The sequence below is a fragment of the Bacillus sp. AFS031507 genome, from assembly GCF_002584635.1.
Taxonomy (GTDB): Bacteria; Bacillota; Bacilli; order Bacillales; family Cytobacillaceae; genus Neobacillus.
Genome location: NZ_NUOW01000022.1, coordinates 1 through 57,671 on the forward strand (window position 1 = coordinate 1; position 57,671 = coordinate 57,671).

At 39.7% G+C, this 57,671-nt stretch carries 38 protein-coding genes, 2 pseudogenes and 2 riboswitches; of the genes and pseudogenes, 6 read left to right on the plus strand and 34 right to left on the minus strand.

What is annotated here, in order from left to right:
- Positions 1-261: 261 nt before the first annotated feature.
- The 23 genes from ptsG to COE25_RS19360 form a co-directional block, all read right to left on the minus strand.
- On the minus strand, positions 262-2,337 hold the full coding sequence (ptsG, locus tag COE25_RS19250; protein WP_088085135.1) for a glucose-specific PTS transporter subunit IIBC: 2,076 nt from the start codon (positions 2,335-2,337) through the stop codon (positions 262-264).
- A 190-nt stretch (positions 2,338-2,527) separates the two neighbouring features.
- Complete coding sequence (glcT, locus tag COE25_RS19255; protein WP_098933776.1) at positions 2,528-3,370, minus strand: glucose PTS transporter transcription antiterminator GlcT; 843 nt, start codon at positions 3,368-3,370, stop codon at positions 2,528-2,530.
- 170 nt (positions 3,371-3,540) lie between these two features.
- Positions 3,541-4,869: an NCS2 family permease gene (locus COE25_RS19260; protein WP_088085133.1), complete on the minus strand. Its 1,329-nt coding sequence runs from the start codon at positions 4,867-4,869 to the stop codon at positions 3,541-3,543.
- Positions 4,870-4,981: 112 nt separating this feature from the next.
- Positions 4,982-5,083: riboswitch (purine riboswitch) on the minus strand.
- Between the two features lie 152 nt (positions 5,084-5,235).
- Positions 5,236-6,756, minus strand: a complete 1,521-nt coding sequence (guaA, locus tag COE25_RS19265; protein ID WP_088090260.1) for a glutamine-hydrolyzing GMP synthase — start codon at positions 6,754-6,756, stop codon at positions 5,236-5,238.
- A gap of 149 nt (positions 6,757-6,905) precedes the next feature.
- Positions 6,906-7,008: riboswitch (purine riboswitch) on the minus strand.
- Between the two features lie 87 nt (positions 7,009-7,095).
- Positions 7,096-9,312: a transglutaminase TgpA family protein gene (locus COE25_RS19270; protein ID WP_098933777.1), complete on the minus strand. Its 2,217-nt coding sequence runs from the start codon at positions 9,310-9,312 to the stop codon at positions 7,096-7,098.
- On the minus strand, positions 9,309-10,529 hold the full coding sequence (locus tag COE25_RS19275) for a DUF58 domain-containing protein (protein ID WP_098933778.1): 1,221 nt from the start codon (positions 10,527-10,529) through the stop codon (positions 9,309-9,311). Before COE25_RS19275 ends, COE25_RS19270 begins: the two co-directional genes overlap by 4 nt.
- A 1-nt stretch (position 10,530) precedes the next feature.
- Complete coding sequence (locus tag COE25_RS19280; RefSeq protein WP_098933822.1) at positions 10,531-11,472, minus strand: AAA family ATPase; 942 nt, start codon at positions 11,470-11,472, stop codon at positions 10,531-10,533.
- A 251-nt stretch (positions 11,473-11,723) separates the two neighbouring features.
- On the minus strand, positions 11,724-12,548 hold the full coding sequence (locus COE25_RS19285; protein ID WP_098933779.1) for a hypothetical protein: 825 nt from the start codon (positions 12,546-12,548) through the stop codon (positions 11,724-11,726).
- 13 nt (positions 12,549-12,561) lie between these two features.
- A complete protein-coding gene (locus tag COE25_RS19290; RefSeq protein ID WP_098933780.1) occupies positions 12,562-13,026 on the minus strand; it encodes a hypothetical protein in 465 nt (154 codons plus the stop codon).
- A 15-nt stretch (positions 13,027-13,041) separates the two neighbouring features.
- Positions 13,042-14,985 (minus strand): hypothetical protein, encoded by a 1,944-nt coding sequence (locus tag COE25_RS19295; RefSeq protein WP_218964330.1) that lies wholly within the window; start codon positions 14,983-14,985, stop codon positions 13,042-13,044.
- Position 14,986: 1 nt separating this feature from the next.
- Positions 14,987-15,313, minus strand: a complete 327-nt coding sequence (locus tag COE25_RS19300) for a hypothetical protein (protein ID WP_098933782.1) — start codon at positions 15,311-15,313, stop codon at positions 14,987-14,989.
- Complete coding sequence (locus COE25_RS19305) at positions 15,306-16,016, minus strand: DUF5081 family protein (protein ID WP_257208898.1); 711 nt, start codon at positions 16,014-16,016, stop codon at positions 15,306-15,308. Before COE25_RS19305 ends, COE25_RS19300 begins: the two co-directional genes overlap by 8 nt.
- Entirely contained in the window at positions 16,013-16,312 is a 300-nt protein-coding gene (locus COE25_RS19310) for a WXG100 family type VII secretion target (protein WP_098933783.1), read from the minus strand. Before COE25_RS19310 ends, COE25_RS19305 begins: the two co-directional genes overlap by 4 nt.
- Positions 16,299-16,703: a hypothetical protein gene (locus tag COE25_RS19315; protein ID WP_098933784.1), complete on the minus strand. Its 405-nt coding sequence runs from the start codon at positions 16,701-16,703 to the stop codon at positions 16,299-16,301. The genes COE25_RS19310 and COE25_RS19315 overlap by 14 nt, the downstream gene beginning before the upstream one ends.
- A complete protein-coding gene (gene essC / locus COE25_RS19320) occupies positions 16,696-21,234 on the minus strand; it encodes a type VII secretion protein EssC (protein WP_098933785.1) in 4,539 nt (1,512 codons plus the stop codon). The genes COE25_RS19315 and essC overlap by 8 nt, the downstream gene beginning before the upstream one ends.
- Before the next feature lie 11 nt (positions 21,235-21,245).
- Positions 21,246-22,427 (minus strand): type VII secretion protein EssB, encoded by a 1,182-nt coding sequence (gene essB / locus COE25_RS19325; RefSeq protein ID WP_098933786.1) that lies wholly within the window; start codon positions 22,425-22,427, stop codon positions 21,246-21,248.
- A gap of 66 nt (positions 22,428-22,493) precedes the next feature.
- Complete coding sequence (locus COE25_RS19330; RefSeq protein WP_088085120.1) at positions 22,494-22,745, minus strand: EsaB/YukD family protein; 252 nt, start codon at positions 22,743-22,745, stop codon at positions 22,494-22,496.
- Positions 22,746-22,758: 13 nt separating this feature from the next.
- Positions 22,759-23,271: a type VII secretion protein EssA gene (gene essA / locus COE25_RS19335; RefSeq protein WP_098933787.1), complete on the minus strand. Its 513-nt coding sequence runs from the start codon at positions 23,269-23,271 to the stop codon at positions 22,759-22,761.
- Positions 23,246-26,584 (minus strand): type VII secretion protein EsaA, encoded by a 3,339-nt coding sequence (gene esaA / locus COE25_RS19340; protein WP_098933788.1) that lies wholly within the window; start codon positions 26,582-26,584, stop codon positions 23,246-23,248. The genes essA and esaA overlap by 26 nt, the downstream gene beginning before the upstream one ends.
- A 222-nt stretch (positions 26,585-26,806) precedes the next feature.
- Entirely contained in the window at positions 26,807-27,103 is a 297-nt protein-coding gene (locus tag COE25_RS19345; RefSeq protein WP_026565218.1) for a WXG100 family type VII secretion target, read from the minus strand.
- 476 nt (positions 27,104-27,579) lie between these two features.
- The gene (locus COE25_RS19350) at positions 27,580-28,548 is read right to left on the minus strand and encodes a carbohydrate kinase family protein (RefSeq protein WP_257208899.1); all 969 of its coding nucleotides are present in this window, start codon (positions 28,546-28,548) and stop codon (positions 27,580-27,582) included.
- A 59-nt stretch (positions 28,549-28,607) separates the two neighbouring features.
- Positions 28,608-30,020 (minus strand): MFS transporter, encoded by a 1,413-nt coding sequence (locus tag COE25_RS19355; RefSeq protein WP_098933790.1) that lies wholly within the window; start codon positions 30,018-30,020, stop codon positions 28,608-28,610.
- A 27-nt stretch (positions 30,021-30,047) separates the two neighbouring features.
- Positions 30,048-31,109, minus strand: a complete 1,062-nt coding sequence (locus COE25_RS19360; RefSeq protein ID WP_088090256.1) for an NAD(P)-dependent alcohol dehydrogenase — start codon at positions 31,107-31,109, stop codon at positions 30,048-30,050.
- A gap of 191 nt (positions 31,110-31,300) precedes the next feature.
- On the opposite strand from COE25_RS19360, the gene COE25_RS19365 reads away from it, so the two are divergent.
- Positions 31,301-33,835 (plus strand): tetratricopeptide repeat protein, encoded by a 2,535-nt coding sequence (locus COE25_RS19365; protein WP_098933791.1) that lies wholly within the window; start codon positions 31,301-31,303, stop codon positions 33,833-33,835.
- 312 nt (positions 33,836-34,147) lie between these two features.
- Here COE25_RS19365 and COE25_RS19370 read toward each other — a convergent pair whose 3' ends face one another.
- Both COE25_RS19370 and COE25_RS19375 read right to left on the minus strand, forming a co-directional pair.
- Positions 34,148-34,855: an SH3 domain-containing protein gene (locus COE25_RS19370; RefSeq protein WP_088085114.1), complete on the minus strand. Its 708-nt coding sequence runs from the start codon at positions 34,853-34,855 to the stop codon at positions 34,148-34,150.
- 154 nt (positions 34,856-35,009) lie between these two features.
- A complete protein-coding gene (locus tag COE25_RS19375) occupies positions 35,010-35,513 on the minus strand; it encodes a DUF6241 domain-containing protein (protein ID WP_098933792.1) in 504 nt (167 codons plus the stop codon).
- Positions 35,514-35,858: 345 nt separating this feature from the next.
- On the opposite strand from COE25_RS19375, the gene COE25_RS19380 reads away from it, so the two are divergent.
- Positions 35,859-37,061 (plus strand): macrolide family glycosyltransferase, encoded by a 1,203-nt coding sequence (locus COE25_RS19380; RefSeq protein WP_098933793.1) that lies wholly within the window; start codon positions 35,859-35,861, stop codon positions 37,059-37,061.
- 130 nt (positions 37,062-37,191) lie between these two features.
- On the opposite strand, the gene COE25_RS19385 is transcribed toward COE25_RS19380, so the two are convergent.
- On the minus strand, positions 37,192-37,620 hold the full coding sequence (locus COE25_RS19385) for a MurR/RpiR family transcriptional regulator (protein WP_306572705.1): 429 nt from the start codon (positions 37,618-37,620) through the stop codon (positions 37,192-37,194).
- A gap of 392 nt (positions 37,621-38,012) precedes the next feature.
- Between COE25_RS19385 and COE25_RS19390 the strand changes: the two genes are divergently transcribed.
- Positions 38,013-38,909: a DMT family transporter gene (locus COE25_RS19390; RefSeq protein ID WP_098933794.1), complete on the plus strand. Its 897-nt coding sequence runs from the start codon at positions 38,013-38,015 to the stop codon at positions 38,907-38,909.
- Between the two features lie 144 nt (positions 38,910-39,053).
- On the opposite strand, the pseudogene COE25_RS19395 reads toward COE25_RS19390, so the two are convergent.
- Positions 39,054-39,176: pseudogene (locus tag COE25_RS19395) on the minus strand (integrase); the annotation flags it as partial.
- A 1,434-nt stretch (positions 39,177-40,610) separates the two neighbouring features.
- On the opposite strand from COE25_RS19395, the gene COE25_RS19405 reads away from it, so the two are divergent.
- Positions 40,611-40,808 carry a CBS domain-containing protein gene (locus COE25_RS19405; RefSeq protein ID WP_256942229.1) on the plus strand — a complete coding sequence of 66 codons (198 nt, stop codon included), beginning with the start codon at positions 40,611-40,613 and terminating at the stop codon, positions 40,806-40,808.
- 90 nt (positions 40,809-40,898) lie between these two features.
- On the opposite strand, the gene COE25_RS19410 is transcribed toward COE25_RS19405, so the two are convergent.
- The 4 genes from COE25_RS19410 to COE25_RS19420 form a co-directional block, all read right to left on the minus strand.
- The gene (locus tag COE25_RS19410; protein ID WP_098933795.1) at positions 40,899-42,332 is read right to left on the minus strand and encodes an alanine/glycine:cation symporter family protein; all 1,434 of its coding nucleotides are present in this window, start codon (positions 42,330-42,332) and stop codon (positions 40,899-40,901) included.
- A gap of 666 nt (positions 42,333-42,998) precedes the next feature.
- Positions 42,999-43,139, minus strand: coding sequence for a hypothetical protein (locus tag COE25_RS30885; protein ID WP_179195687.1), 141 nt, complete (start codon positions 43,137-43,139; stop codon positions 42,999-43,001).
- A 42-nt stretch (positions 43,140-43,181) separates the two neighbouring features.
- Positions 43,182-44,474: a Glu/Leu/Phe/Val family dehydrogenase gene (locus tag COE25_RS19415; protein WP_088085109.1), complete on the minus strand. Its 1,293-nt coding sequence runs from the start codon at positions 44,472-44,474 to the stop codon at positions 43,182-43,184.
- A gap of 206 nt (positions 44,475-44,680) precedes the next feature.
- The gene (locus tag COE25_RS19420; protein ID WP_257208901.1) at positions 44,681-45,670 is read right to left on the minus strand and encodes a glutaminase; all 990 of its coding nucleotides are present in this window, start codon (positions 45,668-45,670) and stop codon (positions 44,681-44,683) included.
- 257 nt (positions 45,671-45,927) lie between these two features.
- Here COE25_RS19420 and COE25_RS19425 point away from each other — a divergent pair, with 257 nt between their 5' ends.
- Both COE25_RS19425 and COE25_RS19430 read left to right on the plus strand, forming a co-directional pair.
- Entirely contained in the window at positions 45,928-47,247 is a 1,320-nt protein-coding gene (locus COE25_RS19425; protein ID WP_142354491.1) for a sensor histidine kinase, read from the plus strand.
- 46 nt (positions 47,248-47,293) lie between these two features.
- Positions 47,294-47,395: pseudogene (locus COE25_RS19430) on the plus strand (transcriptional regulator); the annotation flags it as partial.
- Positions 47,396-47,560: 165 nt separating this feature from the next.
- Here the strand turns inward: COE25_RS19430 and COE25_RS19435 are convergent.
- From COE25_RS19435 to COE25_RS19445, 3 genes are all read right to left on the minus strand, one after another.
- Complete coding sequence (locus tag COE25_RS19435; protein ID WP_088085108.1) at positions 47,561-48,067, minus strand: acyl-CoA thioesterase; 507 nt, start codon at positions 48,065-48,067, stop codon at positions 47,561-47,563.
- 251 nt (positions 48,068-48,318) lie between these two features.
- Positions 48,319-48,531 carry a 2-oxo acid dehydrogenase subunit E2 gene (locus tag COE25_RS31700; RefSeq protein ID WP_306572698.1) on the minus strand — a complete coding sequence of 71 codons (213 nt, stop codon included), beginning with the start codon at positions 48,529-48,531 and terminating at the stop codon, positions 48,319-48,321.
- A 558-nt stretch (positions 48,532-49,089) separates the two neighbouring features.
- The gene (locus tag COE25_RS19445; RefSeq protein WP_098933797.1) at positions 49,090-57,597 is read right to left on the minus strand and encodes a glycoside hydrolase family 94 protein; all 8,508 of its coding nucleotides are present in this window, start codon (positions 57,595-57,597) and stop codon (positions 49,090-49,092) included.
- Positions 57,598-57,671 lie beyond the last annotated feature (74 nt).

Sequence of the window (57,671 nt, forward strand, 5' to 3'; positions counted from 1 at the left end):
TTTGTTTAGTTTTCAAAGAACAAGCTCGCTACTTCGTTTGAAGCAACTTTATAACTATAACATTTCAGCAATTCGTTGTCAACCAATTTATCAAATGTTTTTCAACACCAACAAGTTGTTAACTCGTCAATAACGACTGCTTTAATATACTACCACCTAATTTAGACAACGTCAATAAAATTTTCAAATAATTTTCCCTATATCCACTTTCTTCTATTATAAATATAAAAGCCGATCCAAACATTTGGACCGGCTCCCAATTTACTTAGTAATCTTAATGATACCTTCTTGCTTCAACTCCACTTGACCTTGCTTATTGATGACAATTTTTTCACCTTCAGCTAAGTTCGTGAAGACAATCGGTGTGATTGTGGATGTTGCATGTTCTTTAATGTAATTTAAATCAACTTTTAATAAAGGCTGTCCTTGTTCGACAATGTCATTTTCTGACACTAATGTCTCAAATCCTTGGCCTTTTAAATTAACTGTATCAATACCCACATGAATCAGTATTTCACGACCAGTATCTGATAAAATACCAATTGCATGTTTTGTTGGGAATAGGTTTACGATTTTTCCGTTGACAGGTGAAACAATCAATCCTTCTGCCGGTACGATTGCAAAGCCATCGCCCATCATTTTTCCAGCAAACACCTGATCCGGCACTTCGGTAATCGGCTTGATTTCCCCTTTTAGCGGTGCTGCAAATACTTCATTTTCACGTGCTTTTTGAAGTGCATCTGAATTAGTGGCCTCGTTCTGTTTTTCTGCACCTTTTTCTGGTGTAGCAACAGAAGTCGTACGAGGTCGCTTACCTGACATGATATCTTTCATTTGTCCTTTGATTGTTTCAGAACGCGGTCCAAAAATCGCTTGAATGTTATTACCTACTTCAAGGACACCTGCCGCACCAAGTTTTTTCAATTGGGCTTTATCAACGTTTTTACTATCATTAACAGATACACGAAGACGTGTTATACAAGCATCTAAATGAGCAATATTTTCCTTACCGCCCATAGCATCTAAAATATTAGCTGCTAAATCACCTGAGCCTGCTTTGCCTGTCGGCGCTTGGCTATCATCTTCTTCTTCTAATTCACGACCTGGTGTTTTTAAATTCCATTTGCGGATCGCGAAACGGAAACCGAAGTAATAAATCAATGCAAAAACTAGACCTACTGGAATGACGATCCACGCATTTGTTTGTGGGTTGATTAAACCGAATAGAACATAGTCAATTAATCCACCAGAGAATGTCATCCCGATTTTTACATTTAACAAGTGCATTGTCATAAAGGATAATCCCGCAAAAATTGCGTGGATTCCAAATAATACTGGTGCAACAAACAAGAATGAGAATTCAATTGGTTCTGTAATACCTGTTAGGAAAGAAGTTAACGCTGCAGAAGCCATCAATCCTCCTACAAACACTTTCTTTTCTGGACGTGCTTCATGGTAAATAGCAAGTGCAGCTGCAGGAAGTCCAAACATCATGAATGGATATTTACCTGTTGTGAATGTACCCGCAGTTAAATGTTGGACATTATCTTTAATTTGTTCCATGAAAATACGTTGGTCACCACGGACAAGATCTCCGGCGGCATTTGTATAGCTGCCAAATTCATACCAGAATGGTGCATAGAAGATATGATGCAATCCAAATGGAATTAATGAACGTTCAATGACTCCAAAAATAAAAGCAGCAACAGTTCTGTTTGCATCAACCATGTTGGTTGAGAATAGATTCAAGCCATTTTGAATTGGCGGCCAAATAACAATCATTAGCAATCCTAAAAGAACAGTACTGGCAGCAGTTACAATTGGAACGAATCGCTTACCAGCAAAGAATCCTAGATAGGATGGCAATTCAATTTCGAAGAATCTATTATACATGTACGCGGCAATCAGACCGACGATGATACCTCCAAAAACACCGGTTTGCAGTGTTGGAATCCCTAAAACTGACGCGTAACTTTGAGGATGCTTCGCAAGCGCATCTGCATCTATTCCTAAAGCAGTTCCCATGGTTGCATTCATAATCAGGAAACCTACAATAGCAGCAAGTCCAGCTACACCTTCTCCTCCAGCTAATCCAATCGCTACCCCAACGGCAAATAATAACGACAGGTTACCAAATATAACACTACCTGCCTGTTCCATAATTTTCGCAACCATCGCGATCCCACTATTATCTAAGAACGGGGCGAGGTCAATTAATGTTGGGTTTTGAAGTGCATTACCAACTGCTAATAATATCCCGGCAGCAGGCAAGATCGCTACTGGTAGCATAAGTGCTTTACCGACTTTCTGTAAAACACCAAAAGCATTTTTAAACATAAAAAATCCCTCCTAAATTTTTTCGTTTAGCTCATAAAGCGGTTACATTATCCACAAAAAACACAATAAAAAAGGCATGAGTAAAAATCCAATTGAATGAAATTATGGGTATAGATTTCCCCATTAACTTCATTTCAATTAAACTTTTTACTCATGCCTGATCGAATCAGTAACACGTAAAAAATAAGTGCTATTTAAATTTTTTTTGAAGTCGCTGCAAATGCATTGTTAAATATACTGCTTCTGCATCAAAGACTTTCAATTTTAATGATTGTTGCATCACTTTAATGAGCTTCCATGAGAGATTATAACATACTGGATATTCATCTTTCAATAGGGAAGCGATTTTTTCTGGTTCATCGACTTTTTCACCCTTAACTACCCTATCAATGGCAAAGCGAAGGTGACGAACAAGTCTCATATAATCGATTCCTTCTTTATCTATCTCTATTTCAAGCTGTTCTTCTACCATATCAACCAATCTGCTGACTAGTTGTGAATGTTGATTTACATCCGAAAGATTTTTATTTGTTAGCGCACTATGAATATGCAGGGCGATAAATCCTATTTCACCAATTGGAAGGCTAATTCCTGTCTTATCCTTAATAAGCTCCACCACATCTTTTGCCACTTCATACTCATGACGATAAAGCGCTTTCGTCTCCACTAAAAATGGATTTTTCATTTCCATTCCTTGCGAGATTCTCGTTAAAGCAAACATTAGATGGTCCGTTAATGCCACATGGATATGTTCGTTTAACATCGAATTTGTTCGTTGTTTGATTAATTCAATAGAGGCTATGATTACCTCTAAGTATTCATTATCGATAAAAGGAAGCAATTTAATATAATTTTCTTGTTCCTTTTCATTTTTTAAGACAAAAAGTTTTTCCACTGAATCTGTTTCGATATAGTCCCCGCGCTTGCGATTAAAGCCAAGTCCTTTCCCAATCAAAACAACTTCTCCATAGGAAGGGTGTTCAGCAATTAAAACATTATTATTTAAAACCTTTTCAATCAGCAGTTCTGCCATACCCAATTCCCCATTTCTACCTTTTAACCTATTATTTACAGGATAAAAGACAGAAAACAGGAAGTCAACGACAAAGTTCGACAGCTACATGAACTTACGACTAGTTATTCAAACTTCATCCCTCTCAACCCAATAAAAAAGAACTGTGGCAAGCCACAGTCCCTTTTGACTTATTTTAAGAAAATGAAATATAGTACAAAGATTACAAAGAAGAAGTACATGACCGGGTGGATTTCTTTTGTTCTGCCCTTTACGATCATCGTAATTGGGTAGAAGATAAACCCAACAGCAATACCAGTGGCAATACTGTAAGTCAGTGGCATCGCAATCATCGTTAAGAATGCTGGAACAGCAATCTCAAAACGCTGCCAATCAATTTTCCCTAATGAAGATACCATTAAAACCCCAACAATAATTAACGCAGGTGCCGTTACAGGGGCTGTAACAACCGATAATAACGGAAAGAAGAATAGCGATAAGATAAAGAATCCGGCTGTTACTAAAGCTGCAAACCCAGTTCGCGCTCCAGAGGCGACCCCTGCAGATGACTCAATGTAAGACGTTGTAGTGGATGTACCAAGTACTGCACCGACAGTTGTTGCAATCGAATCCGAAATTAATGCGCGTCCAGCTCGAGGCAGCTTATTGTCTTTCATAATTCCCGCTTGGTTCGCTACTGCGACAAGTGTACCAGCATTGTCAAAGAAATCAACAAACAAGAAGGTTAGAATAATTCCAAGCATTGCAGTTGTATAAAAAGAACTATCTCCAAACGAAGAGAATGCTGCACCAAAGGTCGGCGCTAAACTTGGAACTGAATCGACTACTTTATGCGGCATATCAATTAAGTTGAAGATCATTCCGACGATTACTGTGATCACCATTCCATAAAAGACGGCACCATTAATACCTCTTGTCATCATAATTACTGTAACGACGATCCCAAAAATAGCAAGCAAAGTAGGTCCTGCTGTCAAATCTCCTAAACCAACAAGTGTTGCATCATTATTGACCACAATACCAGCATTTTGTAATCCGATAAAGGTAATGAATAAGCCAATCCCAGCACCAACTGCGTGTTTTAAATCAACTGGAATGGCGTTAATGATTTTTTCTCGCAGGCCAGTGAGTGTTAATAAGAAGAAAAATACACCTGAGATAAGCACTGCGCCAAGGGCATGCTGCCAAGGAATCCCGCTTCCTAATACAACTGTATAAGCAAAGAACGCATTCAAGCCCATTCCTGGGGCTAGTGCTAATGGATACTTTCCGAGAAGTCCCATGACAATCGATCCTATCGCTGATGCAAGAGCTGTCGCCACAAATACAGCACCATAATCCATTCGTAAGGCATCAGGATAATCCTTTATCGATGCTAATGATAATGTTAAAGGGTTAACAACTAGTATATAAGCCATCGCTAAGAAGGTGGTCAGTCCACCAATAAACTCGCGGCGATAATTTGTACCGTGTTTCTCAAACTCAAAATACTTTTGCATTTCTTTTCCCCCTATGGTTCTTTTCTTTATTATGCAAAAAAAGCTCCGGCATATTCTACCGGAGCGTGACTTTAGGCATGTGCAATAAAAGAGGAAAAGGAAGCTAGCCTCTTTATTAATGACACTGCCTCGTAGTCAAGCCATTTACGGTGGCTCGGTAGAAACTTTTGGGCCATATCCCCAAGATTATACGATGCAATTATTATATTCTCTTAACTCGTTTTTTATTTTAGCAGGAAAAAAACATCTTGTAAACAAAAAATACGAACGATTTTAAAATTAAAATTAAAATCGTTCGGGAATATTTCACTCCTAAAATAAATAAGAACCGGAACTATAGTCCCGGTTCTTTCTCTATCGCTTTTCTTATTCCCACTCAATCGTTGCTGGCGGCTTGCTGGTAATGTCGTACACTACCCGGTTCACATGCGCTACTTCGTTAACAATACGCGTTGAAATGACTTCAAGGACATCCCACGGAATTCTTGCCCAATCGGATGTCATCCCGTCAATCGAGGTAACCGCTCGGATACCGATGGTATAATCGTAAGTTCTAGCATCACCCATTACCCCGACACTGCGAATGTCTGGAAGTACGGTGAAATACTGCCATATTTCTCGGTCAAGCCCAGCCTTTTTAATTTCCTCACGAAGGATCCAATCCGAGTCCCGAACGATTTCAAGTTTATCCTCTGAAATAGCCCCTAAGACACGAATCCCTAGACCTGGGCCAGGGAAAGGCTGTCTCCAGACGATATCATCCGGAATGCCAAGCTCTGTTCCAAGCGCACGGACTTCATCCTTAAACAAGGTGCTTAATGGTTCAATTAATGTAAACTGCATATCTTCTGGCAGGCCGCCTACATTGTGATGTGATTTAATCGTCTGCGCGGTAGCTGTACCACTTTCTATGATATCGGTATAAAGCGTTCCTTGAGCTAAAAACTCTATGCCCTTAAGCTTTGTTGCTTCATCATCAAATACATAGATAAACTCATTGCCGATGATTTTCCGTTTCTTCTCTGGGTCAGAAACGCCTTCCAACTTCGATAGGAAACGTTCTTTAGCATCGACCTTGATTACATTCATATGGAAGCCTTCAGAGAAAGTCTTCATCACACTTTCTGCTTCATTTTTACGGAGAAGACCATGGTCCACAAAAATACAAGTTAGTTGGTCACCAATTGCTTTATGAATTAACACGGCAACAACGGAAGAGTCAACCCCGCCACTTAAGGCACAAAGCACCTTTTTATCGCCAACCTGTTCGCGAATCTTCGCCATCTCGATTTCAATGTAGTTCCCCATTGACCAATCGCCGCTGCTTTTACAAACGTTAAAAACAAAATTTCTAAGCAATTCATTCCCATAAACAGAATGACGTACTTCCGGATGAAACTGAACAGCGTATAGCTTTCGCTCTTCATTACTCATTGCGGAAATCGGGCAGGTAGGGTTCGTGCCGTCAACAGTGAAACCTGCAGGGGCTTCTACCACAAGGTCGCCATGGCTCATCCACACGGTTTGCTCTTTAGGCAGGCCGCTAAATAGCGCTGATTCATGCTGCACCGTCATAGTTGCTTTTCCGTATTCACGTTGGCTTGCTTTTTCAACCTTCCCATTGAAATGGACAGTCATTAATTGCATCCCGTAACAAATTCCGAGAATAGGCAGACCCATTTCAAATATTTCTTCATCACAACGGAAGGAATTTTCATCGTACACACTGTTTGGTCCGCCGGAAAAAATAATCCCAGTTGGGTTCAATTTGCGAATTTCTTCAGCTGTAATCGTATGCGGATGCAGTTCACTGTATACCCCAAACTCGCGAATTCTGCGAGTAATTAGCTGGTTATATTGACTCCCAAAATCTAATACAATAATCATTTCATGCTTTCCTTGCAAAGCATCCACCCCAATTTTCTCAAGATATAGTTATTATTAACCTTAACAACAAATGATATAAAAAAAACTAGAATTCTCCCCCCATTAAATATCAGGAAGGCAGAATTCTAGTTTCCTCGAAAAAAAAGCTCACAGAAAAATTCCGCCTTCATAGTCAGGTCATTTAACGGTGACCCGGTAGAGACTCTCGATCCGTATTATCGAGGATATATGAAGAAAACGTACATATTTTGAAAAGCGCACACCCATTTAGCGAAGTCCGCTAATAGCTTGCGCTAGACATTGAATAGTACATATTGTAACAATAGGTCGTTTTTCTGGTCAAGCAATTGTTTTTTTGATTAAATTTTCCCACAATTCATGCGATTCTTCCCAAGTTCCCTTCGGCAGGTTCTGATGATACACATAATTTTCATAAATAGCTGTCAATCGCGACATCTCTCTCGTCGAAAAGAACGAATCAATATAACGGGCATAGTTCCTCAGTGTTTGGTTCTCCTTCCGCTTTAAACCGTAGCGATCGAACTGTTCTAATAAAGCCAGGTAGGCAGCCCCGAAACTTTCGTCCCTTTTCTTGAACCGATAAACCGCTAACAGCAAGTACGGAACCCACTTCCCACGGACCCGATAAAGAATCGTAGATACTCCTGCTAAGAGTATGAATATAAGAACCATCCGCATCCAATTATTTTTCAAAAACAATTTTGAATCAGTCCACATTCTTTTGATATCAGAGAATTGATTCGAATCATTTGACGCCTTCGTATCATCAAGATTTTCCTGCTGAGGCTTTTTCACAGTTGGTGTGCTGGTTTGCGGATTAGATGATGATGTCGCTGCTGATTCATAATTGATGATGATTTCATTTGAAAAGCCCTTTGTTGGCTCAAATGGGACCCAGCCTTGATTTGGAAAAAAGACCTCCACCCAGGAGTGGGCATTATTATTTGTTACTTCATAAACCTGTACCTCTGAAGCCTCATCACTATATTGGAGAAAATCTCCACCCGTAAACCCTTTGACCCAGCGAGTGGGAATCCCCAGTGTTCGAAGCATAACTGCCATGGATGAGGAGAAATTATCACAATAACCCCTTTTTGTATCAAATAAAAACAGATCGACATAATCATCGTTGGTGTCAGGCACCGCAACATTTTTTTGGTCGTATGTGAATTCCGCTTTTCCAAAATAACTCTCCACTGCCTTCGCTTTATCGAACCAATTCGATTTTGAGGCAGTAATTTCTTCTGCTAACTCTTTAACTCTTGGTGGCAGCTCCTCAGGCAGTCGGGTATACTTTTCATAAAATTCAGGGTTGATGCTTGTCGGATCAAAACTAGTTGTTTGCACTAAATCCTTTGCTTTATATTTGGGTGTTTTAAATTCAACTGTAAAGACCTGTGGTATGGTAGGAACTTCATTATTGAACAGGCTAATTCTCTCATTGGTTGTATCAATTTCAAATCTATTGCCGTTTGGATCCAGGGGCAGGATTTTTAACACTCTGGTAATTCCAGCAGGATACATAAGATAATTGTAGTTATATTTCACATTTGTTATGACACGGGCAGTTTCCTTAATGGTCTCCACTGTTTTAGGCAATGAATAAACAGGGACGAGGTCATCCTGACGGAAGGAAATAGGCGTTGTCCCAGATGTTAGCCAGCCTTTTCCTGTGTACACATCCTTCGTTTCCATCTTCCAATAACTTTTTCCGTTCGCTTCATAGTTAAAAACCGGGTTGTTGTCCCCTATAAATGGACCGCCTAAAGCGGAATCATCCGTTCCGTAGCCAATTCGATGCACACCACTTAGATTGCGTTCTGGAACTTTATCGTTATTAGCTGTTAAATAGGGAACAGGATCGGGCCATATCGGTTCAGCTTTTGGTGCTGCAATTCCAATAAAAACACTAAATGCAAGCATTCCTGCTAGCGGCACCATCCACTTTCGAAAGAAAGCTGGCTCGGTGTTTACATTCTCCCTCTGGATAATCCGGTAATACGTCAGCATCCCCATCACCGCGAAACCGGCCACCACTGTTCTGACAACCGCCGCTTTTGCGCTATAAGGGGTAAACGTATCCAACACGGTAATATAAATCAATGTCATAAGATAAAAGATAAATATTCGCTTCCGGTTTAAGAGCCAATAATTAATTAAATAGACCATTATCCAAAGCAGGACAAAGAATAATAGTGTCCGGAACTCATTGGATAAGTCGTTCCAGTCCCTTGCAGCGATCAAGCCAATATTATCGATCACATCCGTTAATAAGGACTTAACCCAGCCAAACTGAAAGAACCCTTCATCATAGTGGATGCGGTTGATAGAATATAAGATAAATATCATTTTAATCAGATATTGCCAAATCCATTTTAGATGTAAAAAAGAGAGGCCAAACGAAATAATCAGGAACATAATAAATGTTTCAATATGTTCCGTTTCCGTTAATTGTTCAACTGGACGAAGCCACTCCCATAATAATAGAAAACCAAACGTATATAACAGAAACGATGGATAATCCCTTTTAATCAAAAAAAGTTCACCTCCGAAAAGGCTGCCTTGTGTTCGCCTTCATGAACCATAACAATCCGCACCCCTCGTGCATTGGCCATTGCAATAAGTGATCTTTCGTTTTCTGTTGGGGATACTTTCTCCCCCTTTATTAGAAAAAGCGTAATGGTTCCTCCTTTTCGTTGTCCAAGGAAACTTGCTTTTTCAATCAAGGGTTTAGTTATCTGTGCAGTGACAAGCATAAACGAAACCGTTTGTTGGATAAAAAGACCATCTGTATCTAACACCTTTTCAAAAGGTGAGATACATTTCGCTGCTATTTTTGCTAAATGATAAAAGAGTTGCTGGAGATGCTGTTCTCCTCCTCGGATCGGGAACGATGCCCGCTCGTTGCTAATCGTTAAAAGACCAGTCTGGGCTCCTTTTTTCAAAATAGCCCTCAGTAATGAGGCCGTAAAGGATACCAAAGGCTCAAAATGGCTATCTGGTACACAGTCCATGACGACAAAAACATCATGTGATTGCCGCTGCTCAAATTCCTTTGTCATTAGTACGTTTCGTTTCGCAGAGGCTTTCCAGTTAATCCACGAAAATCGGTCACCCGGCTGGTAGTCCCTTACTCCCGTAGCCATTGAAGTATCGCGCTGCACACGTTCCCTTGATGCGGTCAAACCTTGATCATACTGATTTTCAAATGGTCGATATAATAGATCTGAATAAGCTGGATAGACAATAATTTTGCCCTCTGAAGTTACCCTTTTTTCTTTTTCGAATAAGCCAAGCGGATCACCGATTCTTAAGGTAAAGGACTGAAAAAAATGTTCACCGCGCGGCAGCTCTTCAATGATATATTCATAAGAAAATTCCTTTTTCAATCCCGGTAAAAGAAGTGCCTTTGGTTTCTTTTGCTGATTGGCAAATTTCAAGGAATCATCTAAGTTGTCCTCGACAAGTAAATAAAATAACGGAAGGGATTTTGATCTTTTTACTGTAACTGCCACCCTTAAAGGTTCCCCCGAATTGTAATCTAATTTTTGCAATGTTCTTGTGACTTCAAGTTCATTTAAGGAGTAGAAGGCTATGGCCACACAATAGATCGCAAAGGGTAAAAAGCTATAAAATAAAAACCAGCTGACAAAACCCCCTTGGAACATCGCGTAAGAAAAGGTTAATAGAATCAAAAAAAGTAACAGGATAAACTTCCACACTTTTTTGATTGGAATCCAGAGCTTTTTCATTCTATTTCACTAACCTTTGGACCGGTACAGGAACTCTTGCAACCACCCGGTTGACTATTTCTTCAGCAGTAATCCCTTCAAACTTTGCCTCTGATTTTAAAATGATCCGATGGGATAAGACACAACGGGCCAAATATTGAATGTCATCAGGCAGGACATAATCACGTCCAAACATATACGCATAGGCCTGCGCTGCTTTCATTAAGGCAATTGAACCCCTTGGGCTTGCCCCAAGGTAGACGCTGCCGTGGCCCCTTGTGCGATTGACAATGTCGACAATGTAACGCTTAATCGTATCATCGACGAAGACATCTTTAATTTCTTTTTGTAAATCGCGGAGGCCTTCAAGGTCAATCACTGGCGTTAAATCCTCAATCGGCGGGACCCTTTGTGCTCGGTTCAACACTTCCATTTCCTCTTGTAAGTCCGGGTAACCCATTTTCATTTTTAATAAAAAACGGTCAAGTTGTGCCTCAGGAAGCGGGTATGTCCCTTCATATTCGATTGGGTTTTGCGTTGCCATAACGAAAAAGGGCTTGTTCAGTTGACGGGTTATTCCATCAATGGTTACACTCGCTTCCTCCATCCCTTCTAAGAGTGCCGACTGTGTCTTCGGGGATGTCCGGTTAATTTCATCGGCAAGAATGATGTTCCCCATTAACGGACCGGGACGAAATTGAAATTCCATTTCTTTTGGATTATATATGGAGACTCCGGTTACATCGGATGGCAATAAATCGGGTGTAAATTGAATTCTGCGGAAGTTGGCATTCACAGACTTTGCCAGGGCACGGACCATCATTGTTTTCCCGACACCCGGTACGTCTTCTAAGAGCACGTGCCCCCCGGCCAATAAGGCAACAAGACTAAGTTCAGCAACGTCCCTTTTTCCAATCATAACCTTTTCAATGTTTACTAGTATTTTTTCGATCACGGGATTCATTTGTTCAAGAGACAAGGTGACTCCTCCTTGGAAGTTTTGTATCTATTTTGGGCATTCATCTAAGTATTCTATATACTCCTAAAATATTCCTTTATAAATAGATTGACAATATACAAAACTAGGTAAATATTAGAGAATGGTAGATTGGGGAATGTTTAGGGAAGAATGAATAAAAGAAGCCTACTCCTATAAAAAGAGTAGACTTTGAATCCTTGAATGCTGGTTTCTTCTTAAAAATAATGGTTTATTATTTAACTACGTTTTTGATCATTCATTCGTGCCAATATATTTAATACTTTTATAAAACTCATTTTCACTTCATAATCATTGCCAACGATAAGTACTTCCCTTATCCCCTTGTTGATAGAATGGTTTAATACTTGATACAGACTGTTTATGTCGACGGATGCTGAAAATTCATTTTTATACCCATGCCGCAACGACTCTTTTTTACATTCATCCTGAGTTTCATATATTTTAATAGTATTTTCAATTTGCAGCGGAGAAAACTGATTAAAAATTAGCTCTTCCCCTGTTGTTTCTTTTGCAGGTATGATCCATAATTTTTTTGACCCAAATTTCATTTGATTAAACAGAGTCATAATCTTGTATTCTTGTTTTTCTAAAACAGGCTGGCGCTGCATCGCTAGTAATGAGGTATTTACTAAATCATATACATTGGTGGTCAGCGTATTTTTCCCTTCATCAACAATTAATCCACTGACCCCAGAAAACATCGCATTAAATAAAAAAACCGTTAATTCCTCAATGGCTACTTTCTTATATAAGCCAACCTCATCTTTCTTCAAGTTGTAATGGTTCGTATATTCCTTTGCAATCGATTCCTCAGTAAATAACCAAACGCTCGGAATATCGTTATAGCCTATGCCGTAGAAAATGGGAGCCGTCCCATCCTTAATGCTTTCTATGGATGAATTCTTCCTTACCACCGTAAACAAGTCTTTTGTTTTGACGATATCGAAGATAATTTTTGCATAACAGGACTGAAATTGTTCAGACGATTCTTCGTATCGATTTAATAAAGCAATCTTTTCCTGTACCAGACTCTCTGCCATCTCTTCAACCCCCTTATTCAAACAGCTCAGTTTCTATTTTAAAACACTCCTCTAAAGTAACCTCTCGTCGGATTGTGTTCTTGCTCACAAGATCTTCCCTTACATGAATAAGTTGATATTCATCATCGGACCCTAGTCTTTTCGTATACAGATCTCTATCTTGAATCTCAAGATTACATGCTCTACCTATAGTTGAATCTGCCGTCACAATTTCAATTCCATAACTATCTCGGAAAAGTCGAGCAACAAAAAATTCATAATTTTTGTATCGGGCGGTAAAATACTCCCGAAATAACTCCGTAACCTCTTCCTTTTTTACTTCTTTTTCATGTAAGTCTTTATCGTAAGCGGACATAGCGGATGTGAAACCAGGTTCGTTTCGATGCAGAAATAATTTGATATTCGTTATTTGACCTTTAACCCTTGCTGCAAAGGCCTTATATCTTTTATTGTTATATACAGCAACGCATCTATCCATAATACCCCCACACTTCTAATTAGTATTAACTGAAAAGTTTATTGGTTCAAAACGGCCGTTCTTAAAGATAGCAATTTTTTCTTCCTTACCATCTACAACCCTAAACATTTCTGCTCCTTCTTGAATGTTTGCTCTTGCATAATCCTTCACTTGCCACTCTGGAACGATGGTTTCATTTCGTCCACCTAAAAAGCCATTATGTGTACAAGGATATGCATCAGTAGTGGAACCATAAAATTCTGTTCCATATGGTATATCAATCAAATTTTCTGACACATCACTGTATTTAAACCGGATGACCGCATACGAATCACCATCATCTGGATAAGTTCTAATGACAACCCCCTCTTTTTCGTACGTATAATCTAACCGTAACGTCTCAAGGGTTTCCTTATAATCACCTGTTACTTTTGCAACATCTTCATACTTCGCCACATAACCAGCAACTGTTGTATATGGATTTTCTCTCCCTAGATAGCCATCAATAGAGTCAATTGGTATTACCTTACTCATTAACGTGTCTTCTGTTGGTTTTTCTACAGACTCCCGAAGGTAAAAGATTAAATTCATTTCGCGATCTGACAACTCTGATACTGGCGTCAGCTTAATTCTTTGGAATTCCTCAATACTGATTTTATTTTCCTGTAAAACCTTTAAGATATTTTCTGAGATTCTTTCATCGGCCTGTTCTGCCACCTTAACTCTTCCACTTCCAAGATTAACCCCATCAATCCTGCTCAACACATCTTTCAGCTTATTCTCCACCGCATAGGTATTCTCAACAGGTATTCGAACCTTTCCAAGATCGCTCACATCGTCAAGTGCTAAGCCCATTCTCCGCGATTGGGTTATGTTTTTCGCCTGTGTTATAGCAGAGTCTACTAACCTTCCTGCTTCCAGTGTATCTTTTGCAATTTTATTTTTCATCACATTGGTTGTATCTATTATAGCCGATGACGCACTCTTCAAACGTGTGACCGATTGCTGACCAGCGGTTTTTACCATGTTGTCGATATGAGTAATTCCTTGATGGATACTCCCTTGAACTCCTGTCCGCAATTCAATTCCTCCGATATTCTCCCCCAGATGGGCGAGACGTACCGTGCCTGAAAATTTCGTTAACCCGCTGACACCAGGGACAATATCCAATGGGGCCAAAAGTCCGCGGAACCACCTTTCCGAAGTCCCTAGCTCCCGGTCTGACACCCAGTCCTTGCCGGAAACAGCTGAACTCAATTCCATTGCACCATATGCTGCCCCTAAGGCCATACCTGCCGGAGGACAGATGAGTGTGGCCCCAACAATAACCACTAACGCACCTATTTGCACCCAGAATTCCTTATCTTCTTGTTGGTTCCGAATGGATTCATACTCAAAGGCGCGTGTATTTAAAACGGCTTGTTGATATTCTTCTTGCGTGAAATCCCGGTCTGGATTAAGTTCTTTCCAAGCATCGTATTCAAGCTTCATTTGACTTGCATAGTAATTATCACCACTAAACAAGTCCTCCAAGCTTACTTCCGTTTTAGGAACTTCAAAAGATTGAGCAGGACCGTAACCTGCATAGACATATTGAGTCTCGGTCGCTCCGACTCGATTAATCGTTGTATAGTTGGAAATCGTTAAATCCCGCATTGCCTCAACAAAAGCATCCATATCTTCATAGAATGGCTGATCAATTGTGCGGTCAACAATCTCTCCGACCTTCCCGGTAAAGTTGTGTAAAATCTCGAAGTCTTCAAATAATCCTTGGTACCTGCTTTTTTGACTGGTGTGATGAAAGGATATAACCCCATCACTATCAAAGTTCGCGATGTCAGACTCAGCATCCTCTAAATTATCACTTAGATCTTTCAGATTATCGATCATCCCTTTGCCCCAACGACCCAGTCCGATCAAATCACCAATACCGTCTTTCATCTTATCCCAGTCCGACGGGATATATTTAACATCCATCACATCATACCCCCAGTTTTGCGATGATTTGTTCCGCGATTGCTTCGTCTGCCTGCATCATCGTATTTAGGATATCAATCACCAACGCAGCGGCACGGGAGTAATTATCGTATAAATCCATTACCTTCTGATTCGCTTCTGCATATACATCCATTGCTTTTTTGGCTTTTCCTTCTATGTAATAATCGATGTTCGCCAATTTTTCAATACTGGGTGTAGCATTGGTCTCTAGCTCCGTAATAATCCCCTGTAAAAAGGTGAAAATGGTTGTCATCTCATCAGAATTTATATTAATCAGCAGGCTGGAACCGCCCACATCAGCTTTAAGCATATGACTTCGCCTCCTTATAAGGGAAATCCATTTCATCAAATAGGACCTTCAAAAACCAATATTGACTAGCATGGTAATATTTTTTATTTACAGTATCGACCATGATTAACTTTTCATTTTTCGTAAAAATCAGCCACTGCTGATAATAGTGCCAATTATATTGATCTTTATGTTCCTCCTTAAGATGGAAGAATTCTAGATTCATAAACATTTCTTCTGGCTCAAAAGCCTCGGTCTCGCGTCTTTCTTGATTGGATAATTCTTTTTTTAAGAACGCTTTTTCCGTTTCAACCGGTTCTCTTACAATCACCGGAAAATGTTCACTTAACATTTTTAGAAGTGATGCTTTAGAGGTGATACGTAACTGATAGGACCCTTGTTTATCCAACTCCACCAGCACAATGACCTCATCACTTTCACGTTCACGGAAGGCAAAGAGAAGATTATTGATACGAACGTATTTCTGACTTTGATGATAAAATTCAATGGTTCGGATGACTAGTGCCCCAGATTTTGTTATCTTTCCCTCCGGTGTGATGATTTTCTTCTCAATCAGCCGGTCATGTGCCTCTTTGAAAACCTCTTCGCCTTGTAATTGGTAAACTTCTTTCTCAGGTAAGCCAAAAAGAACAGTTCCGCCAAAAGCTGCCGCTAATAGGTATAATTCAGCCGCTGAAAACATATCTGTTGATTGTTCGATCATAAATTCTTCACTTCCCTCACTGAGCCGTCTTGAAGGAAATCATCTACGTAACCATCCAGGTTATTTAACGCTTTTGTTTGTTTTGCGACAGCGGACTTCAGATCATGATGATATTTCTGAATGATTTCCAGATAACTTAAAAAGGAATCTCTAGATTTCCCGCTCCATTCAGCTGAATGAAGGTAAGAAATTAGTTGTTCACAAGATTCATAGGTTTGTTCAATCGATTGCTCTAATGCCTTCGCTGCGGCCTTCGCTTCATTTACTCTATCCCCGTCAATTCTAACGCTCCCCACTGATCAATCGCTCCAATCTCTCCTGTAGCTCTTTCAATTCCTTTTCTCTTCTTACTCTTTCCGCTTCCGCCTCTTTAATGGCCAAATTTTTATAATGGACATATCGTTCATATGCCTTATTTTTCGCGGCAGCCAGGGAACTCCGCTTTTCCTGATCTGCCTGAAAACACTGCTTTAACTTTTCCGTTAGTTCTTCCCTGCTCGTTTCAAAATCATTTGAAGGTATTTTTGAATTAGATAGATTCGGAATAGCACCTAGATATGAACTGTAGGCTGCATTCGCTTCTGATACCTTATGATCGTGTTCCGAAATGGCACTCTTGAGTTTTTCATACAGCTCATAATACTCATCTCTTTTTCTCTCAAAATCACTTTTAAACCAATTAAACACCGATATTCACTTCCTCTCTTTTTAGGTAAGGAGCAGCAATTTTAATCTTTTCTGCTTTACCATGTTTAATATAGTAGGCTTCATAAGGAAGTAAGTTTTGCTCTTTATAAGGTCGACTCAGGACCTCAAGTATGTTCTGCTCCGTAATTCTTCCTATCAAGATGCCGGTCTTTTGTTTCTTCACCATGGTCGCGATATCATCGTATTGCCTTTCTAATGCGGCATGGACAGCTCCGACAACAAAATGAATGCCTGTGCGAGCTCCCGTGTCCATTAGTTTTACTAGAATCGATTGTTCTGTATAGGACATCGATTCTATCACGAATGACACATCGGTTATGAAGACAACCATTGGGCGGATCTCCTTTAGAAAATCATTCCTAGTTGCACGGCTATTGGTGGCCATTTGAACTTGACGGAAGGCATCTTCCCTTGTTTCAAATAATTGCTGAAGCTGCTCGATAAACTCCTCCATTGAACCGGCATGGTCGGCATAAAGATTGACATTTTCCTTATACATTCTAAATCTTGACGCAGCATTGTCGATTAGCCCCACATCGATGTGATGATTAACTGAGATACTTGCGATTAGAGTTAAATAAGTTTGTTCCACTGCATCGATTCGATCACTTAAAAGTAAGGTGGTATGATCTTTAACGAAACTTAATTCGACAGGTTCGACATTTTCAAAATCTACCGCAAACGGTATGCCGCCTTTGGTTAAAATGGCTTTGGTTTCCGGTTTCTCAATAAAAGCTGTGAAGTCAATGATTTCCGGAACCATTGGGATTGGCAATGGCAGCTCGCCCTTCCAAGCGTTCCGCATTGCTTGACTCTCTTCTTGAATATGTTTAATAATCGCTAGCGTATCTTCTCCTTTGACAGGAAGAGCCGTTTGAAACAAGGTTGGCTGATCTAATTTAATTAAACCGCGTCCCGGAACTTCTTCAATCGTTAACTCTGTTCTTCCGACAATATTCCGCGGCTCCATACTATCAATCATAAACAACGAAATTTGATGCTTAATATTTGCCAGAACCGGTGCTCGCATGGCACTTTGCCGCCCTGCACTGATCACCATATGGATTCCTGTACTGACACCTTCCCGTGCAATCTGTGCCGCTATTCTCTCAAAATCGTCCCGATAGGAAGCATCGACGATGGAATCAAATGTATCGATGAGTAATACAATGACGGGGACTTCTTCCCCACTCGCTTGTTCATACATTTGAATATTTGCCACACCATACCTGCTTAATTTTTGTTTTCGCTCTTTTAACTCATTTTGCAGGCGGCGGAAAAGCTTTCCTAGTTTGATTTCCTCATCTACCATAATCGTATCGGCTGTATGCGGCAATTCCCGCAATGGCAGCAAACCATTCGTCCCGAGGTCGATCAAATAGAAATGGACTCTGTCCGGACTGTGCTGTCGAGCGATATCCATGGTTACACTTTGTAAAAAGGTAGACTTCCCATACCCAGGACTCGCAAACACAGCAAGATGGCCATCTTTAGTAAGGTCCAAGGTCAGTGGTTTTTGTGCTTGCCTTTCAGGCAGATCTAGAAAACCGAATGTCACTTCTAACGATCTCTTCTTTTGATCCCAAGCTTTTGTATAGTTCACTTTATTTAAATCTGGAAGGAAAATCCGCTCCTCTAATGGCGGAAGCCATGGTCTTTGAAGTTCAGCAATCCTTTTTTCCGTTGCATAGGCTTGAATATAATCAACAACCGCATCCAGTTCTGTTGGAACTTTTTTAATGTCTTTTTTATTTGATAGTCCACTTAAATCATGCGAGAGGATGTCATATTGGCCAAGTTCATTAATGGCGTAAATCGTTGTGTCCAATAAGTCTTGTTCGTCTTTATCAGGAATATAATCAGCCCCGCTCCAGGCACTTTGAAATAGTTCATAAATTTCATTGTTGCCGACCTGTAAATAGGCACGACCAGGAAGTGTGATATTCGCCGCATCCGGCGTTTTCAAGATCTCTGTCGAATCGCTGGCGTTTTGAACTTTGAGTGCCAGCTTGAATTTAGAGTTGGACCATATTTGGTCATCCACCACACCACTCGGTTTTTGTGTAGCCAGAATCAAATGAATCCCAAGGGAACGTCCAATACGGGCTGTCGAAACAAGTTCCTTCATAAATTCGGGCTGCTCAGATTTGAGCTCGGCGAATTCATCTGATATTAAAAATAAATGAGGCATCGGCTCTCTAGCCTCACCTGATTTATACAGTTTTTGATATTGATTGATGTGGTTGACATCATGTTCGCCAAATAACCGCTGGCGCTTTTGTAATTCTGCTTTAATCGATGCAAGAGCCCGCATCGATTGCGTACCGTCCAAATTTGTAATCGTTCCTAATAAATGCGGGAGATTTTTAAATAAATTTGCCATCCCTCCGCCTTTATAATCAATGAGCAGAAGAGAAGCTTCATGCGGATGAAAGTTTACTGCAAGCGAGAGAATATATGACTGAATAATTTCTGATTTTCCAGAGCCAGTCGTCCCAGCCACTAAACCATGTGGTCCATGTGCTTTTTCATGGAGGTTCAAATGGACAAGATCTTCTTTCCCACGCATTCCCAGAGGAACAGCCAGGCTTTTATAGGTTTCATTTTGTGTCCATCGCCCATCAATACCGAGCTCCTCCACTTTCTCTACACCATACATTTCGAGAAAGGTCACGCTTTCCGGAATCGAATTTTTTAAATTTTGCAGGTGATTAAGCGATGCCAATGCCCGTGAAAAATCTTCTTTATGAAAGCCTTCCGAAAATCGATCCGGTGTGAATCGTCGATTGACCAATTCACCTTTCTCAAGGATCATCATTCCGGTTGTGGCATCACGAATATCAATAACCGTTTTCACTTGTTCCGGAAGAGACTGCATGACATCCTGTACGAATACAAGGGAAACACCTAATTCACTCGGGTCTTCATTAAAGTATTCCATCACGGAATGATCCAATATCATTTTTTCATCGGTTATTAACACAACAAAATGAGGAGTGAAATGAATTTTTTCACTTTTATTACTCTTCTCATTGATAGCAAGCTTGCGTCCTTTTAATATCTGATAAAGGGAGTTAAGGACCTGATCACGAGAACGTTCGTGATAAACAAATCCTCTTACGTTTAGTTCTCGTAAACTAGCATGCGGGAGCCAGCGCATCCATTCCCATTTCCCTTTTTCCGCTTCAGGAAAGATCGTGACAAACTGAACATCATGGTAACTGTGAAATAAAGCAGCCTGCATCACCAGCATTTGTAACTGTTCCAGCACAAGCGGACGCTGTCCAATGTACCCAACAGGTCCATTCATTAATGATGTCGCTGCCGGTACATCTTCTAATGTGAGATACTGAGCCCGAAGATTGCGGGCTGCATCCACCAGTTCATCCTTATCAAGGGTAAACTCCTCGATATTGAATTCGACCTCAAAGCTCGAATCAACCCTCCCTAATCCAACACGATACATAAGGAAGTCATGATGCAAGCTGGTTTTTTCATAAATTCGGGGATCAACCTTCATTGCCATCACACGCAATTGCTCCACATCTGGAAAGTGATAATAGAGGGCATGCCGCTGTTCTTCACTAGCTTGATATAATTGCTGTGTTTTCTGTTTCAAGTACTCGCGGTAGCTTATATCCCGCTCTTTTATATCTAGGCGGTATTGCTTCAGACTTTTTAGATAGGATGTGATTGAAAAAATGACCGTCGTTACTGTCATAGCAAGCATAATGATGATATAAAGCCCATTCGACATAAACAATGAGACCATGATCATCGCTGCAATCATCACAAGCGGCGGAACAATCACCCGTGCCAGCTGTTCACTCGGTTTTCCAGGTTTATTAGAGGGTTTAGCAATTTTCCGTTTTTCCTCTCGCTCACGGTATATAATCCTTGGTGAACGATGATAATCAGGGTAATGACTGCCGAAATCATGGTGAACGTCAAATAAACGAACTAATTTCGTTGTTATGATGGAGTCGACTCCTAGAATTTCAAGGTCCTCCTGACCAATCTTTATCATCATCCCGTCAAAAAAAAGCTGGTCTCCTGGTTCTAGCAGCACCACACCCGTTGTCCGAACATAATTGTGGTAAATTTGACCTTCAAAGATTTCAAGTTTAAAAGGATCGCCCAAATGCTCGCGAATCAGTACAAAATCGAGGGCAGCGTTCTCGATTCTTACATCATCGTAATCATTAGCACCAAAAGTAATACTATAGTTTTCTGTTGTATCGTATACACACCGCTCCGCTTCTTCCTTGATATAAACCTGGAACGGCTCGTCATGAGTGTTTAATGTAAGGCATTCGTTAACCTGCAGCTGCTGATTACCGATTGTGCATGCAGCTCCATCCCACATAATGGACAATCCTGGATTTAAATCGAGAAAGGTAATCGTGTTGGAACGATCATTTCCGACTGTTATTGTTTTTGGTTCATTTATTGTTAAATGGCATTTGTGCAAATGATCTTTATAGCTCAGCAGTAATAATCGTTGTGCCATCTTTCTCTCCCTCAGTTCTGCTGGTTTAGGATGGAGTCCAGACCATATTTATCAGCGTATGTATTATATTGTTCTTGATATTTTTGAACCTTCTTTTCACGCTCTGTCCCACTTAAGTCAGGGTCATTTTTCGCCTGTTCGATTTGTTTGATTAGTCCATACATGATTAATTGAGGATCATCAATATACTTGGCAAGGTCGATCGTTCTGGCAAAATCGCCCCGGCCATTGTAAATCCAATACAACAAATAATTAGGATCACTTTTTATACTAATATTTTTCAAGATGACCTCTTTCTGATCTTCCGAAAGCTTCTCAGTTTTAATGAAAGAATAAGCAAGAACATACTTACTAGTATCTGGTAATTCTTCAGGTGTTTGGTCTTCTAAATCATTAATGACGTCCCCATAATCTAAGGATAAGAAATGACGATCTGCTTCGAGGAGATCTTCCTGAAAAGGTGTTTTTACAAAACTCAGATAGACGAGCGGCACGGCCAATATAACGGCAAGAGCAATCATAGTAAAAGTTAATTGTTTAAACAGGCGAAATCGCTTTGCAGGTACATGTACCATGGTTTTTCCCAGCTCTATTTTTTCCTTTATGTACTGTTCTTCCAAAAACTTGATTAATGCATCGAAATCATCTAGTTCACCCACTTGACGTTCAAATGGAGTATCCTTTGCATTTTTCAATGAACCAGAATAGAGCTCGTCAAAGGTATACATTTTTGAAAATAAGGCGACGATTAAACATTTATATTGGAGTAATAATTTTTCTTCATTCAGCTCATGTGGGGGAATCAACTCCCGGATACCGCGAAACACGATAGATGGTAAAAGATTATCATCAAAAATCAGATTGTTGGGATGTAAGAAGAAGGTCATGCGCGTGGTTAGGATTTTTTTGAATCGAGCTAGATTGTACAACAGGCGTAGTTTATCTTTCCGGTTTAGCTTTTGTATATCTTCCCATGTGTTAGCCCTTGGGTCGACTTCAAAAGAGAAGGTAAACATATCGTCTCCTTCTTCAACCATTGCGGGTACGAATAAGTCTGAGTCGTTATTGATTAAAGCCAATTGGCGAACATCTTTTACTCGTGTTTGTGATTTCGGCAAGTTCAGCTGCCAGCTGTTGTTAAGAATGAGAAACTTGTATGTGATTGACTCCCATTGGATGCTTATTTCATTCATGAGTTCTGACTCCTTCCTGCGAAACAGGCGCCATCTTCAGAAAGATTAGTGCCTGTTTCTATATACTTATAAAACTAGTAAAAGGTCTCCATTGGTTACCGGGTAATCGATAAGCCGATCGTCATCTGCTAATAAGAGATTTTTATTGGAAAGCTTTACTGCAAACAGAGGTGCCATTGTAAGATCAAGATTTAAGGTTTCTGCCAAATTCACCAGCAGTTGATTAATCGGTTGGTGCGCAGGAATTCTTACGTCATACTGCCCTTTGCCCCATCTGCTAAAATCAACGGTCACGTTAACATGTGTTTGACTAGGCATGGTGGCCCCTCCTTTACCCAAGCGTTTTTCTCATCATAGTATAGATCCCGCCGCAGCCAATCACGACCATCCCTAAGAACGTCGTGATTGTTTTTGTGTTCAAAATACCACCTTGTTGATCCTCAGGCTCGTTCTCGGAGGGAGCTGCAGTATATTGAACTGTATAATTACTCGAAAACAGTACCTTTTCAGTATGTTTCAGGGTAATATCGGGCTTACTCGGCGAAACAAAAAGCCCTTGTTGTAAATCTGACGTGGATTGTTCCATTTCTATTTGTTTCGTTTTGAGGGCAGCCTGCGTTTGTTCCTTAAAAAGGTTCGGCGCCAATTTTTCCAATTCCGTTTCTTGATAGTCTTGAGTTTCTAAGTTCTCTCTTTCAACTGCATCTTGGCCAACCCGGTCCGTTTGCAATCGAATTTTCCCGCTATGATCAAGGGTTTCATCCGCCAAAGGCTGGAGTGAAAACATAAAAAGGAATCCTGTAAAAACAGTGATAACACTACAGAGCTTCACTAATTCCTTCATGATTAACCTCCTCGCTTTTAGCCGAACGATTAAAGACAAACAAATGGCCGGCAAGGCTGACAACCATCAGGGCTGCTAAGCCAAAAATAATCCACTTTGTATCAGCTGCTCCACTTCCAAACTTCATTAATAACGTCTCAATGTATTGCAAAGGTGAGTAGTCTCTTAATGTAGCAGCGGCAGAAAATTGATCAAAGTGACGTCCAAGTGCCTCGGTTAGGAATAAATAGAGGCTCAAAATCACCAAAAGGATAAACATACCTGCCATTTTCAACTGCCGTAATAAATAAGCTGACACCATCAGCAATGTGACCATAATCAACGTGATTAAACCGATCCATTGCAGGGATTTCCATTCACTCATTTGCAGTAAATAGGCTGACAGCAGTCCGATCACGATCCCCTCAACCAGACCAATACTCACAGTCATAATTGTGAGCGGTATATTCTTGCCAACAATTGTTTGTTCTCCCGCAAATGTGTCTTCTTGTAGACGTTTTCGCTCATGATTAGAGAGAACATAGGCGGTAAATAAGGCGACAATAAAACAGATCAAGACAACAAAGTAAGGTGTAAAGGTATCACCTGCAGCGATAACCCCAGCATTCTTGGTTTGGACCGGATTTGAAAGAAAGCTTAACAAATCTTCATTTGGCCGCTCACCTATGCGGCTATTGGCTAGCACCCCGGCGAAATTGTCAGCAAAGTTTTGGTCCTCTGCCAATTTAGTTGTTAAATTACTCGAAAGGTTCCCTGCTTGTTGTACTAAAGTCGTTCCACTGGCTTGAATTTCCTTCGCTTGACGATCGATTGCATCGAAGGTTTGATAAACCGAATTAGCGGAAGTTAAATTAGATTTCGACTGGTCCGCTAGGGATTGACTTGCAGCAAGCAGCGAGTTAAATTCATTTCCTATCGATAGAACTGCCTGTTGTTCTTCGTCCCCATTCAGCAAAACTTTTGCTTGTTCAGTTTGTAAATTGAGACTTGCTTCGCGCCATGCTCCCAAATCTTTTAACGTCTCAGAAAGGTTTGTATTTAAAGTTTCTGCTTGTACTGTTGTTTCGTTAATACGCTCCGACATTTGGGCCGCATCTTGATTGGCATTGTCAACCAGCAGCATATATTCATCTATTTTGCCTTTTACATCTTCTGTCTGTTCCCGTATTTCCTCTGTTATTTGTTCAGCAATATAAGATGCTAACACATCGACAATGTCTTGCTTATTAAATAAATAATATAGTGAATCCCCATCTGCCATATCCGTCAGATTGGTTTGATTCAAATCATTTACTAGGTCCTGACGATTAAATTGATCTATGCCAATGCCAAAGTATAAATTATACAGAGCCAATAACTTATGGAAATCACTGACGGTATCGCTGGAAGCATTGATCAGAACACTTGTCGAATCCCCGGTAAGAGGTGACATCACTTGGCGGGTAATATGGTTATTTAAGATTTCCAATTTCTCAATAATGCTTTTGTTGTCATTGTCACTTGGTTGAGTCAATTCTTGATTTTCTACCGTCTTTTCGTTCGTCGTATCATTCGGACTTTTGCCCATTTCTTCAACTGTTATGGGCTGATTACTTTCATAGGACGATACGGATGGCTCGGTTTTCTTTTTAATTTCAGCTGAAGTTCCTTCTTCCATTCCTGGCAGTTCTGGATGATCTACATCGGTTATATCCTTCTGATCGAGTTCCCAACTCCATGTAATCGGCTGGAAAACATCAAGGATTGCATCCATGTTTTGAAGTCTCACATCAACTTTTACAGTGAATTGTCCTTCATCTGTTGAAGGCAGTTTAATTTTTTGGTACGGAAGAAATGACTCAGTATAATCCATTTCTTGACTATTTGGTAATGATAATAAAACTCTCTCAATCTCAAATTCTTTTGGAATCGATAGAGCAAGTTCCTGCCCATTCTTTTTATTTTTCTGCAGGTTTACGGTATCTGTCAGAGTTACCCCCTTTGTCATCAAATCACTTTTGACTTGTTTTACTTTTTCAGACAAAGGAATCCCATTTGCATCACGATTAGGGGTATAACCAAACTCTTGATTGTATTTATTGGTGACAGCTATGACATTTTTTAGCTGGGTGATGGTTTGATCACTTAGACCTAGGCCGTCTAAATCATTACTATCAAGTGTTGGCAGCAGATCAATTTGCTTTTGTAATGTATCCCGTGCATTTTTATCTGGAGCAGCAAACATATGACTTAAGGAAACATTTTGCTCTTGACCTGAACTATGTTTTATTTCGTTCTTAAGCTTATCGGCAATTAATTGCTCCATATCTGATGCCAATTTGTCCGACAGCTCTGCATTCATTTGATCCATTTTATCCTTCGTGTCCTTCAGGTACGCTTGAAGGGCGGCTGATTCGGTTAAAATAGTCGCCGACTGATTACCATTCTGGTGGAACTGGTCATTGATAGCCTTATTAGCTGACGTTAAATAATCTAATTGCTGCATGACATCGCCATGATTTATTTCACGATCTAACATGTTAAGCTGGCCAGAGAAACCCTTTGTTAAAAGACCATTTGCCACTTTCAGTTTTGTAAAATCCACTAAGCTGGATTGGTAGGTATGGCTTGCGGTTACATCCTCACCCAGGCTAGTTTCAAACCCCTTTAATAGGTCCTGTAAGCCGGTAAAGCTCTCTCTCGATATCTTTGTGTTACTCTCAACAGCTCCAAACTGAGCGGTGTAACCGGATATGGGACGAAGGATCGATTGATTATAGAAGTTCGTATATACTTGCTCCTTGTTTACCAATGTACCAATATTGTCCTGAGCATCATGTAAATTGCCAATGACACTAGCAAAATAGACATCAATAATTTGGCGATTAAAATCTCCTAAGATAGCGCTCGCCGTTTTCTCGGCTTTTGCTTTTATATTGCTGTTATCTGAAGCATTAATTTTGTAGTTCAATACCACCTGTTCTGGTGATTTCGAATCAATTGATAATGCCTTTTCTGTAAAATCATTCGGAATGACAATCATCATGTTGTAGACATTCCGCGCAAGGCCGCTTTCAGCCACTCCACGACTGACAACATACCAGTCATGTGTATCATCTTTCTCAATATTCTTGATAAATTCAGCACCGAATTCATAGTTCTTATCATTAAAACTTGCACCTTGATCTTCATTAACCAATGCTACGGTCATTTTCTGCTCATCTGTGTTAGCTTTGCTATTTGAACCTTGATTCAATGCCAGATAAGAGATGCCTGAAGATAGCGCAAGGATCAGCACTAGAAATAACAAGACACCCCGCTCAACCCTTTTCATCCACTCAACCCCTGAAATTTTTAGTATGTAATAAAGAAATGATTTCTATTTTTATATAAAAACATTTTAATATGTTGGGAGACTTTTTTAGTTGCCAGTTGCGGCAAACAAAGAATAAAAGCCACACAACAATTGTCGCGTGGCTTTTGGTTTTTTGGGATCATAGCCCCTAATGACATTCCACTTATCTAATGCTCATCTTTCATTTGTCAGGCAAATGAATTAATTAAGCCCAAAATTCTGCGATAATTGCTCATCTTGTTGAGCAACTGCATCTGCCGTCTTGTTCAATTGTGTATTAATTTCCTGCATTAATTGAGCAAAATTTTGTACTTTTGGCTTCAACTGGTTAAACTGATCGTCAAATCTTTGGAAGGCACGGCCTTCCCATTCACCACGAAGTTCATTTTGTAAATTAGTTAAGTCCCTTAAAATTTGCTCAATTTGTTGTGAACTTTGCCCATAGCGAGTCGCTTTAGCTTTTAACTCCGCTGGGGTCATACGAATTTGTCCAGCCACTTGTTCTCCATCTCCTCTGCCTATAGTTTGCCGTGGAATTAATTAATCACGAATTCCAGACAATAACACTACGTTGGAAGTAAATTCCTATCTATTTATTTAACATAGGATCTGGGAACATTCAAACGCCTCTGGAAATGAGTGGGATTTCGTCTAGTACTTTCCTTCTAATTTACATTAAAACTGGGAATTTTCAGCCGGAGGATAAGGGGAATATGATTCTTTCTTAGTAAGACAAAGGGTTTGTTTTTTGACTATATATAAGGAAATATTAAAAATCGTAGCACTATTTACCTGTTTTTCCGAGTTAGAATGGGTTCCTTGCACAGTTCTAAATACACAAACTTTACTTGACAAGACGATGTGGTAAGTAGCTATGTTGATACGAAGAAATGAAAAAAGAGGCTTCTCATAATTACCATTACGAGAAGCCTCTTTCAAAGAGTAGAATATTTGTCATTTTTGTAAATTTACATTCAAACTTTAGCAATTTCTATCTCATAACCACTTGGCAATGCTTCAATAGCTCCTATTTTTGTACAAACAAGCGCTCCAACCTTATTTGCGAAAGACACGATGTCATGGAGCGTATCAAAATCATTACTAATAGTTTTGATTTGTTCAGAGTCAGCAAATCTGTATAAGGCTGCTCCGACAAAAGCATCACCTGCACCTGTAGAATCAATGGATGTAACCTGAATGCTGTTAACAATCTCATTTTTCTTTCCATTAGACAGCAATGTTCCTCTTTTACCAAGCGTAACTGCTATTATTTCCGCTCCCATTTCATGAAGGAGACTAACACCTTCTTCATGATCTTTAGTCTCTGTGATAATCTCCAATTCCTCATCACTTACCTTAACAAAATCACTTAAAGCGATTGCTTTTTTGGCAATTGTGACAAACTCATCGACTCTTCCCTTCCATAAATCGCCTCGATAGTTAGGGTCAAACGAAATAAATTGTCCCTCATCTTTGGCATTGGAAATAAGATTTAGGTAGGTGCTGCAAAATGGCTCAGATAACATAGCTGTCGCCGAACCAAAATGGAGAATCTTTGCATTCCTTATTTTATCTTGATCAATATCGTCTAAGGTCAAAAAAGCATCTGCTCCCCTATGGAATACAAAGTCTCGCTCTCCACTTTTCTTTAATGAAACAAAGGCTAAAGTGGTTGGTACTTTCTCATCCATGACAAGCATAGAGGTATCTACATTTGCAGCGTCTAATGTTTGTTTCAAGAAAACCCCAAATGGATCCTTCCCTACTTTTCCGCAAAACGCTGCCCCCCCTCCTAATTTTGCAATGGCAGCTGCGACATTGGCCGGTGCACCACCAGCACTTTTTAAAAATTGACGTCCCTTTATTAAATCCATGTCAATATCCGTACAAAAGAAATCAATTAATAATTCTCCAACACAGACAACTGAAAGATTTCTAGTTATATTATTTTGCACATCTATCACACTCATTTACTAAATTTAAATTTTTATATAAAGAATAATTAAACTGGTTGTTTTGATTTTTGCTCCAAATCTGACATCATATTTTTATATTTTTTCTCTGTTAACGGATAGAAGCTTATGATTAATACAGCAAGTAAAATAAAAAGTCCTGGGATCAATGCATTCATATTTTTAATAGCATTTAGTGAAGTTACTGTCTGTACTGCATTAGGTACATAGCCTGCTATCCCTAAATAAATGGCAGAGAACGACCCTGCGAGGGCAACTCCTAATTTATTAGTAAAACTCATGCTGGAAATAACCACGCCATCAGCCCGAACTCCAGTTTTCCATTCAGCATAATCTACACAATCGGCAATCATACCCCAAGCTAGCGTATTTAAAGGAGTGGTAAAAAAGCCCGAAGCAAATAACCAAAATAAAATTAACGTAACTGAAGAATATGGAGTAAAGTGCAGCCCGATGTACGAAATAAGAGATATAGCAGCTGAGATAATCATCACGTTCTTTCTACCCCATTTTTTTGAAAATACAGGGATAAATAAGTTACTGATTAACGCTGCCCCAAAAAATAAAACGGTTCCCCAAAACACTAATTCCTTTTGATGGATATTGTACGTAAAGTAGTACACCATGGTACTAAGTTTAATATTAAATCCAATAGCAAACGCCAAAAATGATGAGGCTAGAATTAACAAAGGCTTGTTCTTAAATAAAACAGATAACGTCATTTTAATTCCATGTTTCTCGCTCTTTTTGGGGACAATTCGCTCCCGTACTGTAAAAAAGCTAAAGAGATTTAAAACGATACTTACCATCGCATAGACTAGAGCAGTCATCTGAAATCCAAGTTCTTGATTCTCCCCTCCAAATGCTGTTGCAAGTGGTGTTGCAAATGAAATGGATAGTAGAATTCCTATATAAACCAATATCATCCGAGTAGTTGTTAATACGGTTCGTTCTTGCACGTCATTAGTTATCCGCGCTGTTAAGCTGTTAACTGGAATCGTTTGCATACTAAAGGACATTCCTAGCAAAATATAGGTAACATACGCATAGATAATGTTTCCAGTCGGGCCAAAGTGAGGGTTAGTAAAACACAGGAAAGTGAATAACGCGAACGGAAGGGAGACCCATAATAAATATGGTCTTGCTTTCCCCCACCGCGTGTTGGTCGTATCTAAAATCATCCCCATGACTGGGTCAAAAATAGCATCTAAAATTCGTACGACAAGGAATAGAGTTGCAATAACCGCAGGGTGAATCCCACCGACATCCGTATAATAGAAAAGGAGATACGCGTTAACAAATTGGAAAACAATATTATACGACATATCACCAAGTCCGTATCCAAATCGTTCTAACCAGGATAAACCAGTACTAGTCTTACTAGAGCGGGAACTATTTTTGCCTTTGGCCTTCAATCCTGCTAATTGTCCTGTTTCTATCATAGATTATACCTCTCCATTAGTTCAGTTTTAGTCATTCGGATAGACTATAATTTTTAAACATTCATTTTTAAAATTAAGGGCTCGTTCCATCGCTTCACTTGTGTCAGCTAACGAATATCGATCCGTCACAAGATGCTTGGTGTCAACTATGCCAGAAGCAAGGAAGTTGATCCCTTTTGGATACGTGTTTGCATAACGAAAGATGCCATAAATATCAATCTCATTGTCTGCGATAAATGGTACATTTAGCGGGATTTCATTCTGGGAAGGCAATCCTACAATGGCAAGTTTTCCACCTCGACGAACGGAAGCCAGTGCGGATTGCAGCGCTGCTGGATTCCCGGCTGTTTCCCAAGCAACGTCAACCCCTCTGCCATTTGTAATGTTTTTGATTTCCTCGAGTGGTTCCTGATCCCGAATGTTGATAACATGAGTTGCCCCCATTTTTTTGGCAGCCTCAAGTCGTAATGGCTCCAAATCAGTCACTATTATCGTGCCTGCCCCAAATGCTTTGGCTGCACCGACAGCCATTAACCCCACTGGACCCATTCCCATAATAGCAATGGTTGATCCAGGTTGAAGTTTCGTTCTCATCGCTGCATGAATTCCAACAGAAAAGGGTTCGATCAGGGCAGCATCTTCAAAGGATAGTGTATCCGGGATTGCGAAGACAAAGTCTTGCCGCATTTTTATATATTGTACAAATGCACCGTCTACTGGTGGCGTTGCCAAAAATTCTACATCTGGACAAAGGTTATAACGACCCTCTTTACACGCTTCGCAGTACCCGCAGGTTACACCTGGTTCAACCGCAACGCGATCACCGACTTTAAATCTATTAACAGCCGTTCCAACAGCAGCAATCTCACCTGAGCATTCATGGCCAAGGATAATCGGCTTCTCAACGATGTATTTACCAATCCTGCCATGAGTATAATAGTGTAAATCCGACCCACAAATTCCAACGGCCATTACTTTAATCAAAACTTCATCGTGACCAATTTGCGGAACAGGCAATGATTCAATTGTAATTTCTCTTGTACTGTGCATAATTGCTGCTTTCATGTGTGTAGGTAGTGTGTTTTTCATTATAAAATCCCTTTCTTTTTGTAAGTGCATACATTTTATTTCCCTCTGTTATATTTTGATTTTACTTGCTGCCCCAATGATCTAGTAGCTTTTTAGACTGTATAAACGTACAGCGGCACTGTACTTTTTAATTTTTCATATACAAAAAGAGATGGATTGGTAAAATAACATAATAGGAGGTGTGAGGCATTATGGCTGAACTTGAGGACCAGACAGATTTTGCGGAACTGTTATCATCTGGTGTTAAGTCTTTAAAACTCCATCCTGACTTTAAGATCAGAAGGAAAAAAAATGATGTTAATACATCTGGACAATCTTACTTAGACAAAGTCGCTTACCAGCTTGGGGTCTCTTCTAACACCATTAAAAGCTGGATAGGGCAAATGGGCCCAAAATATATTCCCGGTCGAATTGACGACGGCAAACTATTTGGAATTATCTGGGTTATAATCGAAAAGACTGACAGGAATATACAGTGGTTTACAAAACTACTTGAGACTACTTCCATACCTGTAATTAAACCTGCATTACCTATCTGGGTCGTTTCATGTCTAAAAAAAGCTAAAATCTTACGAAATAACGGGGCATTCGGTGCACCGCTTGATGAAGACATTGAAAATGTAATTAATCGATTGTTTCCTGATACGCAAATAAGCAATACTATTACACCTAAAGAACAGCCAATGACGCATAACTTGCCAACTCGCTGGTCAGGAGGCTTCATCGGTAGGAGTTTTGACTTAGAAGCTATTCGTCAGTGGATGCTTTCTCCTTCACCAGTATGTACAATTACTGGTTGGGCTGGCATGGGAAAAACGACCATCGCGCTTGAAGTAGCATATACCTGTGTTGGGGAAAAACTCCATGGGAATTCTGTTAATGTCGACGAAAATTGGCCAACATTTAGATCCATAATCTGGGTAAGTGCTGATTGGAAAGGGTTAACCTTTAGTGATTTCCTAAATACAATTGCCTATCAACTAGGACGCGTAGAACAAATAGATAAATCAATTAATGAAAAACGTTTTGTTGTCCGTAATGCATTGGCGAATTATTCTCGGCAAGAACCTGTATTGCTGATTGTAGACAGTATTGATACTGCCGAAAGTGATATTCACGATTTCATTACCAATCTCCCACAAGGTGTTAAAGTAATCCTAACCTCTCGTGAGAATTTGTATCAAAAATATCGAGAGGCCTTTCGGGAAATGGTTACCATTCAGCTGAAGGGTCTTGAAAAAACTGAAGCTTTTGATTTTTTTACTTATGAAGTACGCCGTCAATTACAAACTTGTAACTCTCCAGATAAGCGAGAAAAGATAGAACAGTTATTGAATATATCTCCTGAAATCCAGCACCAGTTGTTTTTAGCGACTGCTGGTAACCCTAAAGCTATTGCACTCAGCATAGCCTATATTTCAGACGATGACATTCCTGCTCAACAACTTATTCAGGAATTAGGGAAAGCCGGCTACACATTGTTGGAAATGTTTGATTTCCTCTTTGGGCGGACATGGAAACGCTGTGATGAAGGTACCCGGCGTCTATGGCAGGTGCTATGTTTTTTCAGCAAACCTCCTGATGAAGAGAGCTGGGCTGCTGCCGCTGGATTAGATGTTCGAAATTATCATTATGCTGTTGAACAGATGCGGACCTTTGCCCTGATCCAACCAGAGCGGATAGAAGGGAAATTATATTATCTTGGGCATCAAACCGTAGTGGCTTATGGCGAGCAGCACTTGTTAGAGAATCAAGACTTTGAAAAGGAAGCACGCAGTCGATGGAGCCGATATTATATTCAGTACTTAGAAACCCATTTAAAACGGGAGCAGCTAAATTCTGTTTATTGGAGTCACCTGCTTGGTCGTGATTTGGATAAAATCAAGAAGGAATGGCCGAACATACTTAAAGTTATAAAGTGGGCAAGCCAAGTTCCAGAAAAGGAGCTGCTAATTGATCTGGTAACACGCATAAGTCACTTTTTAAGCCGGATTAACTTGCCGCTCCGAATCGAGTACGGACTGAAAGCCGCTGATTATGCCCACCAATTGGATAAAAAAACGCATGAAGCTTTTCTTCGAATTGATACAGTAGGCTGGGCATTAATAGAAGTCAATGAATTGGATGAAGCTCTTCAACAAATTGAAGCCGGGCTTCAGATACTAGAGCATTTAGATTCTAATTACGCGGATGTTTTTGATTTAAAGGTTTGGGGACTTGCCTTAAAATCCAGACTGTTCTTAAAATCAAGCGATCCTGAAAAGGCAGAAGCAATTTTAAGAGAAGTCATAGATATATCCACTACCCCTATTATCCAACATAGAGTTTTATTAGTTCGCGGGGACTTAAGCTTGTTGCGAAAGAATTATGAAGAGGCAATCAATTTATACGAAGCCGCTAATCAAATCAGCACAATGTATGGCGGTGAAAAAACGATTGAAGCATATTTTAATTTAGGTTTAACTTATGTTAATTGCGACGAATTTGAAAAGGCAGAAACAGCGTTTGATAATATTCTCTATCACAAAAATAACGCTAATCAGATTGAGCTAATTTATTATCATTATGGGATGGCCAAAATGTTTTCTAAGAAAGGCGATAATGAAAAAGCACTGCAATCAAATCAAATCGCTATTAACCTTATTGATTCGTGGGAACCAACCATCAGTATTCGAAAAGAAGTAGAACAATTTAATGATGTAATTGAAAGTAATTTACATATTTAGCCGTGTTTTAATAAAGGCCAGAGGCTTGGCAGTAAATTTTAACACTAAAAAACCACTCCTAAATTTTATTAGGAAGTGGTTTTTTAGAGAAGAAAATAGTGGCATTTTGTCGCTATATACTCAGAATTTGTAGATATTTCCCGGGAATTTGTTGAAATTTGGAGGAATGTCCGTATCGCGTACCGCTATAAGCGCATTAATGTCGGATTGAAGAACGATGCACCAACAACCTCTATTAAAAACTCATATTTAATTCGTTATATCGCCCGGCGATACGATACAGGTAAGCAAAAAAAACCTAAAACAGGCACCTTATTTACGGAATATGGAGAAAAGCCTCTCCCATTTTTCCTTAGGTTTTTGTATCGCTTCTTCTAAACGCTTATTAAAATCATTTTGTGAACGCCATTCTTTTTCCAGTTCGTCCCGCATATTTTGAATTTCTTTTTGTAAAAATTCACTTTTTTGTATTTCTTGCTGCAGCAAAGTTTCATAATGGTTATTTTGTTGTTCCGTTAATTTTTCAATTTTAGCATGAGTTTTTTGCGCTGAATTAGCAATACTGGAACTTATAACATGGTGATCTTGCTGGAGTCGGGAAACCGTTAGTTTAAGCTGCGACATATCGTTTGTCAGTTGGACATTCATTTCACGCGTGGCGGCAAGTTCATTGACTAAAACCTTTAAAATCTCTTTTAATTGATTAGGGTCTTGGGGTAAATTTTCATATGTATCGGGTACCGCAATTTCCGTTTCATTGAAATCTACTAATCTTTCCTTTTGTTGATACGCAAGGTCTTTAGCTGTATCGTCTAGGGGCTTATCCGTATCGCGTAGCGCTATAAGCGCTCCGATATCAGATTGAACAAAGATACGCCGATCGCCATCTTTTAAAAACTCATATCCATTCCGTTCTAAGATTTGGCCATACTTTCGAACAGTTGGTGTTGCAATCCCAACTTCTTCTGCCACTTCCTTGGATGAGAAAGCTCGTTCATTCGATTGTATATCACGTCGCATATCGGACCTCCTTTTCTATTAAATATGAAGGTTTATTGATTCATTTGCAAGATATATCGCCCAGCGATACGAAACAAAATAAGAACAGATCAGCCCTTTTTTGATGCTATCTCGAAAACATCAAATTAAAAGCGCTCCAAATGAACGCTTCTTTCTACTCAACATCGAAATTCTCCTGTATAAATTCCATTTCCTCTTCAGGTGAGGCTATGCCATTAGCCTTTCCAACCGTGCCACCCTGTAGCGACCAAATGGCATTGTGGTTATTAACGACATGATCAAAATTGCCTTTATCCCAAGATCTTAATATATTTAAATATAAATCAGCATTTCCATATTTTTTCTTATTTGCTTCCACCACTTTTAATAATCTTTTAACCCGTTCAGGCGTTAATGGCAAAGCACCCCATTTTTTTTTCGCTAATACCTTTTGATGTGACATGTTATGTATGGCTTGCTGAACAGAGTTTTCACTCATGCTTAACGGAAATTCACGATCAACCTTATTATTTTGTTCATTTACTTGGACCACTTTTTCGCCACTAGGTGCAGTTCCCACCCTAACAGTGACGTTTTCCTTATCAAGATATAAATATCCCCCAATTAATACCCCCGCGAGTACTACTGGGATCCATATTTTTTTATGTATTTTTTTCATAGTTTCTCCTGTTCCTCTAATGTGAAGGTCTGGAACATTGCTCCGTCCCTCCAAGATAGGCTTTAACTATAATAATTCAACATTTTCCCTTTACTTTCCTTTAAAACCTTTTAAAAAGTCTCAATTACCGAATAAGCTTGGCGAACATCTTCAGGGGAAAAGGGAGCAATAACTTCATACCCTTACCTATCTATATGAAGAAGGAATGACTCTAGGGGTTATTAGAAGTTTGAGATTTTCAAGTATTGTACTATGATAAATTTAATTCCATTATTTGAGTGGGCAAGTGTATGGGACAGTGACCCTTACTCTACACAATTTAGAATTACATAAGGAGTGGTAGAAATGGCACGTGTTTTATTTATTAATGCCGGATCAGAAGGACATATCAATCCAACTATTGGAGTTGTGCAAGAGCTTATTTCGCGCGGCGGAGAGGTAGTTTACTTTACGATAGAAGCTTTTCGAGAGCGAATTGAGAAAACGGGAGCAATTGTACGAACATTGGACAATCAAAAATTTTTAAAAGCCTTTATCTCGGGTGGAAGAAATTATTTACTTGAAAGAATTAACGGTCTTTTACTTACGGCAGATATTGTCATACCTAGCGTGCTTGAACAGATTGAAGGAGAACATTTTGACTACATCATCCATGATTCCATGTTTGGTTGTGGACGTATACTTGCCCAAATCCTTAAACTTCCGGCAATCAATTCTTGTACTTCCTTTGCGCAGACAAAGGAATCATTCGATCAAATGTTGGAACAGCTTTCTAAAATCATTCCTACAGAAGTGGGTAAAGAAATAAACGATGAATATCAAGGCCTGACGGCAAAGGTGAAGGAAAAATATGATGTCGAGATCCATTCTCCTTACGATGTTTTTTGTAATCCTGCCCCACTTACAATCGTTTACACTACTAGGGAGTTTCAACCTTTTGGAGAAACATTTGACCAAACTTACAAATTTATAGGTCCATCCATCTCTACACGATTAATTCAAGAAAACTTTGACCTTACAGCAATCAAGGGAAAAAGACCAATTTATATTTCACTGGGTACTGTCTTTAACCAAGACATTGATTTTTATAAGCTTTGTTTCGAATCATTTGGAAATAGCAATCACACGGTTGTCATGTCGATCGGGGAAAAAGTTCAAATATCTGATTTAGGGGAGGTCCCTAAAAACTTTATTGTAAAAAATTATGTTCCACAAACTGAGGTACTGAAATACACTAAATTATTTATCACACATGGTGGAATGAACAGTACCCATGAAGGTCTCTATTACGGGGTTCCGCTCATTGTCATCCCACAAAGCGCGGATCAACCGATCATTGCCGGGCAAGTTGCCAATATCGGAGCCGGCATTAAATTACAAATGCAAGGCTTGACTGCAAATCAACTACGTGAAGCTGCAGAATATGTGTTAAACACCCCATCTTTCCATAAAGCTGTTTCAAATATAAGGGAATCTTTTCAAAAATCGGGTGGATATCACCAAGCTGTTGATGAGATTTTTGAATTTAAAAGTCAATATGATATCTAAATATAAAAATTTCTCTGCTGCCATTATTGGTGGCTTTTTTTAGTGGTTTCGGGGCTTCCTAAAAAAAGACCACCTCCTAGTCTTTAGGAAGTAGTTTTAACTTTAGAAAATGATAATATGGACTTAAGTTTTAATAAGAAAACAATACATTCTTTTCTATAAGTGTTTTTTCAAGTCTTTTCAACTTTTTAATCGATTCTTCTGATGACCGTTTACCAATTTCAATTACCAATGCATCTAACAATGCAATAATAGGTATTACTGAAAATTGTTCTTCACTAACTTCTACTTTCAACGTTACAGACGCATATGAAATAATTGGGCATGAGATATGGTCTGTTATCAATATAATGCTATGGCCTAGTTCATAAGCCAGCTTAACGGCTTCGATAATTCGATTAGTGTATGGTTCAAATGAAAAAACCACTAAAATTTCATCCTTTTCAAATTGCAAAATCCTGTCATAAATCACTTCCGTATCATGGCCTAGTTGCCTTATCCTAGGATAGAATTCTCCAAGCAATAGTTCAAAATATAATGCAGTATATTTATAAATTATATTGCGTACAAATAATAAGGTCTTTTAATTCTTCTCTCAAAAATAACAAAGGAGATACTACTTAAAACCGTAGTATCTCCTCTTAAAATTCTTTAAAAATATTCATTTCACCAAAATTGTAGACATTAATAACTTCGGTAATTGAGTCGTATCTGGTATTAAGTGAGAGTTCAATAAGATTTTATAGAGTATAATTAATAATACGCTAATAGAAATAGGGGGGGTTATTATGCCATTATCAAATACAAATCTATACATCTGGAAGCCATTTTCAACATCACCGCCACCACCGTTTACTCAAGCTGTTGGGTCAGCACTGAATAAGCTTATATTAAAAACAGATTAAGAATCTGCGAAATATAAGCTGTTTCGCAGATTCGAAGGAGTAGACGATGAAATCTAAAATTCAATTCCTACTATCAATGATAATCTTTGGTACGATTGGCGTATTTGTAAGATACATTGATTTAGCTTCGAGTGAAATAGCTTTATTACGGGGTTTAATTGGTAGTTTATTTTTAATGACAGTCATGTTCATGATGAAGAAAAAAATTTCATGGGCATTGGTTAAAGTAAATGCTTTAGTTTTATTACTTTCGAGTATTGCATTGGGAGGAAATTGGATTTTCTTTTTTCAAGCGTACAAGCATACGACCATTTCTAACGCAGCACTAAGTTATTATTTTGCAGCTGTGTTTGTCTTGATTCTTTCTCCATTTGTAATTAAGGAAAAATTATCAACAAAGAAAATAATCTGCATTGGTGTAGCCATGTTTGGTATGTTATTAATTGTTGGTAATGGTGGTTTAAGTACATCTGGATTAGATGATTTAATTGGGATAGGCTATGGATTAATGGCAGCTATATTCTACGCTTCATTAATGCTATTAAACAAGTTCATCAAAAACATGAACGGGTTAGAAACTACATTAATTCAGCTTGGAACGGCAACATTACTTCTCATGCCATATGTATTCTTTACTGAAGGATTTGGGATTTTAGAAGTATCAAGTTCTTCAATTCCATTTATATTAATCTTAGGGCTGGTACACACAGGTATTGGATTCTTGTTATTCTTCTTAGGTATGCAGAAATTAAAAGGGCAGAGTATAGCTGCATTAAGTTATGTAGACCCAATCACATCATTATTGATTTCTGCTGTTATCTTGCAAGAGCAAATGACATTTGTTCAAATGCTTGGTGGTGCATTGCTTTTAGGCTCAACATTTGTTAGCGAAAATAAATCAATCAAATTCTCAAAACGATTATTAAAAACACCAGTTAAATAACGAAATAAACAGTGGGAAGCAATGTTTCCTACTGTTTTTTTTAAGTGTTTTTTAAACTATATTTAACAATATGGCCCAATAACAAAAAGACACGCCTTTATACATGGGTGTCTTGATTTATATTCAAGTTAATTTATTTAACTTTCAAAAATATTTACTATAAAAATCATGTCTCAGCTTGCCACTTAGCTGTGCATATATTTTGGTGCTCTCACTCTTCTCATGACCAAGCAGGCTTTGGATCACTTCAAGTGGCGCACCGTTATTTCGGCTCTTTTAATTTGGCAGCCGGATTCTTTGGAATATAGCCTTCTTCATGTGTCCATTTGAATATTGACTTAATACTAAGTACTCTATGCCCTAAACGGGATGGCTTCAAGAGACCCCAACATTAACTTCAATCAATCCATTTAGATATACATAAACTTCTAAGGCACCAGTTTCCTCAAAATATGAAACTAACCAAACGTTTGATTAAAACTGGTATCAGCCTTGGTAAATCAACGTTTTTCTCTGTAATTGTATAAAATATTTGTCGATAATTGGGCAGCTAAGCCTTCCATTCACCTTATTTCCTTTTAAATATACACCCTTCGACCAACTGCAAACTAATCAAACGTTTAATTAAATAGGCTGAATAGCCTTCTCTCTCAACCTTTAACTCCCAAATCTAGAAAAAAGATTGTTGAATTTACACTACTCCAAAAAACTAACCAAACGTTTGATTAGTTAACCACGAAGCCATATAAGTAAAGAGTTTCAGCCTTTTTATAAAAAAATCTTTGTCGACGCAGTTCTATTTTTCCTATATAAAAAATAAAAAACAAGTCGATATTTGGATTACCTTAGGTAAACTCTCATGCTTCGACACTTTTCCTGATCCTTCCTTACTAACCAAACGTTTGATTAGTTGCGGGAAAAACCCTTTTAACAAAAGGACTTTTCCCCGGGAAATGGAGAAAAGAATGTCGAAATCCGCTCGACAAAACAAAAAGCGCAAGCGCCCGTTTAGCAGCGTATGGACTGGAGCGCTCCAACAGAGATAAATGAAACGCAGAGAGCGAAGTACACTGGGCGCTGGAGCTGATTCAGAGACCTATTTCAATGTTATCAACAATGAATTATTTTATAATTTCCTATACAACCAAAAAACCACTCCCTAATTTTTATAGGAAGTAGTTTTTGCTATTAATATAAATTATTTACATGACTACTTCACAGAATGGAGGAAAATAGCCGTAACTATTTCTCAAATGTATGGCTAACGCCTTACATCATGCCGTCCATTCATTTTGTCATATAATATGGACAAATACTCTAAAAAAAATCGGCCTTTAACGCGGTTTTTCCAGTTTACTTTGGTACCTTAAACCCTAGAATATTCAATGCTTCATGAGTTCCGTGAGGTCCGGTCCCATCATAACCGCACGTACACCCCGTTAGATATAATTGATTTCTATAACTGTCAGTAAGTATTAAATATTGATTATAGCCACCGGACAGTCTGCTAATAATGTCCGTCCATTGAATTAGGTTCTGAAATTGCCCGTGAGTTATCTATTGACCTAATTTGAGCATATTTCAATGACATTATCCTCATCAATAAAACAAGCGGTTGCTACATGGATTAAATCATATTCATTATCTTTTTTAACACAATAAGTTCCGTTATTTGCATTGTATACAGATCGTGATATTGTATTGAATTGTGTAGCTGATGGGAAAGACTGCAATTCCGTTCATTGCCATGATTGTATGACTTCGGATGTAATCACTTGTTCGCCTGATACAGATGTACATGAATGTGCTCGTATGATGGCAGACCATCAAATCCGTCGCATTCCAGTTGTACAAAATGGTGAAATGATTGGTATTTGTGTCATTGGTGAGCCAGCCTAATCTATTGCAGAATTAATAGATGTTTATATACCAGAACAAACAAAAAGATGTTTAGACCGCGTACTGTATCTAAACATCTTTTTGTATTATTTACATCGCTTTTTCCTTTTTTGAAGTTGAAGTAGCTGGAGAGTGCTCCCAACATTCAATGCCTTCATGATTTTTAATACAATCTTTATAAAAGACAGGATCTTTACCAGCTTTTTTCTGTTTCATGTAATCCGTTAAAGCAGCAAAGGCTATTTTTGCTAGTAATGTAATAGCAATCAAGTTTATGATAACCATAATGCCCATAAATAAATCCGCTAAATCCCATACAAGCTGGACCTTCGCAATGGAACCGAATATAATCATGGCTAACACGCTTATTCGGTATAGTATCACCCATACTTTACTTTTGTGTAAAAATCGAATGTTTGTTTCCCCATAATAATAGTTACCAATTAACGCACCGAATCCAAATAGGAAAACAAAGATAGCAAGACAGCCTGATGCCCAGGAACCGATGTGTTCGCTTAATGCTGCTTGTGTAAGGGCAATACCACTTAGCCCTGGTTGTTTGTAAGCATTAGAAAGCAAAATAATAAATGCTGTGCTTGTACAGACGACCAGTGTATCCGTTAATACGCCAAATGCTTGAATAAGTCCTTGTTTCACCGGATGACTTGTTGTTGCCGTTGCGGCAACGTTTGGCGCACTCCCCATTCCAGCTTCATTCGAGAACAAACCACGTTTAACTCCATTCATGAGCGCTGCGCCGATTGAACCGCCTGCTATTTGTTTAAAGCCAAATGCGTTTTGAACAATAAGAGAAAGAATTTCCGGCATTTTTGTTATGTTCGTAGCTACAACAAATAATGCAACACCGATGTATAACACAGCTAAAATCATTACCTTGTATTCAGCCATTTTTGCTATACGCGTCACACCGCCAAAGATAATCGCAGCGAAAGCAAGTGCCATGATAATCCCTACAGTTAAACGATCTGTACCGAATGAGTTCTCAAAAGCAATTGTAACGGTATTTGATTGTACAGAATTGAATACAAGACCGAAAGCAAGCGTAATTAAAATGGAGAATAATACTCCCATCCAACGTTTGTTTAATCCTTTTTCCATATAATAGGATGGGCCGCCGCGGAAACCATTTTTATCTTTTACTTTATATACTTGCGCTAACGTACTTTCGATAAAGCTGGATGCTGAGCTAATAATTGCAATAATCCACATCCAGAATACCGCTCCTGGACCGCCTAATGCAATCGCAATCGCAATTCCTGTGATATTACCTGTTCCAACACGAGCGGCCATACCGATACAGAACGCTTGAAATGGGGAAATGTTGTCTTTAGAGCCAGTTTTCCCTTCCATTAAAACACGGACCATTTCCTTTAACATTCGAAACTGTACAAATTTCGATTTAAATGTGAAATAAATCCCGCAAGAAACAAGCATAATAATTAGTAATTTTGACCAAAGGAATTCATTTGTTACACCAATCATATTTTGTAATAATTGTGGCATTTTACCACCCCTTATTAAAATTTAGTAGTTTATATTGAAGCAATTAGGACATCAGTTTGATAGAAATGGTTCGAATCGAAGTAGAGTCAGTCCCGGCGATGGTGCCACCTGCTGCTGGAATCTTAATATGAGATCATTTTTTAACAGGGTTTATTGCATCAGCATCATTTGCAGAGTTAGCTGATCTCCGTATAGACATGGATGGTAATGAAGCGGAAGAAAATGTTTCTTTGTCGCTGTGGAAAGAAACCATTGAAATGTAATTTTATTATGCTTTGTATTGATCTTGTACCACTCCTATCATGGCTGCCTACGTATTTGTTAAAGCAATAGATGAATAAATTTCATCAGAAAGCAATTCTTGGAATGGCCTTGATGAACACCTGCAATGGTTAATGAAACGAGACTGTAATCACTTCTACTGATAACCTCATCACAGGCAGGTTTCGAAATTACTATAAAAATCTAAAAAAATAATTTTGAAACTTCAAAAAAGACCCCATTTTGTTAGCTCAATGGGCATGTGAGATGACCCTCTAACCTAACCAATTTGGAGCCCATTGAAATTACATAGTTAGAGTATTTAATTAACGCGGAAAAGTTTATCCCTTTCCTTTATATCCAACTCTCGGTATCCTCTTTATCTACGTTGAATATCTAGACCCGCTAGTGGATCTTCGAAAGGTAACGGATCTCAGTAAGGATTTTACAGCCCTTCATTTTTTCAAAAGCTTCTTTTGCTTCTTTTTCAGTGTCAAACTCAAACATGTTTAGATTGTTTTTTGAATGGACAGTGATAATCCACAAGAAAATCTCCTTCTTCCTTATAATTGTAGAAAATCTCGCATTTTAGATCCAGCCCCGGAAATGTGAGGCTTCAGCCAGTTTTCTTATTCCAACCATATACGCTGCTAAGCGCATATTAACTTGATGGACATGTGTTGTTTGATAAATATTTTCAAAAGAATCGACCATTACTTTTCGTAATTTTTCAGCCACCTCTTCCTCTGACCAATAAAAACCTTGATTGTTCTGAACCCATTCAAAGTAAGATACGGTGACACCACCTGCACTTGCCAATATATCAGGAACAAGGAGGATTCCTCTTTCATCCAAAATTTTGGTTGCTTCAAGGGTTGTTGGCCCGTTAGCTGCCTCCACTACGATGGAAGCTTTAATACGATTGGCGTTTTGTGCTGTAATTTGGTTGGAAATGGCAGCCGGCACCAGAATATCACATTCTTTTTCCAGTAATTCTTGATTCGTGATAACATTGTTAAATAAAGGTGTTACTGCACCAAAACTATCGCGTCGATCGAGCAGGTAATCAATATTAAGCCCTTGTGGATCATAAAGAGCACCATATGCATCCGAAATACCAATCACTTTTGCTCCAGCATCATGCATGAATTTGGCCAAAAAGCTTCCTGCATTCCCAAAACCTTGAATCACTATGCGGGCACCTTGCAATTCAATGTTTTTTTTCTTTACCGCTTCTTCAATACAGATGGTTACACCCCGGGCTGTTGCCGTTTCACGTCCATTTGACCCCCCTAAAACAAGGGGCTTGCCCGTAATGAATCCTGGAGAATCGAATTCACGAAGGCGGCTATACTCATCCATCATCCAAGCCATGATTTGAGAGTTCGTATATACATCGGGTGCCGGTATATCTTTTGTAGGCCCAACAATTTGGCTGATGGCACGAACATAACCTCGACTCAATCTTTCCAGTTCTGCAAACGACATTATTCTCGGGTCACACTTAATGCCGCCTTTTCCACCTCCGAAAGGGAGGTTCGCAATGCCGCACTTTAAACTCATCCAAATAGACAAGGCTTTTACCTCTTCTTCGTTCACTTCTGGGTGAAAGCGTACGCCTCCTTTTGTCGGACCTACTGCATCATTATGTTGGGAACGAAAACCGGTAAACACTTTGACCGAACCATCATCCATTTTTACAGGTATGCGGACAGTGAGCATTCGGATAGGTTCTTTGAATAATTCAAATTCATTATTTGAATAACCTAATTTATCCAACGCCTCTTTTATGACCGTTTGTGTAGAAAGAAATAAATCTAGAGATTCCTTTTCTTTTTTCTGTTCTTCGGCTAAGTTTTCTACAGTATTTGTTAATGCCATTAATATCACCCCATAATTTCAAGAATAAAAGTTTTATTGCAACGTTTTCTTAGTTTCGTATGGATTTTTCAAATGTCCAATGAAATCTTCCTTGGACAATCGTATTCCACCAAACTTTTCACCCATTCCTACCATCGTTAACGTAAAAGTTCCCATCCTTCGATGACAACATCTATTGATACTCTTTCTTTTCTTATAAGATGTTTTTAGAAAATACACAGATCCCATTCTTGCGACAGATGTTTCAATAGCTTAACACCCGTCAGGCTATTGCCATACTGATCAATAGCTGGTCCATAAATACCAATTCCACATCCATCTTGAAAAGGCCGTTCTCTTTTCATACTTGGGGGAACTGTTGCTAAAATACCTCCCGATACCCCGCTTTTGGCTGGCACTCCGACAAAGGCGGCAAATTTGCCTGAAGCATTATACATTCCACAGGTAAGCATTAAGGCTTTGGAAAGTCTGGCCACTTCAACAGGCAGTATTTGTTGTTTTTGTATTGGGTGATATCCATCATGAGCAAGAATCATTCCAATCAGGGCTATATCTTCCGTATTTACTTCTAAGGAACACACCTTCAGATAAACTTCTAAAGCTTCTTCCACCTCTGATTCTAAAAAACCCGTCTCTTTTAAATAATAGGCTATTGCTCTATTTCGATTGGCAGTCTGCCATTCTGACTGAAAAACCTCCGCATTGATGTTCGGACGTTTCCCTATCATTTTTTCGATAAATTTGTAAAGAAACTCCAATTTACTTTTTGACGATTCTCCCGGAAGCAGTGATGCGATGGTAATTGCTCCTGCATTGATCATGGGATTAAACGGCTTACCTGGTTTATGCATTTCAAGGCGGATAATGGAGTTAAAGGCATCTCCAGTAGGTTCCACATCGACCCGATCTAACACATAAGGAATTCCGCGACTTACACATGCCGCTATAAAGCTGATCACTTTTGAGATACTCTGCAATGTGAAAGGGACTTGCCAATCACCCGACTTGACGACTAGTCCATTTGATCCTACGATACAAATACCTAACTGTGACGGGTTTGCCTTTCCCAAAGCAGGAATGTAGCTTGCACATCGTCCTCCTGTACCATAGGAACGATAATGAGCCACCCATTCATCCAACCAATCCTGCCTTTGGTTCCCGATTTGATCTCTTTCCTTTTTTTTAACCTTGTGAATCAACTCTTCCAACCCTCTCTTTCTAAATTCTTTTTTAGGGAAAACATTTCACACTCAAAAGAAAACGCTTTCTATTTTCTGATAGAATGATATTGTTGATTTTATAATTAGAACTACAAAAGATAACAAAAACCTACAGAAAATTTTTTATCTTTCGTTTAATTTTTTATTCAAACAAAATTGGAGTATCTAATAATAATGTTTGCATTGTATTGTGGCCAATCTATCTGTATACTAATTTTCAGAAAAATGAGGAAGTGATCTGCTTGAACATCAGTCCTTTAGTAAAAAAAGAACTATTCATTCTCGTTTTGATGATGATAACAGTCCCTTTGGCGGGTGAATTAAATTTCTATCCGATTAATGAAACGTTCCGGGTCAGTTTTGGTGTACCAATATTTTTATTCTTTTTGTTATTGTTCCGAAAAATTCCCGCTATTTTGTCTGGTTTATTGACAGCTATACAAGTTGTGGTCTTTCGTATTTTACTTGAATTCATCAACCAAGGTAATATGAATTTGACTTCCTCTTTTGAAGCTAATTTTCCTAGTTTTTTCTTTTATTTTGCCTATGCTTGTTTCTTTTATTTGGCAAAAGTAAACCGATTTTATCACCGTCCTATTTTAATTGGATTGATTGGCATCACCATCGAAATATTGTCGGATTTGACAGAGATAATGATGCAATATTTCGTATTGGGAACAACGATTAAATTGGCAGCACTTAGCGAAATTCTGATTATGGCGATTTCACATAGCTTTCTGGTTGTCAGCTTTTTCACGATCATGAAGTTGTATGAGTCACAGACAAGGGAAAAACAAATAAGAAAACAAAATGAGCATATGCTCATGCTCATTTCCAATTTATACGAGGAATCAATTCATTTAAAAAAAACATTGCTAGATGCTGAAAACATCACAAAAAAATCATATGATCTATACAAATGCTTAAATGTTTTGCAAAACGAAGGGACGACTGCCCATACAGTCGAGGACCTCGGCAGGCAGGCATTGACAATAGCCGGAGAAGTCCATGAAATAAAAAAGGATAACCAACGTATTTATGCGGGACTTTCAAAACTTATTTCTGATGAAAGTTTTACAGATTATATGAACCTGGTTGAACTTGTTTCCATTATCAAACGAACAAATGAAAAATATGCCAGTATCCTTGGAAAAAATATTCAAGTTGAATATTCCATTACAGGAGCTCATCCTCCTTACCATGTTTTTACCCTTTTATCGATTATCAATAATATTGTCACTAACGCCGTAGAAGCCATCGATAATACGGGCAAGATTACCATTAGTATTGAAAGGGAAAACCATTTGGTTAAATTCCAGATCAAAGATAATGGCCCTGGTGTTATCCAGAAAAATAAAAATTTAATTTTCAAGCCCGGGTTTACCACTAAATATGATTATTCCGGAAATCCATCAACGGGAATGGGATTATCCTTTGTAAAAGAGATAGTTGAACAACTTGAAGGTGATATTACAGTGCAGAATAGATTAGAAGGAATAGGGTCCATTTTCACTATCCGCTTATCGATCAATCATTTAATGGAGAAAGGGTGATTTGTTCCTTTTTCATATAATAGATGATGATGAAGCCGTTCGTTCGATGCTGGCTCAAATCATCGAAGATGAGGGCTTAGGGGAAGTGGCCGGGGAGGCAGCAGATGGATCCTTATTGGATAGAAAGAGGTTAGACATTGATATACTTGAGAGAGTCATTGCATAGTCTCAATGACGGAAAAACTTCACTGAACCGTTGTTTAGTGGAGTTTTTCTGTTATAAGAAGAGAAAAATATACTATTCGTTAACAAAATAACAGGGCTTACATGTTTTGACCTGATACGCCATAAATTAATATAAGCTCTGTTGACCTTAAGGATAATTTGTTGTTAAAAAAGCAGCTAATTTTTTGCTCTTTTGTTTTCTTTCTTTCCGCATTATTGCTCGCTCTGGTGCGGTCTCATGCAATTTTTTCTCTTCTTCTGTTTCCGGAATAACCTGTGGAACATGTGTTGGACGTTTATGTTGATCAAGTGCGACAAATGTTAATAGAGCTGTTGCTGCAATTGTACGTTTACCACTTTTTAAATCTTCAGCAATAATTTTCACAAAAATCTCCATAGACGATGTCCCTGTCCATGTCACATATGATTCAAAACAGACTGAATCTGTTGTACGAACAGGATATAAGAAGTCAACTGAATCGGTTGAAGCAGTTACACATTCCCTGCGACTATGGCGAGCCGCAGAAATAGAAGCTACCTGGTCCACATCACTCATTAATTTTCCTCCAAATAATGTATGGTGATTGTTTACGTCATTTGGAAATACACGACTTGTTCGTATAACTCGTGATTCTTTACAATATTTTGCTTCCATAATATTCTCCCCTATTTGAACTACTGGCACCATCTTCTACGAAATAGCTTTAATTGAGCCACACTATAAAGCTCTTAGTCTTCTAATAATTAAGTTTCTGGATCTTACAAATAACTGGTTGACAGTGCCAAGAAACTAACGACTTCTTTTTCCATCCCAATCCAGTGATCGTAGGAAAGGGCGATATACATCTTTGATTTTAATCATACCGAGAATCCCCCCTTGCAGGCTTTTTAAGATCCGCGTTGATATTAAGGAACTAAAGACTCCACCGTTTGTGACAAAAATTTTCTGATTCGCATCACAACTGGTACTAGTAATCCTTCCGGTGCCGCCATGGCAATTCTGATATCATAAAACTTCTTCACCTCCAGTTCATCCTCTTCAATTCGGCATTCAAATGCAGAAATTGCTTTAACACTACTACCACAGCTTTTGTAAAACCACATTACAGCGAAGGACATTTTCACGGCGTTCTACCGTCTTATCGAATAAGCTTTTACAAAAAAATGTTTTATCGAGCCGTTTGCATTAACCCGAACTTTCCATTTTATAGCCAAGATTTGGACCATGAAAGTATCGACAAGGTTTTTGTTGGGTTTTCTGTATTTCCATGCACAATATCCCCCATGGAACTGTTTCTCATTAGAGAAGTATTTATATGACTAAGAATAATGCAATAATTGAAATAAATAAAATGATATAAAATTATAATCACATATAAAAAACTTTTATATGTAAAATTTCAATAGAACATCGAGCTATGATTTGTAGTCAGATGTGGTCAAAAATATTTCCATGAAATCAAAAGCTTTTTTAAGCATAAAAAAGACCCCCAACCAAATTGGTTGAGAGTATGAAACGTAAAATTAACGTTTTGAGAAGAGCTGCACGACGAGTGCCTTTAAGACCATATTTTTTACGTTCTTTTATCCAAAAGAATTCGGAGTTCTGGCAGCCTAAAGGGTGTTTTATATGTGTCTCATATCGCTAGGTAAGTTCAGTTCACGCCTTTTTATTTACTAAATTCTCAATTCCACATGATGGTCGAGCCCGTCATCCCGTAATTCCACAAATGGTCCTGTAGACTTTTCCTCTTCAGAAATCGGAATTTGCACCCCGTCAACTGTCAACCCACATTCATTACCACCAGAACCATTTTTAACGTTAATGTGGTAACGAGTATTACCAAATCGGTACGTAATCGAAAATCCTGGCCACTCACTTGGAATACGAGGATTAAGATAAAGACGAGTTTCTCGTCGCCGAATCCCAAGTATCCACTCAATTCCGGCCTGATAAAACCAACCTGATGCACCCGTATACCATGTCCATCCTGAATGTCCCTGATTCGGCTCTGCCGTATACACATCGGCGGCAATTGCGTATGGTTCACCTGTATACCTTCTTACTTCATGGTCGGTACGAGTATGCGTCATCGGATTAAGCATCGTAAACATCTCCATTGCTTTATCACCATTACCAAGCTGACACCAAGCAATGATGCCCCAAATAACTCCATGAGTATACTGGGCACCGTTCTCCCTGATTCCCGGCGGATAACCTTGTATATATCCAGGGCTTGGTTCGGTCTGATCGAAAGCTGGAGTCAACAGCCGGACAACTGCAAGATCCCGCTCCACCAGCTCCCTGTCGAACGAGTTCATTGCCTGAACAGCACGATCCATTGGTGCTGCCCCTGAGATTACGGACCATGATTGAGCAATCGCGTCGATCCGGCACTCCTCATTTTGAATTGAGCCGAGCCATTGTCCTGCATCGGTAAAAGCACGTCGGTACCACTGACCATCCCAGCCCTGCTCGTTGAGAGAGTCTGTTAACTGCTGGCGCATTTTCTGGAATGCTTCCACCCGTTCGGAATCGCCACGCAATCCGCAAAGCTCGGCAAACCGGTTCAACACGTCACAAATAAACCAGCCGAGCCACACGCTTTCGCCTCGTCCTTTCACCCCAACCTGATTCATGCCATCATTCCAATCCCCCACTCCGATTAATGGCAAACCATGCTCGCCAATCCGGCTCAAAGCCCGATCGATCGCTCTCAGGCAATGCTCATAAACCGTGCCCGTTTCTGAAGAGCGTACGGTCGGCTCATAGCGTTCGTGTTCACCCTCAGCAAGCGGTTCACTAATTAGAAACGGTGCGACTTCGTCCAAAACCGTTCGATCACCCGAATGCTCGATGTACCGTGAAACCACATACGGCATCCATAATAAATCATCAGAAAACGTCGTGCGGATACCACGTTCAGTTTCTTCATGCCACCAATGCTGCACATCCCCTTCTAAATATTGGTGGGACGCGTGGAGCACAATTTGTTCTCTTGTTTTTTCCGGCATCGTATGCAGGAGTGCGAGCGAATCCTGCAATTGATCGCGAAAGCCAAATGCTCCTCCAGCTTGATAAAAAGCAGTTCTTGCCCATATTCGACATGCAAGCGATTGATATAATAACCACCCGTTCAACAAAAAATCTGTTTCCTTCGACGGGGTTGACACTTGTATTTGGCCTAAATGATGGTCCCAAAAAGCAATAACCTCATCCATCGCTTGTTCACAAGCTGAAGATTGGCTGTATTTCCTGGCTAATTGTAAGACTCTCTCTTTAGAGTCGTCACAGCCTAACAAAATATAGACAACCTGTTCTTCACCTGGCTTTAGCGTTAGCTTAGTCTGAATCGCACCACAAGATTCGTAATGCGTGCCTGTCCGACACGATAAACCAACGCGTCCCATTGCCGCTGGATGTTCCATGCTTCCATTTCGTCCAATAAATTCGTTGCGGTCCGCCGTCCAAGTAAGATCGTATGAATGGTCAGAAGCAGAAACAGATCCTCGAACTTGGTCAGGAGCAGTAATAGAATCCTGTTCCTTTGCTGCATCAGAACCTGGAATTTCCCCCGGTGCTCCACTTGAATCTTGCCAAGCTGCTATACCGGAATCTTTCACTTCACCGGAACCTGTAACAGCACCCCGCTGCGGATAAATCCCTAAAAATACGGTTGCATCCCGGAAGGTTTCTTGATACGTGTTTTTGGCTATCATGACCCGCTCAGACTCAACCCAATCGGTCACAATAAACGGTGCATTCGCTTGTCGCTGTACCCCTAAAACCCATTCGGCATAATAGGTCAAAGAAATGTGCCTTTGTTCCGAAGTCTTGTTTTGCAGCTTCAACCTGATGATTTTCACAGGATCTTCTAATGGTACGTATACCAGCATTTCGTGTTTAATGCCGTTTCTTTCGTGATCAAACTTTGTAAATCCTTTGCCATGCGTTATTTTATATGGCTCGTTTGAATGGACTGCTGATGGTGCGGCGGACCACACCTTACCACTTTCTTCATCTCTTAAATAAGCTGTTTCCGTCGGTGGATCAAGGACGGGATCATTGGACCATGGCGTTAGCTTGCATTCACGGCTGTTCCGCCACCACGTATAACCCGATCCCATTTCGGAAATGAGAGAGCCAAAACGAGGATTGGCCAGGACATTAATCCACGGCGCCGGCAAATGATTTCCATTTTTGATCATGATCCGGTACTCTTTTCCATCGGGGGAAAACCCGCCCCAACCGTTAAAAAATAACCATTCTTTCGTTTCCTCTTGTATTGTTTGCCCAGAAAAAACATTCTTATTTTTAGTAGAAGGCACCGGAATCAGTTGTTCCGGCAACCCATTCTCCGTTTCATCCTTAAGCAGCCCATTTGGCGTTCCAATCTTATGCATCCCATTTTCCATTTCACCCTTAGGCAATCGCATTTGTGTCGCTAAACTAGCTCCGCCAGCGCGGAGCTCGACACGAGCTACTGCCATCAACAATGCTTTGTCCTCCGCAGACAATTGATTTGAGGCAATGACATATACACCGGACAAACCTACACCAAAACGATCAACTCCATGTTCTGCCACCTGCTGAAGTGCTTCTTGCAAGTGTTGATAATAGCCTTCCTCCGACTCGTTAAGGAGAACAAGGTCGAATAAAAGACCAAGTCGCCTTATGTATTCATGACCTGTTAACATTTTAACAACGAACGGCATTTGGCTGCGGTCTTCAATTCGTAAGAGGACGATCGGTCGATCCCCAGATACCCCAAAACTCCATAGTCCAGACTGACCTTTTGTATTAATTAAAATACTTTTCCCTCGGTCCTTCTTGAGCGGAGAAGTATATAAAATGTGACCTGCCAGCCTTTGAAAATCAGTTGCCTCTTGATTCGTTAAATGCAGATTACGAATCTCAATCTGTCCTCGGTTCCATGATAATTGAAACGCACGTTCCACTGCTTGATCAGGAGCAAACTTACGCACAATTTCGATCGCATCTTCCTTTGTCTCACTAACCGAAGTTACAGCAACTAATTGAATTTGCTTACCAGGTTCAATACAGATGCGCCTTCTCATCACAAAGGCCGGATCGGCCACCGAACCAACCTTACCACGAAGGCGAGTCCGGATTCCTTGGGGATCGGATAGTCGATAGCCCCGGCCAATAAAGCTAGAACGGTCTGTTTCAAATTCAACCGATCCAAGAGTATCACCGTCAACCAAGAGTGAATGTGCCGACCAAAGTGTCTGGTCCTTCGCTTCACGCGGTCTTCGGCCAGCAACAAGGCAGCCTGATTCAGCATCGAAAGCAGTCCGAATAAAAAGCTTGCTAAATGCAGTATGGGCAACATCTGCTATTGGGTTGGACAAAGCTAACTCAACAAAAGTAGTAACCTCCAAAACTTTTGCTTCTTCACCGCTATTTGTCAAAGTTATTCTACGCAGCTCCGCATTCATCTCTGATGAAACGCAAATCTCCATACTTGTCTTAACGTCTCCATCCACCCGCATAAATGTTGCACGATCTAACCCAAATTGTACGCGTTGTTCAGAAGATTCCACTCGGCATGGTTGGTAAGACGGTGACCATAGTTTATCTTCGGAGATATCCCTAATATAAACATAGTTCCCCCATGGATCCATTACCGGGTCTTCGCGCCATCTAGAGACCAATAAACCTTTATACTGGCTAAAACCACTGCCGGTATTCGTTACGACTGTTGTGAACGAACCATTTGAAAGAACGCTGACCTCAGGAACCCTTGTGTCAGGTGAAATATATTCTCTTATTTTTGCAGCATCCTGAGTACTTTTTGAATTTTGCTTGTGCACACGACCCAAAGCTGGATGCTTAATATACTTAGGAGTTTTCGGAATTCGTTCTTGTAAGAGCAATTCTGCTGAACGAATTTGTTTGTTACGATGGAATCTCTCCACCATTGTTTTTGGCAGTAATAGGTTCGCCAGGGTCAGTAAGCTCATACCTTGATGATGGGCCATAAAACTTTGAATCACCTTATGCTGCTTACCATTAGGCAGCCGTTCTTGCGTAAAATCCATTGCTTCATAAAAGCCATATTTTCCTCGACCATTTAACTGCTCTATTTTTTTCAAAGCATCCAAAGCCTCACCCTTTGCAAATGGGAGAGCCATGATCGTAGCGTAAGGTGCGATAACCAAGTCTTGTTCAAGTCCCCGTTTAAATCCGAGACCCGGAACACCGAAGGCCCGATACTGGTAATTCATTTGATAATCAAACGCATAATAGCCTGACTCAGAGATCCCGAATGGCACTCCTCGCTGGTGTGCGTATTGAATTTGACGATCAACAACCGCCGCATACGTATTTTCCCACAATGTTTTTCGATAAGTCCTCATTAACAGCCATGGCATTAAATATTCAAACATCGTACCAGACCAGGACAAGAGGACGGGTCGTTTCCCAACCCTGGTCATCGTTCTTCCAAGTACATGCCAGTGGGATACCGACACTTGACCAAGCGCAATCGCGACAAAGCTTGCAATTCTTGCCTCAGACGCCATTAAATCATAAAGCACCTCATCCCGTGTATTACGATCAGCATGGTATCCTAAGGAAAATAACTTGGCTCTGTGATCAAATAAAGGCTGGAAATTAGTTTCTTCAATCAATTCTTCTAAACGTTTAAGCAACATTTGACCCCTATCCCGCCAATTAACACTTACCTTCTTACCATTTAGTCTTCTCGAGAAATCCGGTGTGATTTCTTCGGAAAAAGCAATTTTCATCGTTTCATCGTTATGAAAGTGGTAAGTTGGATTTTCCTTTTTATCAAAGGCTTCTAGCCACTCGGCTAAGCCTTCTTTTACTGTAATTAGACAGCCAACTAAATTTCCTGAATCAACTGTTGATACATACCTTGGCGATAACGGGTTCAGTGTCTCAGTGTCATACCAATTGTAAAAATGCCCTTCCCACTTTTCCATCCGCTCAAGCGTCTCCAATGTCCTCTCCAACCGCAAAATTAATCCAGGGGTATCAATAAACGAAAAATCCCTCGCTGCTAAAGCACAGGTAAGATACATCCCGATGTTGGTAGGAGAGGTTCGATGCGCCACCCCGTTCGGCGGTTCCATTTGCACATTGTCAGGAGGTAGCCAGTTCTCTTTTTCGGTAACATAATCTTCATAAAAAGACCATATTTGCTGAGCCAGGTTCGTCAGTTCTTCCATCTCATCTTCCGAAAAAGTAATACGATCCTGTGGAGACGGCTGATCGAGCCATCTAATCACGAATGGAGCACACATCCACATCACACTCAATGTAAGCCCAATGATTTGCACCACGATATTTTCATTAAATAATGTTGCCGCCAAAAACAAAATACAAAGAACATAACCTCCCGCCATGCCTTGTAACAAGGGAGCACCCTTCTGATTGCTCTTGCGATTCTCTTCATCTGATGAGACCCATTCGAGCAATCGTTTTTTTGAAAATAATAAACGGTACAACGTTCTACCAATTGCATCAAGCAAAAGGACAATTTGAAACGGCAGGATAACAATCCCCAACAAGACTTGAACCGTCGTGTTCAAAATACTACGCAGATTCATTAAACCGGTCTGAACGGTGACAATCTGGCGAAGAACCGGCAAGAACCATGTTGCAGCCACAAAAGCTATCCAGCGTAAAGGTGAACCCGGAAGGATCGTGACTGCTAAAAGAAGGGTGACAAATAGTGTCGTAGACAATAGACTCCGCCGCAAATTATCAATGATCTGCCACCGAGTCAGCACAGACAAATCGACTGGCATCAGTTCACCTCTTCGGTTATACAATCTTGGCAGTAACCATAGTAATAGCTGCCAATCTCCTCTTACCCAGCGATGCTGCCGCTTTTGAAAGACAATAAACTTAGCCGGATAATGGTCAATTAATTCGATATCTGAAAGTAGGCCTGCGCGCAGGAAACCACCTTCAAGTAAATCATGACTCAACACCCGGTTGTCCGGAATCCGTTCACATAGCACTTGATAAAACGTATCGACTTCAAATATTCCTTTTCCAGTGAAAATCCCCTGACCGAGCGCATCTTGATACGGATCAGAAACAGCAAACGCATATGGATCAAACCCTGGATTTGTTGACCAAAGACTGGAAAAACGCGAACTCATTGAGGCCTGATGACTCATACTGAGTCTTGGTTGAAGCACACCGTAGCCCTCTATCACTCTCGTCTTCGTATCATTTAGAACCGGCTGATTATATGGTAGATGCAGCGTACCGATCATTCGCTGTGCACTTTCAAGTGGAAGCTGCGTATCAGAATCGAGAGTAATGATATAACGAACATCCTGAAGTAAACTCAAATCTGACTCGAAAAAAGCGAAGCTGGTATCCTCTCTCCCTTTTAGAAACTCCACAAATTCGACTAGCTTTCCTCGCTTTCTCTCCCATCCCATCCATACACCCTCAGACGGGTTCCATTTCCGCTTTCGCTGAAAGAGATGAAAGTTTGTGTTGGAGTAGGTATTTCGCAATTGTTCAATTTCTCGTTTGGCTGCTGTTAAAATGACTTCATCCTGTTCGAGAGACTCTGTCTCCGCATCCTTGAAGTCGCCCAATAACCCAAAGTGGAGATTGGAATCCCGGTTCGCCAAATAATGCAATTCAAGCCGTTCTGCCAACTCCTTCACTTCTGCTATTGATGACCAGATGACTGGAATCACAACCATCGTTTTCGCATCAGCTGAAATTCCTTTTGAAAAATCAAATCGCAATAACGGGACTGGACCTTTGACACGTTCAATGAACCAATGAGCTGAAGTAACCGCCCACTCTGTCACCGGGAACAAGAGGATTCCTAGGATAGCAAGCCATTGAATTGGTGAAAAAAGTTCATCCCAACCTATCCAGATTGAAAAGCCAAGCAAGAAAACAACGAAGCATACTGCTAACATATTAAAATACGTTCCAGTTGCACGGCGCATTAACCCTGTTTCAGGGAGAGTTCGTGGTTTACCGCACATCTTTAACGCTTGTCTCAATTGCATAATGCCATTGGGATCTAATAAGTAATATGCAACAAATAATGGACGATTTCTCTCCGTGCTATTTCTCTCGTGAAGCTCCTTTCCGTATTTTTCTGCTAATTCTTCACTATTTTCCCCTTTTTGTGATACCTCAACAGATGGTTCCTCTCCATATTTATCCGCGAGCTCCACTGCCTGTGCTGCCACAAGGTTTTCAGGCAGATTTAAACGTCTCGCTAGCTGCTCGACCCTCTTTCGGAGAGTGTCACGACTAGAGAAATCCAATTGCGAATAAAAGCCTGTCCTCTCTTTCCGCAGCGATTGTTCAACCATGCTAATTTGCTCAAAGGTTTCATTCCAATCCCAGCGAGAAAGCTTACGCATACTTGTGATTAGGTTACCTGTTGTCACTTGAAAGGCTGCTTGGAGCTGAAATTCATATGACAATATGTGATCAAGGCTCTCTGGTCCATTCTCCAATTTGCAAATGAGCCATTCTCCTACTGTTGCTGTATAATCAGCACGTTCGCGCAGATGTTTTACCAAATGGACAATCATCAGTCCAGAAAGAGGCATTTCTTGTCCAGCTTCCTCTAATACTTGCTTCAGTTTTTCTGGAGTGATCTCCGATGCCTTGATACCGGAAAGTAACTTCTCAACCAACGAACAAACATCGCGTCTTTCCTTGACTGTATCCATGATTTCGGCCAGACGACGAATCAAAGCCACCCTTATAATAAGTGGCATCGCCCAAACTTCAGCCATTTTCAATAGGGAAACTTCTTGATATGACTGGAGATAGGAAATAAATGAATCCATTTCCAAATGCCCGTCGTTAAATTGAAGGTAGTCTGTACAAATAGAAAATACTCTGGAATCCCCCGTTTTTTTTAGATGGGGTAAAGAGTTAACAAACCCTTTCGTTAAACCTTGGTTTACTACAAGGACCTGTTCTTCCAAAAATTCCGCATTATCTAGTAACCATTCTTCAGCCGGCTGTGAACAGGAAGAACGATTATCTCTTAAGTCGTTAACAAAGCCGCGCAATTTCTCTAAGTCTGATTCATTAGACTGTAAAAAGCGGGCAGATGGCTTTCGGCTTATGAAAGGATCGTGTCTTAACGCTGCTTTATGCGCTTCTTCTCTTAACTGCTCTTTATTATAAATCACTTATATATCCCCCAAAATAGCATTTTCCATCAAAGTCTTACTGATAAAATTTGCCCACTGGGGCTGGAAAATAT

What these genes read in the sequence shown, in the direction of transcription:
- COE25_RS19415 (WP_088085109.1), bottom strand. Translation starts at nt 44,474, where the DNA reads ATGGCATTAACAAATACTGTAGAAAACTTAGCCGAAGAACAGAAAAAA.
- COE25_RS19370 (WP_088085114.1), bottom strand. Translation starts at nt 34,855, where the DNA reads ATGCGACGTGATATACAATCGAATGAACGAGCTTTCTCATCCAAGGAA.
- COE25_RS19355 (WP_098933790.1), bottom strand. Translation starts at nt 30,020, where the DNA reads ATGATAGAAACAGGACAATTAGCAGGATTGAAGGCCAAAGGCAAAAAT.
- esaA (WP_098933788.1), bottom strand. Translation starts at nt 26,584, where the DNA reads ATGAAAAGGGTTGAGCGGGGTGTCTTGTTATTTCTAGTGCTGATCCTT.
- COE25_RS19280 (WP_098933822.1), bottom strand. Translation starts at nt 11,472, where the DNA reads ATGAATCCCGTGATCGAAAAAATACTAGTAAACATTGAAAAGGTTATG.
- COE25_RS19435 (WP_088085108.1), bottom strand. Translation starts at nt 48,067, where the DNA reads ATGGAAGCAAAATATTGTAAAGAATCACGAGTTATACGAACAAGTCGT.
- COE25_RS19330 (WP_088085120.1), bottom strand. Translation starts at nt 22,745, where the DNA reads ATGCCTAGTCAAACACATGTTAACGTGACCGTTGATTTTAGCAGATGG.
- COE25_RS19375 (WP_098933792.1), bottom strand. Translation starts at nt 35,513, where the DNA reads ATGAAAAAAATACATAAAAAAATATGGATCCCAGTAGTACTCGCGGGG.
- COE25_RS19300 (WP_098933782.1), bottom strand. Translation starts at nt 15,313, where the DNA reads ATGCTTAAAGCTGATGTGGGCGGTTCCAGCCTGCTGATTAATATAAAT.
- guaA (WP_088090260.1), bottom strand. Translation starts at nt 6,756, where the DNA reads ATGATTATTGTATTAGATTTTGGGAGTCAATATAACCAGCTAATTACT.
- COE25_RS19380 (WP_098933793.1), top strand. Translation starts at nt 35,859, where the DNA reads ATGGCACGTGTTTTATTTATTAATGCCGGATCAGAAGGACATATCAAT.
- COE25_RS19290 (WP_098933780.1), bottom strand. Translation starts at nt 13,026, where the DNA reads ATGGATAGATGCGTTGCTGTATATAACAATAAAAGATATAAGGCCTTT.
- ptsG (WP_088085135.1), bottom strand. Translation starts at nt 2,337, where the DNA reads ATGTTTAAAAATGCTTTTGGTGTTTTACAGAAAGTCGGTAAAGCACTT.
- COE25_RS19365 (WP_098933791.1), top strand. Translation starts at nt 31,301, where the DNA reads ATGGCTGAACTTGAGGACCAGACAGATTTTGCGGAACTGTTATCATCT.
- COE25_RS19410 (WP_098933795.1), bottom strand. Translation starts at nt 42,332, where the DNA reads ATGCCACAATTATTACAAAATATGATTGGTGTAACAAATGAATTCCTT.
- COE25_RS19390 (WP_098933794.1), top strand. Translation starts at nt 38,013, where the DNA reads ATGAAATCTAAAATTCAATTCCTACTATCAATGATAATCTTTGGTACG.
- COE25_RS31700 (WP_306572698.1), bottom strand. Translation starts at nt 48,531, where the DNA reads ATGTCCTTCGCTGTAATGTGGTTTTACAAAAGCTGTGGTAGTAGTGTT.
- essB (WP_098933786.1), bottom strand. Translation starts at nt 22,427, where the DNA reads ATGAATGAAATAAGCATCCAATGGGAGTCAATCACATACAAGTTTCTC.
- COE25_RS19285 (WP_098933779.1), bottom strand. Translation starts at nt 12,548, where the DNA reads ATGGCAGAGAGTCTGGTACAGGAAAAGATTGCTTTATTAAATCGATAC.
- COE25_RS19305 (WP_257208898.1), bottom strand. Translation starts at nt 16,016, where the DNA reads ATGATCGAACAATCAACAGATATGTTTTCAGCGGCTGAATTATACCTA.
- glcT (WP_098933776.1), bottom strand. Translation starts at nt 3,370, where the DNA reads ATGGCAGAACTGCTGATTGAAAAGGTTTTAAATAATAATGTTTTAATT.
- COE25_RS19275 (WP_098933778.1), bottom strand. Translation starts at nt 10,529, where the DNA reads ATGAAAAAGCTCTGGATTCCAATCAAAAAAGTGTGGAAGTTTATCCTG.
- COE25_RS19260 (WP_088085133.1), bottom strand. Translation starts at nt 4,869, where the DNA reads ATGCAAAAGTATTTTGAGTTTGAGAAACACGGTACAAATTATCGCCGC.
- essA (WP_098933787.1), bottom strand. Translation starts at nt 23,271, where the DNA reads ATGAAGGAATTAGTGAAGCTCTGTAGTGTTATCACTGTTTTTACAGGA.
- COE25_RS19360 (WP_088090256.1), bottom strand. Translation starts at nt 31,109, where the DNA reads ATGAAAAACACACTACCTACACACATGAAAGCAGCAATTATGCACAGT.
- essC (WP_098933785.1), bottom strand. Translation starts at nt 21,234, where the DNA reads ATGGCACAACGATTATTACTGCTGAGCTATAAAGATCATTTGCACAAA.